Source organism: Moorena producens 3L, assembly GCF_000211815.1.
Classification (GTDB): Bacteria; Cyanobacteriota; Cyanobacteriia; order Cyanobacteriales; family Coleofasciculaceae; genus Moorena; species Moorena producens.
On sequence record NZ_GL890930.1, the window covers coordinates 201,529 to 259,199 of the forward strand.

The 57,671-nt window shown below is 43.8% G+C and carries 50 protein-coding genes and 3 pseudogenes (2 of these 53 only partly in view); 28 read left to right on the forward strand and 25 right to left on the reverse strand.

Annotated features, from left to right (window positions below; genetic code table 11):
* Both cysS and LYNGBM3L_RS17490 read right to left on the reverse strand, forming a co-directional pair.
* On the reverse strand, nucleotides 1-314 hold the start of the coding sequence (gene cysS / locus LYNGBM3L_RS17485) for a cysteine--tRNA ligase (RefSeq protein WP_008185939.1). The gene continues 1,171 nt to the left of window position 1, outside the view; 314 of the gene's 1,485 nt are visible here — the first part of the coding sequence; its start codon is at nucleotides 312-314; its stop codon lies off the left edge, out of view.
* A 97-nt stretch (nucleotides 315-411) separates the two neighbouring features.
* Complete coding sequence (locus LYNGBM3L_RS17490) at nucleotides 412-1,608, reverse strand: RNA-guided endonuclease InsQ/TnpB family protein (protein WP_008185941.1); 1,197 nt, start codon at nucleotides 1,606-1,608, stop codon at nucleotides 412-414.
* Between the two features lie 217 nt (nucleotides 1,609-1,825).
* On the opposite strand from LYNGBM3L_RS17490, the pseudogene LYNGBM3L_RS17495 reads away from it, so the two are divergent.
* The 5 genes and pseudogenes from LYNGBM3L_RS17495 (at nucleotide 1,826) to LYNGBM3L_RS41030 (ending at nucleotide 5,228) form a co-directional block, all read left to right on the forward strand.
* Nucleotides 1,826-2,990, forward strand: a pseudogene (locus LYNGBM3L_RS17495) (CobW family GTP-binding protein).
* 588 nt (nucleotides 2,991-3,578) lie between these two features.
* Nucleotides 3,579-3,779, forward strand: coding sequence for a hypothetical protein (locus LYNGBM3L_RS17500; RefSeq protein ID WP_008185945.1), 201 nt, complete (start codon nucleotides 3,579-3,581; stop codon nucleotides 3,777-3,779).
* 130 nt (nucleotides 3,780-3,909) lie between these two features.
* Nucleotides 3,910-4,044, forward strand: coding sequence for a hypothetical protein (locus LYNGBM3L_RS48760; protein WP_267872050.1), 135 nt, complete (start codon nucleotides 3,910-3,912; stop codon nucleotides 4,042-4,044).
* Nucleotides 4,045-4,187: 143 nt separating this feature from the next.
* Nucleotides 4,188-4,898, forward strand: a complete 711-nt coding sequence (locus tag LYNGBM3L_RS17505; protein ID WP_008185951.1) for a hypothetical protein — start codon at nucleotides 4,188-4,190, stop codon at nucleotides 4,896-4,898.
* A 96-nt stretch (nucleotides 4,899-4,994) separates the two neighbouring features.
* Nucleotides 4,995-5,228 (forward strand): hypothetical protein, encoded by a 234-nt coding sequence (locus tag LYNGBM3L_RS41030; protein ID WP_131827084.1) that lies wholly within the window; start codon nucleotides 4,995-4,997, stop codon nucleotides 5,226-5,228.
* A 137-nt stretch (nucleotides 5,229-5,365) separates the two neighbouring features.
* On the opposite strand, the gene LYNGBM3L_RS34950 is transcribed toward LYNGBM3L_RS41030, so the two are convergent.
* On the reverse strand, nucleotides 5,366-9,463 hold the full coding sequence (locus LYNGBM3L_RS34950; protein WP_008185952.1) for a HEAT repeat domain-containing protein: 4,098 nt from the start codon (nucleotides 9,461-9,463) through the stop codon (nucleotides 5,366-5,368).
* 21 nt (nucleotides 9,464-9,484) lie between these two features.
* Here LYNGBM3L_RS34950 and LYNGBM3L_RS41035 point away from each other — a divergent pair, with 21 nt between their 5' ends.
* The 4 genes from LYNGBM3L_RS41035 to LYNGBM3L_RS17530 all read left to right on the forward strand — a co-directional run bounded on the left by LYNGBM3L_RS41035 (nucleotide 9,485) and on the right by LYNGBM3L_RS17530 (nucleotide 13,146).
* Entirely contained in the window at nucleotides 9,485-9,718 is a 234-nt protein-coding gene (locus tag LYNGBM3L_RS41035; protein WP_143764221.1) for a hypothetical protein, read from the forward strand.
* Nucleotides 9,719-10,305: 587 nt separating this feature from the next.
* Nucleotides 10,306-11,565, forward strand: coding sequence for an RNA-guided endonuclease InsQ/TnpB family protein (locus tag LYNGBM3L_RS17520; RefSeq protein ID WP_008185956.1), 1,260 nt, complete (start codon nucleotides 10,306-10,308; stop codon nucleotides 11,563-11,565).
* Between the two features lie 74 nt (nucleotides 11,566-11,639).
* Nucleotides 11,640-11,909 carry an Asr1405/Asl0597 family protein gene (locus tag LYNGBM3L_RS17525; protein WP_008185958.1) on the forward strand — a complete coding sequence of 90 codons (270 nt, stop codon included), beginning with the start codon at nucleotides 11,640-11,642 and terminating at the stop codon, nucleotides 11,907-11,909.
* A 163-nt stretch (nucleotides 11,910-12,072) separates the two neighbouring features.
* The gene (locus LYNGBM3L_RS17530; RefSeq protein WP_008185960.1) at nucleotides 12,073-13,146 is read left to right on the forward strand and encodes an ABC transporter ATP-binding protein; all 1,074 of its coding nucleotides are present in this window, start codon (nucleotides 12,073-12,075) and stop codon (nucleotides 13,144-13,146) included.
* 323 nt (nucleotides 13,147-13,469) lie between these two features.
* Here the strand turns inward: LYNGBM3L_RS17530 and LYNGBM3L_RS17535 are convergent, their stop codons facing one another.
* From LYNGBM3L_RS17535 to LYNGBM3L_RS17545, 3 genes are all read right to left on the reverse strand, one after another.
* Entirely contained in the window at nucleotides 13,470-14,291 is an 822-nt protein-coding gene (locus tag LYNGBM3L_RS17535; RefSeq protein WP_044493695.1) for a DUF4231 domain-containing protein, read from the reverse strand.
* A 280-nt stretch (nucleotides 14,292-14,571) separates the two neighbouring features.
* On the reverse strand, nucleotides 14,572-15,492 hold the full coding sequence (locus LYNGBM3L_RS17540; RefSeq protein ID WP_008185964.1) for an NAD(+) kinase: 921 nt from the start codon (nucleotides 15,490-15,492) through the stop codon (nucleotides 14,572-14,574).
* A gap of 1,491 nt (nucleotides 15,493-16,983) precedes the next feature.
* On the reverse strand, nucleotides 16,984-17,445 hold the full coding sequence (locus LYNGBM3L_RS17545) for a DM13 domain-containing protein (protein WP_008185966.1): 462 nt from the start codon (nucleotides 17,443-17,445) through the stop codon (nucleotides 16,984-16,986).
* Nucleotides 17,446-17,695: 250 nt separating this feature from the next.
* On the opposite strand from LYNGBM3L_RS17545, the gene LYNGBM3L_RS17550 reads away from it, so the two are divergent.
* Together LYNGBM3L_RS17550 and coaE are read left to right on the forward strand one after the other, a co-directional pair.
* Nucleotides 17,696-18,676, forward strand: coding sequence for a transposase family protein (locus LYNGBM3L_RS17550; protein WP_008184631.1), 981 nt, complete (start codon nucleotides 17,696-17,698; stop codon nucleotides 18,674-18,676).
* A gap of 336 nt (nucleotides 18,677-19,012) precedes the next feature.
* The gene (gene coaE / locus LYNGBM3L_RS17555; RefSeq protein WP_008185972.1) at nucleotides 19,013-19,666 is read left to right on the forward strand and encodes a dephospho-CoA kinase; all 654 of its coding nucleotides are present in this window, start codon (nucleotides 19,013-19,015) and stop codon (nucleotides 19,664-19,666) included.
* 367 nt (nucleotides 19,667-20,033) lie between these two features.
* On the opposite strand, the gene sir is transcribed toward coaE, so the two are convergent.
* The 5 genes from sir to LYNGBM3L_RS17580 form a co-directional block, all read right to left on the reverse strand.
* On the reverse strand, nucleotides 20,034-21,986 hold the full coding sequence (gene sir, locus LYNGBM3L_RS17560) for a sulfite reductase, ferredoxin dependent (protein ID WP_008185973.1): 1,953 nt from the start codon (nucleotides 21,984-21,986) through the stop codon (nucleotides 20,034-20,036).
* Between the two features lie 367 nt (nucleotides 21,987-22,353).
* On the reverse strand, nucleotides 22,354-22,902 hold the full coding sequence (locus tag LYNGBM3L_RS17565) for an outer membrane beta-barrel protein (RefSeq protein ID WP_008185975.1): 549 nt from the start codon (nucleotides 22,900-22,902) through the stop codon (nucleotides 22,354-22,356).
* A gap of 503 nt (nucleotides 22,903-23,405) precedes the next feature.
* Nucleotides 23,406-26,207 (reverse strand): single-stranded-DNA-specific exonuclease RecJ, encoded by a 2,802-nt coding sequence (gene recJ / locus LYNGBM3L_RS17575; protein ID WP_008185979.1) that lies wholly within the window; start codon nucleotides 26,205-26,207, stop codon nucleotides 23,406-23,408.
* Between the two features lie 193 nt (nucleotides 26,208-26,400).
* The gene (locus LYNGBM3L_RS41050) at nucleotides 26,401-26,778 is read right to left on the reverse strand and encodes a hypothetical protein (protein WP_131827086.1); all 378 of its coding nucleotides are present in this window, start codon (nucleotides 26,776-26,778) and stop codon (nucleotides 26,401-26,403) included.
* Nucleotides 26,779-26,996: 218 nt separating this feature from the next.
* Nucleotides 26,997-27,605, reverse strand: coding sequence for a hypothetical protein (locus LYNGBM3L_RS17580; protein WP_008185981.1), 609 nt, complete (start codon nucleotides 27,603-27,605; stop codon nucleotides 26,997-26,999).
* Between the two features lie 476 nt (nucleotides 27,606-28,081).
* On the opposite strand from LYNGBM3L_RS17580, the pseudogene LYNGBM3L_RS17585 reads away from it, so the two are divergent.
* Nucleotides 28,082-28,384, forward strand: a pseudogene (locus tag LYNGBM3L_RS17585) (Uma2 family endonuclease); the annotation flags it as partial.
* A 43-nt stretch (nucleotides 28,385-28,427) separates the two neighbouring features.
* On the opposite strand, the gene LYNGBM3L_RS43795 reads toward LYNGBM3L_RS17585, so the two are convergent.
* Entirely contained in the window at nucleotides 28,428-28,598 is a 171-nt protein-coding gene (locus LYNGBM3L_RS43795; protein ID WP_008185988.1) for a hypothetical protein, read from the reverse strand.
* Nucleotides 28,599-28,947: 349 nt separating this feature from the next.
* On the opposite strand from LYNGBM3L_RS43795, the gene LYNGBM3L_RS17590 reads away from it, so the two are divergent.
* The 3 genes from LYNGBM3L_RS17590 (at nucleotide 28,948) to LYNGBM3L_RS17600 (ending at nucleotide 30,912) form a co-directional block, all read left to right on the forward strand.
* Nucleotides 28,948-29,469, forward strand: coding sequence for a DUF29 family protein (locus LYNGBM3L_RS17590; RefSeq protein WP_008185992.1), 522 nt, complete (start codon nucleotides 28,948-28,950; stop codon nucleotides 29,467-29,469).
* Nucleotides 29,470-29,902: 433 nt separating this feature from the next.
* Nucleotides 29,903-30,124, forward strand: a complete 222-nt coding sequence (locus LYNGBM3L_RS17595) for a hypothetical protein (RefSeq protein ID WP_131827088.1) — start codon at nucleotides 29,903-29,905, stop codon at nucleotides 30,122-30,124.
* 131 nt (nucleotides 30,125-30,255) lie between these two features.
* Nucleotides 30,256-30,912: a Uma2 family endonuclease gene (locus tag LYNGBM3L_RS17600; protein WP_008185996.1), complete on the forward strand. Its 657-nt coding sequence runs from the start codon at nucleotides 30,256-30,258 to the stop codon at nucleotides 30,910-30,912.
* Between the two features lie 334 nt (nucleotides 30,913-31,246).
* Here the strand turns inward: LYNGBM3L_RS17600 and LYNGBM3L_RS36700 are convergent, their stop codons facing one another.
* Nucleotides 31,247-31,411, reverse strand: a complete 165-nt coding sequence (locus tag LYNGBM3L_RS36700) for a ribbon-helix-helix domain-containing protein (RefSeq protein ID WP_008185997.1) — start codon at nucleotides 31,409-31,411, stop codon at nucleotides 31,247-31,249.
* A gap of 116 nt (nucleotides 31,412-31,527) precedes the next feature.
* On the opposite strand from LYNGBM3L_RS36700, the gene LYNGBM3L_RS47540 reads away from it, so the two are divergent.
* Nucleotides 31,528-32,520, forward strand: a complete 993-nt coding sequence (locus tag LYNGBM3L_RS47540) for a hypothetical protein (RefSeq protein WP_008185998.1) — start codon at nucleotides 31,528-31,530, stop codon at nucleotides 32,518-32,520.
* An 88-nt stretch (nucleotides 32,521-32,608) separates the two neighbouring features.
* Here the strand turns inward: LYNGBM3L_RS47540 and LYNGBM3L_RS43800 are convergent, their stop codons facing one another.
* Complete coding sequence (locus LYNGBM3L_RS43800; RefSeq protein WP_154659836.1) at nucleotides 32,609-32,788, reverse strand: hypothetical protein; 180 nt, start codon at nucleotides 32,786-32,788, stop codon at nucleotides 32,609-32,611.
* A 583-nt stretch (nucleotides 32,789-33,371) separates the two neighbouring features.
* Between LYNGBM3L_RS43800 and LYNGBM3L_RS17615 the strand changes: the two genes are divergently transcribed.
* Nucleotides 33,372-33,602 carry a hypothetical protein gene (locus tag LYNGBM3L_RS17615; protein ID WP_008185999.1) on the forward strand — a complete coding sequence of 77 codons (231 nt, stop codon included), beginning with the start codon at nucleotides 33,372-33,374 and terminating at the stop codon, nucleotides 33,600-33,602.
* Nucleotides 33,603-33,764: 162 nt separating this feature from the next.
* Nucleotides 33,765-34,580, forward strand: a complete 816-nt coding sequence (locus LYNGBM3L_RS17620) for a lysophospholipid acyltransferase family protein (protein WP_008186000.1) — start codon at nucleotides 33,765-33,767, stop codon at nucleotides 34,578-34,580.
* A gap of 168 nt (nucleotides 34,581-34,748) precedes the next feature.
* Here LYNGBM3L_RS17620 and LYNGBM3L_RS17625 read toward each other — a convergent pair whose 3' ends face one another.
* On the reverse strand, nucleotides 34,749-35,357 hold the full coding sequence (locus LYNGBM3L_RS17625; protein ID WP_008186002.1) for a hypothetical protein: 609 nt from the start codon (nucleotides 35,355-35,357) through the stop codon (nucleotides 34,749-34,751).
* Nucleotides 35,358-35,971: 614 nt separating this feature from the next.
* On the reverse strand, nucleotides 35,972-36,973 hold the full coding sequence (locus tag LYNGBM3L_RS17630) for an RNA polymerase sigma factor, RpoD/SigA family (protein ID WP_008186003.1): 1,002 nt from the start codon (nucleotides 36,971-36,973) through the stop codon (nucleotides 35,972-35,974).
* Nucleotides 36,974-37,944: 971 nt separating this feature from the next.
* On the opposite strand from LYNGBM3L_RS17630, the gene LYNGBM3L_RS17635 reads away from it, so the two are divergent.
* Nucleotides 37,945-38,169, forward strand: coding sequence for a ferredoxin family protein (locus LYNGBM3L_RS17635; RefSeq protein WP_071986901.1), 225 nt, complete (start codon nucleotides 37,945-37,947; stop codon nucleotides 38,167-38,169).
* Between the two features lie 162 nt (nucleotides 38,170-38,331).
* On the opposite strand, the gene cobO is transcribed toward LYNGBM3L_RS17635, so the two are convergent.
* On the reverse strand, nucleotides 38,332-39,033 hold the full coding sequence (gene cobO / locus LYNGBM3L_RS17640; protein WP_008186006.1) for a cob(I)yrinic acid a,c-diamide adenosyltransferase: 702 nt from the start codon (nucleotides 39,031-39,033) through the stop codon (nucleotides 38,332-38,334).
* A gap of 51 nt (nucleotides 39,034-39,084) precedes the next feature.
* On the opposite strand from cobO, the gene LYNGBM3L_RS17645 reads away from it, so the two are divergent.
* The 4 genes from LYNGBM3L_RS17645 to LYNGBM3L_RS17660 all read left to right on the forward strand — a co-directional run bounded on the left by LYNGBM3L_RS17645 (nucleotide 39,085) and on the right by LYNGBM3L_RS17660 (nucleotide 42,578).
* Nucleotides 39,085-40,239, forward strand: a complete 1,155-nt coding sequence (locus LYNGBM3L_RS17645; protein WP_008186007.1) for a DMT family transporter — start codon at nucleotides 39,085-39,087, stop codon at nucleotides 40,237-40,239.
* A 34-nt stretch (nucleotides 40,240-40,273) separates the two neighbouring features.
* On the forward strand, nucleotides 40,274-41,671 hold the full coding sequence (locus LYNGBM3L_RS17650; protein ID WP_044493623.1) for an ABC transporter ATP-binding protein: 1,398 nt from the start codon (nucleotides 40,274-40,276) through the stop codon (nucleotides 41,669-41,671).
* 381 nt (nucleotides 41,672-42,052) lie between these two features.
* A complete protein-coding gene (locus LYNGBM3L_RS43805) occupies nucleotides 42,053-42,265 on the forward strand; it encodes a hypothetical protein (RefSeq protein WP_161603172.1) in 213 nt (70 codons plus the stop codon).
* A gap of 121 nt (nucleotides 42,266-42,386) precedes the next feature.
* The gene (locus LYNGBM3L_RS17660) at nucleotides 42,387-42,578 is read left to right on the forward strand and encodes a hypothetical protein (protein ID WP_008186010.1); all 192 of its coding nucleotides are present in this window, start codon (nucleotides 42,387-42,389) and stop codon (nucleotides 42,576-42,578) included.
* A 77-nt stretch (nucleotides 42,579-42,655) separates the two neighbouring features.
* Here the strand turns inward: LYNGBM3L_RS17660 and LYNGBM3L_RS48765 are convergent, their stop codons facing one another.
* The 6 genes from LYNGBM3L_RS48765 to LYNGBM3L_RS17680 form a co-directional block, all read right to left on the reverse strand.
* Nucleotides 42,656-42,787 carry a hypothetical protein gene (locus tag LYNGBM3L_RS48765; protein WP_267872051.1) on the reverse strand — a complete coding sequence of 44 codons (132 nt, stop codon included), beginning with the start codon at nucleotides 42,785-42,787 and terminating at the stop codon, nucleotides 42,656-42,658.
* A 50-nt stretch (nucleotides 42,788-42,837) separates the two neighbouring features.
* Nucleotides 42,838-45,021, reverse strand: a complete 2,184-nt coding sequence (locus LYNGBM3L_RS48770) for an NACHT domain-containing protein (protein WP_008186012.1) — start codon at nucleotides 45,019-45,021, stop codon at nucleotides 42,838-42,840.
* 160 nt (nucleotides 45,022-45,181) lie between these two features.
* Nucleotides 45,182-45,514: a hypothetical protein gene (locus LYNGBM3L_RS43810; protein WP_154659838.1), complete on the reverse strand. Its 333-nt coding sequence runs from the start codon at nucleotides 45,512-45,514 to the stop codon at nucleotides 45,182-45,184.
* A 71-nt stretch (nucleotides 45,515-45,585) separates the two neighbouring features.
* Nucleotides 45,586-47,688, reverse strand: coding sequence for an NACHT domain-containing protein (locus LYNGBM3L_RS17670; RefSeq protein WP_008186016.1), 2,103 nt, complete (start codon nucleotides 47,686-47,688; stop codon nucleotides 45,586-45,588).
* A gap of 154 nt (nucleotides 47,689-47,842) precedes the next feature.
* Nucleotides 47,843-48,193, reverse strand: a complete 351-nt coding sequence (locus tag LYNGBM3L_RS17675; RefSeq protein WP_008186018.1) for a hypothetical protein — start codon at nucleotides 48,191-48,193, stop codon at nucleotides 47,843-47,845.
* 339 nt (nucleotides 48,194-48,532) lie between these two features.
* Nucleotides 48,533-50,461, reverse strand: coding sequence for a tetratricopeptide repeat protein (locus LYNGBM3L_RS17680; protein WP_044493625.1), 1,929 nt, complete (start codon nucleotides 50,459-50,461; stop codon nucleotides 48,533-48,535).
* A gap of 7 nt (nucleotides 50,462-50,468) precedes the next feature.
* On the opposite strand from LYNGBM3L_RS17680, the gene LYNGBM3L_RS45865 reads away from it, so the two are divergent.
* Nucleotides 50,469-50,639, forward strand: coding sequence for a hypothetical protein (locus tag LYNGBM3L_RS45865; protein WP_154659839.1), 171 nt, complete (start codon nucleotides 50,469-50,471; stop codon nucleotides 50,637-50,639).
* 146 nt (nucleotides 50,640-50,785) lie between these two features.
* Here the strand turns inward: LYNGBM3L_RS45865 and LYNGBM3L_RS17685 are convergent, their stop codons facing one another.
* A complete protein-coding gene (locus LYNGBM3L_RS17685; protein WP_008186024.1) occupies nucleotides 50,786-51,907 on the reverse strand; it encodes a sensor histidine kinase in 1,122 nt (373 codons plus the stop codon).
* A 532-nt stretch (nucleotides 51,908-52,439) separates the two neighbouring features.
* On the opposite strand from LYNGBM3L_RS17685, the gene clpS reads away from it, so the two are divergent.
* Entirely contained in the window at nucleotides 52,440-52,760 is a 321-nt protein-coding gene (gene clpS / locus LYNGBM3L_RS17690) for an ATP-dependent Clp protease adapter ClpS (RefSeq protein WP_008186026.1), read from the forward strand.
* A gap of 4 nt (nucleotides 52,761-52,764) precedes the next feature.
* Nucleotides 52,765-53,058, forward strand: a complete 294-nt coding sequence (locus tag LYNGBM3L_RS17695) for a DUF2103 domain-containing protein (RefSeq protein WP_008186027.1) — start codon at nucleotides 52,765-52,767, stop codon at nucleotides 53,056-53,058.
* Between the two features lie 415 nt (nucleotides 53,059-53,473).
* Here the strand turns inward: LYNGBM3L_RS17695 and LYNGBM3L_RS17700 are convergent, their stop codons facing one another.
* Entirely contained in the window at nucleotides 53,474-53,944 is a 471-nt protein-coding gene (locus tag LYNGBM3L_RS17700; protein WP_008186028.1) for a molybdenum cofactor biosynthesis protein MoaE, read from the reverse strand.
* 429 nt (nucleotides 53,945-54,373) lie between these two features.
* Between LYNGBM3L_RS17700 and LYNGBM3L_RS50435 the strand changes: the two are divergent.
* Together LYNGBM3L_RS50435 and LYNGBM3L_RS50440 are read left to right on the forward strand one after the other, a co-directional pair.
* Nucleotides 54,374-57,226, forward strand: a pseudogene (locus tag LYNGBM3L_RS50435) (PAS domain S-box protein); the annotation flags it as partial.
* On the forward strand, nucleotides 57,218-57,671 hold the beginning of the coding sequence (locus tag LYNGBM3L_RS50440) for a PAS domain-containing sensor histidine kinase (RefSeq protein ID WP_131827381.1). It continues 1,271 nt past the right edge of the window; the window shows 454 of its 1,725 coding nt (coding positions 1-454); the start codon lies at nucleotides 57,218-57,220; its stop codon lies beyond the right edge, outside the window. The pseudogene LYNGBM3L_RS50435 and the gene LYNGBM3L_RS50440, both read left to right, overlap by 9 nt.

The following is a 57,671-nucleotide window of genomic DNA, read 5'->3' on the forward strand; positions in this document are numbered from 1 at the left end:
TTCAGCCTTGCCATATCTTCAAAATAGGCATCAATGAAGCGTTCCGACACTGCCTCCATAGAGGTGCCTTCCCTTCGGGCTCGGTTTAGGATTTTATCATCAATATCTGTAAAATTTTGGACATAATTCACATCATAGCCCCGCCATTGTAAGTAGTGACGAGCGGTATCCCAGACAATACAAGTTCTAGCATGACCCAAGTGGCACAAGTCATACACCGTAATGCCACAGCAGTACATCCGGACTTTACCAGTTTCCAATGGCTCAAAGGATTCCTTGCGGCGGGTTAAGGTATTGTAAAGGTTTAGGGTCATGACAAAGAAAAGATAAAATCACCAACAGTGGGCTATAGATATACTTTTGACATCCTCCCTGGTTAAATCAAAGATTATAACGAGGGATTCCTAAGACTCACGACTTAGGTTTCTGTTTCCTTCTCCCCTTGGGGGAGTTTTTCGCACCAGCCTTCCGAGATTTACTCTCTTCGGGTCTTACGGTCGCTCCGCAGACTGACACGGCAAGTCCTGCCGCCAAAATGTTAATTGATGCATTGATATCACGATCGTGGTGAGCATTGCAGGATAGGCAATCCCATTCCCGAATATTCAAAGCTAAAGACTCAACACGATTTAGGCAAACAGAACACAGTTTGCTACTAGGAAACCACTTATCAATGGAAATGGCTTCTCGATTATACCATTGAGACTTGTACTTAATCTGACGAATTATTTCCGCCCAGTTGGCTTCACTGATAACTTGAGCTAGTTTGTGATTTTTGACCAGATTTTTCACAGCTAAATCTTCAAACGCAATCAATTGGTTTTCTCTGACCAGTTGAGTAGTTAGCTTGTGGGTAAAATCTCGTCTAGAGTCTTTGATTTGTGCATGCACCCTGGCAACCTTTAACCTGGCTTTGTAACGATTATTAGAACCTTTTTGTTTTCGTGACAAAGCTTTTTGGTATTTAGCTAGCTTTTTCTTGAGCTTTTTAAAATGTTTGGGATTGGCAATTTTATCTCCGTCGCTTGTTGTGATCAGGCTAGTAACTCCTAAGTCCAAGCCAACTTGTTTATCTGTGGTCGGTAAGCTCAAATCTCTATGGTCATCAAACCTAATTGAGATCTGCCACCGCTCAGATGGGTCTAAGCTAAGTGTAACAATACTTGGAGTGCAGTTTGCAGGTAACTGACGACTCCAACGAATCCGTAAAGGTTCTTTACATTTGGCAAGATAGACTTGACCATCTTCCCATTTGAATGCTGACTTAGTAAATTCTGCACTACCACCATTACGTTTTTTCTTGAAGTTAGGATACTTAGCTCGACCGGCAAAGAAATTAGTAAAAGCGGTTTGTAAATGTCTTAATCCTTGCTGAAGAGGAACAGAACTAACGTCATTCAAAAAGAACAAGTCATCCTGTTTTTTCCATTCTGTCAACATTAAGGAAGTTTCCTTGTAGCTTATCCGTCGGGAGCGTTTGTACCAACCTGAAGTCCTAGCATCTAAAGCTTTGTTGTAAACAAGTCTTACACATCCTAGAGTTCTCCTCAGCAGAGTTTCCTGTTCAGGGGTTGGATAGAAACGGTAACGGTAAGCTTTTTCGACCATTATTTACTCTTTGGTATATACTTACATTATAATATATTCTGTGTAAGGTGTCAAGTAAGCGCAATTCATGAGGGGCTGTGTGGGTCACCTGCGGGAGCACTTTATACGCCCCGTCTCCCGTTATACCCGTAGGGTTAGCTGGAGATGAATTGCTGTTTTAGATAAAATACGATATCTTGGTATATCTTGATTCTCAACTGTTTTCACAAGTTGCCTTATGCAAACTTTACCGACTGATTCCCCATCTGGTCAAGGGATGGAAGCCCCGAAACAAGGCTTACCCGTTACCATTATTACCGGTTTCCTGGGTAGCGGCAAAACCACCCTCCTTAACCATATCTTAAGTAACCAAGAAGGCGTCAAAACAGCGGTCCTTGTTAATGAGTTTGGTGAAATTGGTATTGATAATGAGCTGATTATCAATACTGATGATAATATGGTCGCCCTGAATAATGGCTGTATCTGCTGCACCATTAATGATGATTTAATTGAAGCAGTTTACAACGTATTGGAGCATCCAGAAAAGCTGGATTATTTAGTGGTGGAAACTACCGGATTAGCGGACCCCTTACCAGTGGCGCTAACCTTTTTGGGCACAGAATTGCGAGATATGACTCGTCTTGATTCTATTGTCACTATGGTAGATTCAGAAAACTTTAGTATCGATCTATTTAATAGTGACGCGGCAACTAATCAGATTGCTTATGGGGATATTATTATCCTCAACAAGACTGACTTGGTCGATCAAGCCAATGTAGACCACTTGGAAAACCGGCTCAGAGATATGAAAACTGATGCTAGGATTTTGAGAACTACTAAAGCCGAAGTGCCAATTCCTTTAATTCTCAGTGTTGGTCTCTTTGAGTCTGATAAGTATTTCGACAGCAAAACATCAGATCATGATCATCACCACCATGATCATGACCATCATGACCATCATGACCATGATCACCATGATCATCACCACCATGATCACCATGACCATGATCATCACCACCATGACCATCATGACCATGATCACGCTCATCACTATCACTCCGATCACCTAGAAATTGACGGATTCACTTCCCTTTCTTTCGAGAGTGACAAGCCCCTAGGGCTTCGGAAGTTTCAGGATTTCCTAGACAATAAGTTATCCTCTAATGTGTTCCGCGCTAAGGGAATTCTCTGGTTTGATCAAAGTCCTCAGCGTCACATCTTCCACCTCAGTGGTAAGCGTTTCTCTATTGAAGATGATGAGTGGAAAGGTGAACCAAAAAATCAATTAGTGCTGATTGGTCAAGATTTAGATCATGATACATTACGTGAACAATTAAACCAGTGTATCTCTTCAGAGTCTACCAATACACAGCAGGGGATTTGGTAAGCAATTGTTGAATTAAGAATGAAGAATTAAGAATGTAGAATGAAGAATTAAGAATGCAGAATCCTAAATTCGGCGTTGCTGATTATGGGTATGATTGAGCCCCCCTAGCCCCCCAAGCGAGGGATTGCTCGCTTGGGGGGAACAAGACTTTCTTGGGTCCCCCGCCCCCCTAGCCCCCCAAGCGAGGGATTGCTCGCTTGGGGGGAATTAGCGGATGCTTAGCTTTTTTAAAGATGGGAATTTAGGGGTCTTGACCACAATCAGATGATTGCGCATTCATACTTCAATTCAGCAACGTCCTAAATTATACATTCTTAATTCTGAATTCTTAATTCTCAATTCTTAATTCTCAATTCTCAATTCTCAATTCTCAATTCTCAATTCTCAATTCTCAATTCTTAATTCTCAATTCTTAATTCTCAATTCTTAATTCTCAATTCTTAATTCTACATTCTCAATTCTACATTCTTAATTCTACATTCTTAATTATTAATTATTAATTACCCCTAAAACTCCCCAAAAAAACTTTTATAAAACCCTTGAAAAACTAAATTATAATCATTCCAATAATCACTATAATCACAATGAGTTCAGTTTTTTAGTGATGTCCAAAAAATTTTCCCAAAATTTCAAAAAACAACCCGCTAAGCACGTCCTGAAAGGTTCTCGTGAAGCCGTCATTTATAGTATGCAGATGCTATATTCCCTAGGCTATGGGTCGATTGCTGAATGGACCCCTCTGGAACCAACTGATGTTCCCGGGGAAGTGATGACTACCATAACCAAGTATTGGCTGTTGCCATAACACTTTAAATTTCTGGGGGGATTTCCCCCCCTTGCGTGACCTTTGGCCAATCAAATCATCACATCGGGTTAGATTTGGGAACTTAGTGATATCACAATTTCAACTGACTTATTGTGGAGTTGAAATAGCCGTGGATAGTATTTCTACGGCTATTTTTTTGGAAGCTATCAGCGGTCAGCGGTCAGCTATCAGTTATCAGCTATCAGCTATCAGCTATCAGCTATCAGCTATCAGCTATCAGCTATCAGCTATCAGCTATCAGTGATTAGCTTATGTGCTACGCACACGCTACGCGAACAGCTACGCGCAATCGGTGCTTTTGAATACAATAAGCTGACGGCTGACAGCTGACGGCTGACGGCTGAATGCTTAGCTAAAATACTATTAGCCTTAACTAATACTTAAATCATGGACGATTTAAATTACTATTTAGACAAATACGACGCTATACCCTTAGATACTGATCAATACAAAAATAGTTATGTCGGCTGGGCACTAGACTTTTTTATTGACGAAACAAAGGTAATAAATCCTTATTTAGATATTACCTTAAGATTAGACTTAACCGATGCGGAAACTAATTATAACGATAATTTCAAAAATGACTATTCAACCTTTACGTGTTTCTTAATCTGGAAATTACTTAAAGCCCTGAAAGAACATCCTCCTTTCTGGTGGAGATTTATTAACCATAAATGGTATCAAATTAATAATCCACCATTATTTTGTCCGACAGCAGTGGGAGGCGAAGTTCGATTTGCAGAAATGATCATTAATAATGCCACAAAATTAGGATGGCTTGAATTTTATCAACTATACAGAAATAGCAAAGACAGTATTTTCGCTAATCCTATATTGCCCAATAATAATGATAGATACTATGCTTACCAACTAGGTCAATTTGTTGGTAATCTTCCTGGCTTGGATTTTTTAAGTTTTTCTATGCAGACAGGTCGTGGAAATACCCAGAGTTTTTTCTACTTTGGAAAGCGAACCTACGACAATAATCAGCAAAGACTAACGGTGCCTTTAGCTATCAAATTTCACCATAGCAATTTAGATCCAATGCTAATCGAAGTGTTAGTTAAGGATTATCTAGCTGAATTAAGTAAGCATTAATACAGTATTTTTTACTTGGTTGAGGTGAAAATTCTGGCGTTGCTGATTCTGGGTATGGTTTTGCCCCCCTAGCCCCCCAATTTTGCGGTGCGACCCGTGGCGAATTTAATTCGCCGACGGAAAGCGCACCGGTGGGGGAACAAGACTTTCTTGCGTCCCTTCCGGTGCGCGCCTCCTAGGGCGAGTAAATCGCCCTTGGGTCGCACCGCAAAGTTGGGGGACCCACGGGGGCTTGACCAAAACCAGATGATCGCGCATTCATTCCTTGATTCAGCAACGCCAAAATTCTTGGGTTTTAGAGAACAGGGAACAGGGAATAGGGAAGAGTAACCCACCCCTAACCCCTCCCAGGAGGGGAAAAGGGAACAGGGCAAAAATTATGTGTACCTCATTAGGATAAAAACTGCTATAGATCAGTAGGCAAAACTGCGCTCAATCCCTACTCCCTACTCCCTACTCCCTACTCTCTACAACTCAATGGAATAATAATCCAAACCACCTTTTCCTGGACCCTGAGTCCACCGTGAATCAGGTTTCCAAGCACCATTTTCTTCTTCCCGACGGCGAGTGTAGACAGTGAGCTGATTATCCTTAATTTTCAGTAGATTATATTGCCAAGGATAACCGGGTATGAGTTCTTTGGTGGGTGCCCCAAAGGTGCCAGCACCAATTTGGTCGAGTTTGCGCCCAGTTGGACTGAGGTCGTAACGGAAAAGGCTGGTTTCGGCTTTGTGAATGTGTCCGTGGAGGAAGAAGCGGAATCCAGCTTGGGCGAGTTGTTCCATGAATCCTTGGTCGGTAATGCGATCGCTTCCAGCACTATTGAGGGGATGGTGCCAAACCGCTAGTTTCAGGCAGTTGCGGTAGTCTTGGTTACGGCGAATTTCGGCCAGGGCCTTGCTGAGAGCACCGGAGTGGATGCTAGCCCGGTCTCTGAAGTGGTGATCCAGTTGCCAAGCCGAGTTTAGTCCTAGGATCAGTAACTGTTGGTCTGGGAAATAGTCGATAATCCCTTGCTGGTCATAGTCGAGGGGATAGGGTTGAGTTTTGATAGCTTGATAGAATTCGCTGAAGTGGGCTAACCGTTGTTGGTATTTGGATTCATGTCGGACTAGAATCACCCGTTCACTTTCTTCGATGTAGTGACCCTCTGTTAGTGTACCTTGGTAATTTTTGCGATACCAAAAATCATAAGCCTCCTCTGAAAGTTCCCAATTGAGGTCATGGTTACCGGGAACTAGAACAATTTGCTTCGAGTCTAGGGAAAAGTCTTGGCGGAGGTTGTGGAGAAACTGTTGTGCAGCCTGGTATTCCTCTGGAGTGGAATAATTCGCGATATCACCGGAGAGGATAAGAGCGTCAAGGTGAGGGATTTGAAGGTCTTGAATTAGGTCTTGGGCGAGTTGGTTTGACCAAAGGGTAGCTTGGTCAGGGGTGGTGATGTGGAGGTCCGAGAGGTGGAGGATGTACATGGTTTGAGTGGCAATTGGTTTGGGAGTGGGTTTGGGACTATAGGTTGGGTTGTAGATTTGGTAGCGCTCTTGAATGGCGTTAAGGACATTTATGGTTTGATCACAGCTTATGCCATCATTAGTTTGTACAAATTCTTCGTTTTTGAGGCGATTAATCAGTTTAGGAATAGTAGCTTCTGTGCCAATTTTTCCCAGAGCTTCGGCTGCCCTTTCAGGTACATAATTATAGCTATCTTCCAGGCATTTAATTAGTCCATCAATAGCAGATTCTGAAATAGCAGATTGTGAGCCAATTTTTCCGATAACTTCTGCCGCTATCATCCGCACATCAAAATCCTCATGCTCTAGGATTTTTATCAACTTATTAGTGGCGGATTGTGAAGCAATCTTAACCAACGCATCTGCTGCCCTTTTCTGCACAGAATAGTCATCATATTCCAGGACTTTAATTAATCCATCAATCGCAGACGTTGCTCCAATATTCCCCAAAGCCTCTGCTGCCTGACTACGCACCAAATCTTCTTCATCTTCCAAGCATGTAATTAACCCCTCAATCGCCGCTGCTGACTTAAGTTTACCCAAAGCCTCTGCTGTCATCCAACGCACATCTGAGTGGTCATCTTCCAGACATTTAATTAATCCATCAATCGCTGCTTCTGAGCCAATATCACCCAAAGCAGTTGCGGCCTCACGACGCACTAAATAGTGGTCATCTTCCAGACATTTAATTAACCCATCACTAGCCGCTTCTGAGCCAATTTCTCCCAAAGCCTCTATTGCCAGGTAACGTAGCTCGTCGTCTTGATCGTCTAGGAGTTTAATCAGTTCATTAATAGCATCTAATGAACCAATTTCTACCAGAGCTGGTTTCGCAATATACCTTACATAATGCTCTTCATATTTAAAGAGTTTAATCAGAGGATCAATAACTACTAGGGATTCTGGTGATTGGTAGTTAATCAGAGCTTTTGCAGCATTGATGCGCACATAGGAATTTTTATATTTGAGGAGTCTAATCAGATCATCATTAACGGATAGTGAGAAGATTTCTATCACCGCATCTGCTGCAGTATAATAGACTTTATAGTTTTCATCTTCCAGGAATTTAAGTAGCCCATCAATAGCTGCTGGTGACTGGATTTTACTCAAGGCTGTCACTGCCGTTATCCGTACCATAAAGTCTTGATCATCTAGACAGGTAAGAAGACCATCAACAGCCGTTTCTGAATCGATTGCTCCGAGAGCATTAGCTGCATCTCTCCGAATCTTATTATTTTTATCTTCCAACAGTTTAATCAACGCCTTAGTAGCTGATTTATCACCGATTTCAGCTAAAGCATAGGTCACTTTATAACTTCCACGATAGTCTTGAGATTTAAGGAGTTTAATCAAAACATCGATAGTTGCTGGTGACCGCATTTCAACTAGAGCTTCTGCCGCCCTCCTACGTATAAGTGAGTCGTCATCATCTAGGCATTTACTTAAGGCAGCAATCGTGGCTTCTGTGCCAATTTCAGCCAGAGCATATGTCGCCTTCCTACGCACATTTGATTCGTCATCATTCAGGCATTTACTTAACAGGTCTATGGTGGCTTCTGTCCCAATTTTTTCGAGAGCATTTGCCACACTCCAACGCATAGCAAAGTTGTTATGATTCAGGAATTTACTTAGCTCAGGTATCGCTTTGTCTGATCCAGTTATTCCCAACAATTGAAGCTTAACTAACTTCGGAACCTTTAACCCAAGCACCAACCCAACAGTCTGCTCCTGAAACTGCGGTTTTACTGCTCCTGCTAACCTCGCTCCCAGTTGCCAATCCACTGCTAATCCTAACTTGACAACACGCTGGGCTTGGGCTTGATCATCTAGCAATTGCAGCATCAGCACCAGAGGTTCTGTCCATTTCAAATAATTGAGATAGTTCTGTTGTAACTCCTGATCGCTGATACTTGGTAATTGCTTCAATAAATATTCGGCTGTATAGTATTCTTGGATCATTTGGTGTCGAAACTCAATCAATTTTCCTGATTGTTGAATCAAGTGATGGTTGAGTAAATCCTTTAGCCAAGCTCTAGCGCGAACTTTAGGATCGATACAACCATTCTGACCTAGATAGTTAGTTAAAAATTCCTGGGATTTTGTCTTAGGAATAGCAACAGTAATCTCTTTGGGCTTATCCCCAGTTGTCATCACAAAAGCTAACTGTTGCAGCAAGTCAGTCCAAAATCCTCTTGATTCCTCGGAAACCCTAACATCTTGCTTGATGTTATCAGAATAGAACTGGGTAAATGAGCGAAAGACTAAACCCAGATTTGACGGTATCTCTCCCTTATCCTGAAACAGGGCACATAGCATCATTAATAGTAGGGGAGTTTGGCCAAACTCCCGTAAGCGATCGCCCAACTGCTGAAGCATCTGCTCCCCCTGTTGTGGCAAATACTTTCGGACAAATTCCGACATTTGCTCTACACTCAAGGATTGCATTTCCAACTTCTTCTGAATCCCCAAGTCACCACCAACTCCTAAATCCCTAGTGGTGAAAATCATGGGAGTAGGCTTCTGGTAATTCTGCCGAAACTGAGTCAAATCCACACGTGCTGCTTCTGACGGTAGCTCGTTTACCCCATCGATCAGTAACCAGAATTGTCCCTCAAACAATAGTCTTTCGATATCGGTGGAGTCCAGCAGTACATCATGGCGTTTCAGAAAATTCCGTACTAACTCCAACACGGATGTCTGGTAATATCGCAGTTCCACCAGCACCGGAATTTTCCCTGGTATCCCATCATCCCCCAACAATCGCAATAACGCAGTGGATTTGCCGGAACCCGGACGACCCACTAGTAAAACATGGTCAGTAGCATACTTGAGCAATCCTTCTAGGACAGGTAAGCGCTCAATTTCTTCCCGATTTTCGTCTGGTTGTGGCTGCTCCGACTTGATGGTTTGGACCATCAGGTTAAAGTTAAACAGTCTAGGGGTCTGTTGCTGCGGCTTGGGCTTGCGGCCTTGGACATCGGTGAGGGTATAAACTTGCCACCATTTGGCGTAGGTGTTACGGATTGATGCTAGATAGGGATCCCAATTGATCATCTTAAGGATCTTGTATGAATTATGAAGGTTGAATTATCTGGCACCCTTGTCATTCATTATAGTGGGCGGGCAGTTGGTGGGCAGTGCTTTGGGATGGGATGGGGAGCTGATCTGATTGGTCTGCTGCACTGCCCACCCTACATCTATTGCTCGATTGTAGTGGAACTGGCATCTTGCCAGTTTCAATATATGTTGGGGCGGGCAGGATGCCCGCTCTACTGCTATGCTCACCCAGTGGAATGGGCATCTTGGTAGAACTGGCATCTTGCCAGTTTCTATTTCCAGGCAGTTGGTGGGCAGTGCTTTGGGATGGGATGGGGAGCTGATCTGATTGGTCTGCTGCACTGCCCACCCTACATCTATTGCTGGATTGTAGTTGCAATTATAGTTGACAAAATTATCTATAAGTGCTTACACCCCTTGCCCTAGATATTTCCATCTCCTGATCACGCCATCTCCCGGTGTTCCAGTGCTATTCTCCCACTGGCAACTGTTGAAATAATCAAGACTTAGGCAATTGCCCCCTAAATCCCCCAATTCTGGGGGACTTTGACATCATTACCCCCCAAAATTGGGGGGCAGGGGGGCAAAACCCAGTAAACTTCGTAAGTCCTAATAATATTTTTTTTGTAAATTAGTTGAGAAAGCTTTGCATTTGAAACCTAAATAGACTAAACTAGTCTATGAGCATTAGCAATAACTAATCCCTGGCTGCTCAAATCTTCCCTTAACCAAGGCAGCTTGCTTCCAGCTTTTAACTAGCGGGGGGTCTGGGGGATACATGAACCTCCCAGGGTAGTTTTCTGGGTTTCAATACCCCTAAAAGTGGTATGAGTCTAACAATGAACTACTGTTACCGAATCTATCCATCCGCCATTCAAGAGCAACAATTGCTCGAATGGTTGGAGGTTTCTCGCCTGCTTTACAACCAAGGATTGGGAGAAATCAAAGACTGGATAAATTCGCGCAAATGTCGTGTTAATTGTTGCTCTTTGCAGTCGGAATACATCATTCCAGCTGATATTCCTTTTCCTAATTATTATGATCAGCAAAACGCCCTCCCTAAAGCTAAGGAAGTATTTCCCCGCCTGAAACAAGCCCCTTCGCAAGTACTTCAAACTACTCTTCGTCGGTTGCATAATGCTTGGGACTTTTTTAAAACAAGAGGCTTTGGCTTTCCTCGTTTCAAGAAGTATGGGCAACTCAAGTCCCTACTTTTTCCTCAGTTCAAATCCAACCCAATTACGGGTTGGCAAATCAAACTTCCCAAGCTGGGGAAAGTGCCGATCAACCTGCATCGACCTATCCCTGATGGGTTTGTGGTTAAACAGGTAAGGGTGTTGAGAAAGGCTGATAGATGGGAAGCAGTTATTGCTATTTCTTCTGATATCTCGATACCGGAAGTTAAGCCTCATGGTAAGGCCATCGGCATTGATCTCGGGCTTAGCTGCTTTCTGGCAACATCTGAGTCTGAGTTGATCTGTAGACCCCGATTTCTGGTTAGTTTGCACCGCCAGCTGAAATTGCTGCAACGCAAGTACGCCAGAACTAACAAGGGTTCTAAAAATCGAGAACGAGTGAGACTAAAGCTGGCCAGGTTCCACAACCACATTGCTAACACCCGCAAAGACTACCACTACAAGCTGGCGAATCATCTTTGTTCCACTGAAGGAGTGGGGATGGTTTTCGTTGAAGATTTGAATGTTTTGGCAATGAGTAGAGGGATGCTTAGGAAGCATACCCTCGACGCCGCCTTTGGTCAGTTTCTCAACATCTTGGAGTGGGTAGCATCTAAGCACCAGGTCTACTGTGGGCGTGTCGATCCTAATGGCACCTCCCAAACCTGTCCCAAGTGTGGAACTCATACCGGCAAAAAGGGGCTTTCGGAGCGGGTACATCAATGTAATGGTTGTGGATATAGAACGGATAGAGACCATGCAGCTGCCCAAGTAATCAGGTGGCGTGGTTTAGAACAAGTCAGTACGCAGGGACTCTGCGGAATAGAAAACGCCTATGCAGTCGGTCTGCCGGGGGTTGGGGAGACCCGATCTAGGTCAGAGGCAAAATCTCGTAAGAGAAAAACTAGGAATGCCCAATCGTGAGGTTGGGAAGCCTACACCATAATCGTTGATTTGGTGTAGGAGGATGTCACTAAAAAACTATTTCATTATTGATTATGGATCCATCTATATCTGAATCAGAGGCCAGTCAAGTGATAGAGATCAAGTGGGGAGACCGATGGCAAGTCTATCGGCGCTTGCAAGAGCTAGAGATTCCCTGTCACTGTAAGACTGACCAGCCCTTGAGAGCTGAAATCGATAATGTCACGGCTTTGATTCAAATTTGGAGTATCCTCAGACAGCTAACCCTTCCGCGCCAGGAGTTAATATCCTGGCTCGATGATTGCTGGCAGCTTCCTAGCAAAAGGCGCAAGGAGAGACTGTAACTAGTAGGTAAGCATTCAGCCCTCAGCGGTCAGCCGTCAGCTTTCCATAACTCAGATTAAACTACTGATCCTGTCAGGTCTACTCAACCTGCCAACATTCAACCTGCCAACATTCAACCTGCCAACATTCAACCTTCAACAAAATAACTTTCACTATCAATTCATGACAAAACCAGCAATTCTACATTTAGAAGGGATTACTAAACACTTTGATCAAACCACTGAGCCAGCAGTGGGGAATGTGTCGTTTACCCTCCATGAAGGGGATTTACTGGGATTAGTGGGGCCATCTGGCTGTGGCAAAACGACTTTACTGCGGATTGTAGCTGGGTTTGAGCGACCCCAAGCGGGACTAGTGGTATTGGCAGGACGGAAAGTGACTGGGCCAGGGTATTGGTTACCACCAGAACAGCGCAATACTGGTATGGTATTTCAAGACTATGCTCTATTTCCTCACCTGACCGTAGCAGAGAATGTGGCGTTTGGGCTTAAGCAGAATCGGAAACAGAAGAGTGGTGTCTGTGTCAAGGGTAATACGGAAGATGCGATCGCATTAGTCGGATTAGCTGGCATGGGCAAACGTTATCCCCACGAACTCTCTGGTGGTCAGCAGCAGCGAGTAGCCCTAGCCCGTGCCTTAGCCCCGCAACCTAAATTAATTCTATTGGATGAACCCCTCAGCAATCTGGATGTCCAAGTGCGTCTGCGGTTGCGTCAGGAAGTGCGAGCTATTCTCAAAGAAACCGGCACCTCTGCTATTTTTGTCACCCATGACCAAGAAGAAGCCTTGTCGATATCCGACCAAGTGGGAGTAATGCGTTCTGGTCGATTAGAGCAATTGGGGACACCAGAAGAAATCTATACCAATCCCAGCTCTCGCTTTGTAGCAGAATTCGTCACCCAAGCCAACTTTTTACCAGCCCAACGCAGAGGAGACCTATGGGAAACAGAAGTAGGCTCCTTTGCCATCAGAGTCAATGATGCCATACTTAATACAAAACTGGATCAGCTGGAGCAAGGGGAGCTGATGCTTAGGGAAGAAAATGTACTTCTCAAGGCTGATGATGACTCCACCGTAGTGATTCAAGACCGACACTTCCTAGGTCGTGAATACCGCTACTGTTTACAAACCGCTTCCGGCACAAAACTCCACGCTCGCACCAACCTTAGCACTCAGTTACCCGTAGGGAAGCGGGTGCGACTGTCTGTAGCTGACCCATCAGTACCGATATTTTAGAATTTAGAATTTAGAATTTAGAATTGAAGAGAATTTAGAATTTAGAATTTAGAATTTAGAATTGGGAATTGAAGAGAATTTAGAATTGGGAATTTAGAATTGAAGAGAATTTAGAATTTAGAATTGGGAATTTAGAATTCACCATTCTGGCTTCTGGCTTCTGGCTTCTGGCTTCTGGCTTCTGGCTTCTAGCTTCACCATTCTGGATTCTGCATTCTAAATTCACCATTCACTATTCTGCCTTCACCATTCTTAATTCTTCATTCTACATTCTACATTCTTAATTCTTAATTCTACATTCTTCATTCTACATTCTTAATTCTTCATTCTTCATTCTTCTCCGCTGACTGATTGCCATCAGAGGATTGCACTTGCTTGAGATGAATCTTATTCACCTGAACAATATAATGTTCTATGGCCTTTTGTGATTGTTGTTGACGTCGCGCGCCATCGGGTGAATCAGAAAAGCGATAAGCTGGAGTAACTCCCAAGACAAATTTTTCCTGTTCCGCCTCTAACAATTCTACAGTAGTGTTGGCAGCAATCCAATTTTCTTGAAACGGAAAGGAAGTAGACACACTAGCAACAATAGAAGCAACAGCTGGAAATATTACTGGGAGCCACTTTAGTAATGCAGAACCAGTTTCTAATTTGTCTAGCAAGACTAAAATTGGTGTTATTCCCGATAAAATAATGGTTAACATTTGGGCAACATAGTAAGCATTTCGGGAGGTTCTGCGGGTCTTTTTATAATCGTCAATTAACTCCTGGCTATAGGTTAATGCTTTTTCTATCGCTAGAGTTATCGGGTTATTCTCTATGGAATTATTACCGCACCAGAGCCCACTACATAGTTTAGACTTTTTGGTCAGTTGCGACTGATGATTAGCTTCTTTATAGTCTTGCCACAATTGTTGATTAAATAGAAACAGAAATAGAAAAACCGCAACACAAGCAGCGCTAACGATTAGCAATATTTGACGGTGTGAGATAAAAATAGAGGCCATTCCAACCCCAACCCCACCAGCCAGGAATAAATAAGAACCGATATTGATTAAAACTGAAGGTCTTGAAATTGATGAAGACGAGATTTGCTCTATTGTCTTAGGAATTTTAGTTTCTGGAATTGCTTCAAAATTAGTCATTTTTATCTGAATATCAAAACAGTTAATGGTAATGAACATAATTGACTAGACACAATTATAGCAAGTAGACATCTCCAGAAACTCGGTTTTGACCCAGGCAGTGCAAGGGTTTGAGGTTAATTTTTGGAGATGTCTAGTGGGCATTGCTGATTGGTAGAATACTCAGAAATCCCACCGTTAACCCTCCGTTATGATTTATTTTTGAAATTTTGTCCCCAAACTCCTCAAACTCCCCCCACTCCCCACACTTCCCACTCTCCCCATTAACTAAGCAATTGACTCAATTGCGGTGGTTGTTACTGTAGGTGACTCTAGTACCAGCCCACTGAAGCTTAGTCCTTAAGGTCTGGTAATAGGAATACTGTTCCCGTAGGATAATGAACTTGGCCTGACAATCTGCTCTACGCACGTCCACCCGTTGTCCAGGCCAAATAGAGGTTGCGAGCACACCATCCATCCAGAGTTTAGTGTTTAGTTCATAATCCCCCAAGGGCCAGATACTGACAACAGAGCCAGAGGGGAGCACGAAAGGACGACTGGAAAGGCTCATCGGACAAATCGGTGCTACTGCGATCGCTTCAATCGAGTCGTGCAAAATTGGACCATTAGCGGAAACAGTATAGCCAGTGGAACCAGTGGGAGTCCCAACAATTAGTCCATCCCCTTGGTATTGATCCACTACTTCTCCATCAATTTCCATTTCCAGAATTGAGGTAATCATCCGATCGGCAGAGGCAGGTTTAATACACATTTCATTGAGTGCGAAAAAGCGTCCGCTAACTGGTGTCAGGTCAGTGCGGTTTCCCTCAAACACAGCCCCCTCTAACATCATCCGCCGCTGAACTGCATAGCGGTCTTCTAATAGTCGGTTCCATACTTGCTCAGTGTCTTTAAATTCTTCGATAGGTTCGGTCAGAAATCCCAGATGACCTCCAACATTTACTGCCAAAATTGGTATTCCTTCCGGAGCCAGATGTCTTGCGGCTGCCAATACTGTCCCATCCCCCCCGAGAACCACTGCCAAATCAATGGCTTCGGTGGCAGAAGCTAAAAAGACTGGGTAGGGATTATCTTTCGCGCCACTTGGTCCGATCAGAACCTTGCACTGGCGTGTTTCCAACTCCCGAGCGCATTTTTCTGCGCAACGTTTTCCTTGGGAGTCTCCAGCTTTGTGAATAATAATGACTTGCTTTAGCTGCACGTTACTGTTCTGGCTTACCCCTAGTGTTCACTGTTATTCTAGAGCGTTGGGTTAAGCGTTACCTGATCTTTGCGGGGAAATTGGGGAAATAATTAAATTGTCAAATAAATTTAATTCTCAAAAAGGCGTTTTCTTGATCAAGAAGACTACCAACTTGGGCTAACTATAACTAGACACTGGGTCAAACAGACTTAGTCAATAGGAGATTAACCCATGACAAACGAAGAATTTGATACCTTAGTCAAGAAACTCGAAGATTATGCCCAACAATATCCCGGTAATTATCAGAGTGGGAGAGTTTGAGAGGGAAAAGAATACCCCGTCCTCTTAGGTCTTGAAGTTACCGTAAGGAGAGGGTCGCCTTAATCAATAAGTTTTAACCTTTTTTTGCATAGCCTGCCTTGGGAGTTATAGCAGTCGCCAGGGCAGTTAGGACATGACAAAAGTCTCAAAGCTAAGTATAGCAATAGTTTTACTTCTGACTTCTGACTTCTGACTTCTGACTTCTGCTATACCGTAAGACAGGGGAGCCTTATTACAAAATTTTTAACCTTTTTATTCATAACCTGCCGACCAGAAAGGCTCCCCTGTCTAAGAGGATATCTGAAAAGTTTTTTGATACTGAATTTTGCCCCCCTAGCCCCCCAACTTTGGGGGGAACAAGAGTCAATTTGCTTCTAAAAGTCCCCCAAAATTGGGGGATTTAGGGGGCTTGGATGTAGCAAATGAGACTTCTCAGACAACCTCTAAGGTTTCATCGTAAGTATTCAGCGATCAGCGATCAGCGATCAGCGATCAGGCACGAGAACTGCACGGGGTCGGATTAGTAAAACCAGCAGGGATTTTCAACCAGCCGTACCAGCACCCCCCAGCTTATTTACTAAGCAGGTACACAAAATTGATTACACATTTTACAAAACTCAAAGCCTTACAATGTAAGGGTTACAGAGATGGCGAGTAGGTAATTAATTCTGCGATCGGTGCTTACCTCCCATTGATTAGCTGACGGCTGACGGCTGACGGCTGAATACTTACGTTTCATCTTTAACCATAAAGGCGACCCTCACCATCAGGTTTCGTCTCTGGGGATGAATTTTCCCTCTCAAATAGTGTTAATATAAAAAGTAAGGGTCTCAAAAAAAACTGGGTATTGACCCTACTCAGGTACCCTGGCCATAGGCCACGCTACGGGAACGGTGCGCGGGAAAGTTACGCCCAGGTCGATAACAACCAACGGTGGTTGTGCAAAGGATACCCCATTCCTGCGACGGATGGGGAGGTTCAAGCCTACATTGTTCCTGACGGGGTGACAAACAGCCTTAAAAGCCTTGCTGGGCGTGGGGTGACCGGGTGTAGGGTGTAGGGGAAGATCAGGAGCTGGCTACCTTGCGACGGAACGGATGAAGCGATGAGCAACTAGCTCCCTTTGACCGTACTGCATCCCGACTCCCGACTCCCTACTCCCATTAACCCAGGACGAAAGTACCTCTTTTATAGGGAAGCGTAACCAAAGGTGATGTTAAACCGACGACACCAAATTGCTACAGAGCCAAATTCATCAAGATTCCAGTCGTCAGGAATAGCATAGCGTTGAGCACCACTGAATTGCTTGAGTCGGGCAAGGGTTACATAGTCTCGTGGTTGAATTTTACGAGGTACACTGCTGTTCCGATACAGGACTACATTCACATCGGGGCCACTACCAGTTTTAAAGGATTGATCGAATTCTAGATAGCGTTTACCATTTTCATTGACAATCTTGGCATTTCCTTGAGTGCGATGCCCTCTATCAACGGTGATAAAGCTTCCTGTGGCGATAGTAGAGGCTATTCGTTGACTGAGCAGAGCATTGTTTAAAGAGTTGTGTTTAACAACAGTTGTTTCTGCTTGCACAGCCGGAGTTGCTGCTGCCATTAACAATACGGATAAACCACCAACAATTAGACGTTTCATAACACTTCCTCCTAGTAATAAAAAATGAATTGAATCATTGTTTTAGTTGCTTAATTATTATAATGAACTACCATCCTGAAATCGCCCTAACTAATAAATGAAAGTTAGATGAGATTTAGACAAGAAAACTGAACCACTCAAAACTGACCCACTCATATCAAGTCCGGTTGAATACCCATAAGACCTCTCCAAAAAACAAACTTATGGTAAAATAAGATAAAATTAATCACTTTTATCAACCTCAAAAACCATGAGCTACACTTGGAACTACATCCAAAAAAATCCTAAACAAACAAAAAGATTGCTAGGAATAAATTATGAGCAACTCTCTCAACTGATAGAACAAGCTAAGTTATTACATCGTCAACATCAAGAAAAAATTGAAAATCAAAAAGTCCGGCTAATAAAGCCTGGGGGAGGTGCTGGACAAAAATTATCAATTGAAGACCAAATAGTCTTGACATTAATTTACTTACGACATCACATAAACTTTCAACTTCTCGGACTACAGTTCCAGGTGAGTGAATCTAAAGCAAACTCTACTTTTAACTACTGGCAATCTATTTTCAGGGAAGCTCTACCAGCTTCTTTGTTAGAACAAGTAAAAAAGTACGAAGAATCCGAGGATATAATTCAAGAAGCCTTAACTGAGTATGAGTTAATAGTAGATAGCGCAGAACAAGTCAGAGAAAGACCTTCAGACTATAATCAACAAAAATTATTCTATTCTGGCAAGAAGAAAAACCATACATTTAAAAATCAATTTATTGTTTTGCCAAAAGGGGAAGATATAGTGGATGTAGTGGTCGGTAAACCAGGCCCCAAAAGTGACATAAATATTTGTCGGGAAAGTTTAAAAAAATTTGATGATAAACAACGACTGAGTGGGGACAAAGCTTATCTAGGAGAAGAACAAATAAGAACTCCCCATAAAAAGCCAAGAAATGGTGAGTTAACCTCACAGCAAAAGAAATATAACAAGCTATTATCTTCAAACAGAATATTTGTAGAACATGTGATTAGGTTGGTAAAAATTTTTAAAATAGCGGGAGAAAGGTTTCGCCTAAATTATAATAAATATTCTGGGGTGATTTTGACAATATGTGGTTTGGTAAGATTGAGAACAGGAGCCTTAGTATTACAAGTAACAAAAGCCTCGGAAATTGCTGAAACAATTGAGGTTGTCTATGCTCATAGTTTTAGTGCTAAATTAACATCAATAGCTTCTTAAGCTTATTATAGCGTTAATTCAACGTAAAATTGACTTGGTCAATTTGATCGCTGAAAAGCAGTGCCTGAGAAAGTTTCAAGTTTTTGGAGAGGTCTATAATCTAGGGGCCCGGGCGCGGGAAGTGTGGGGAGTGTGGGGCCCGGGCGCGGGGAGTGTGGGAGATGGGGGAGATTTTGATTAAGGGTAATCATCCTGATCTGATATCAGCCCTCAGCTACTTTAGGGTAAGTTAGGGGAAGGGAATTGGGTGGTAACCCACCACCTGGTAGCACGGATTTGTGACCAACAGGTGCGATCGCATCCCTGATCTAACCACTGATTCTACACTTAACGCCCATGAATCAAAAACGCATCATTGGTCTAACCGGTGGTATCGCTACGGGAAAAACCACCGTATCGAATTACCTGGCTGATACCTACAGGCTACCAATTTTAGATGCGGATATCTATGCCAGAGAAGCAGTACAACCAGATTCACCAATCCTGAAACAGATTTATCAGCGCTACGGTTTACAAGTGCAGCACAGTGACAGTACCCTGAACCGTAAACGCTTAGGAGAGATAATTTTTAGTAACCCAACTGAGCGACAGTGGTTAGAGCAACAAATCCATCCTTATGTACGCGATCGCTTCCGATCTGAACTCGATACCTTTCTTGATGCAATAGCGAGTGGGGGAAACCCCCAAGACCGCGCTGCATCGCTAGTTGCTCCGACAGTGATATTAGTCATCCCTCTACTATTTGAAGCTAAGATGACAGACTTAGTGACAGAAATCTGGGTAGTCAGCTGCTCACCAGAACAACAGCTCAGACGGATCCAGAAACGCGATCGCATCTCTAAAGAACAAGCTCAAGCCCGGATCAACAGCCAACTCCCCCTCCAGCAAAAAATAGAACTTGCTGATCTAGTTTTAGATAACTCCTCTACCCAAGAAGCTCTAATCCAACAAGTATCTACTGCTCTTGCTACCAATTCATATCATCCCTAACTATTTAGAATTTAGAATTTAGAATTTATTAGAATTCAGAATTTAGAATTTAGAATTTAGAATTTAGAATTTAGAATTTAGAATTTAGAATTTAGAATTTAGAATTATAAGCACCGATCGCAGGATTAATTACCTACTCGCCATCTCTGTAACCCTTACATTGTAAGCCTTTGAGTTTTTTGAAATGTGTAATTAATTTTGTGTACCTGCTTACATTCTACATTCTACATTCTACATTCTGCATTCTACATTCTGCATTCTGCATTCTACATTCTACATTCTAAATTATGCATTCTACATTCTACATTCTACATTCTAAATTATGCATTCTACATTCTGACAGACAGCCTTAAACCTGCTAACCTAGTTATGGCAAATAAGCTTTCAGAGCCTCTGCTGCCAACTCCGTCATACTTTTCCCTTGGTTAGCAGCAGCTTCCTTAAGACGAGCATGGACTTCTTCGGGAATGCTAATTCGACGGCGATTTTTAGCAGTAGAAGATTTCTTAGCTGAGGATTTCTTACTTGCTAGCTTGGCATCTGGATTAACTATACCGCTACCTAGCTCATAGTTAGCAGAAAATTCCCGAAGGGCATCAAAGCCAATGCGATCGCAAAAATCCCCAAAACTCTCTTCTGGTTTGCGCTCTTGCCGAAACTGCACAAAAATTGGTTCAAAGAAAGATTCCAGCTCACTTTCTGGCATTTTCTGGACATAGGCTCGTGATAACCGAGTTTGATCTGGTGAAGCTCCCAGCCACACTTGATAAGCCTTTGGTGCACTACCGACAAATCCCAACTCTGCGATATACGGTCTAGCACAGCCATTGGGACAACCGGTCATTCGGATCACAAAATATTCCTTCTCTAACCCCAATTTGTCCAGCAGTAACCGAATCCGCTCAACCATGCCAGGGAGCGCCCGTTCTGATTCGGTAATCGCTAAACCACAAGTAGGTAAAGCTGGACAAGCCATGGAGTAGCGCACTAACGGTTCAATTCCTTCTGGAGTAACTTGAATACCGTGCTGTTCGAGAATCTGATTCAGGGTTTGCTGGTGGGTGGGGTCAATCTCATAGAGAATTATATTGTGGTTAGCAGTCAGCCGCATCGGTAGGGCAAATTTCTCAGTAATTTCCCGCAGAGCTGTTTTGAGTCGGAAATCCCCTTCATCTTTGACCCGACCATTCTCAATCGATATCCCCAGGAATAGCTTTCCGTCTCCTTGTTCGTTCCAACCCAAATAATCTTCGTACTTAAATGGGGGTAAGGGCTTAAACGGTGCCAGGGTTTTACCGAAGTAGCTTTCTACTTTTTCCCGAAACCTCTCGACACCCCAATCATTGATTAGGTACTTCATTCTGGCATGACGGCGGTTTACGCGATCGCCATAATCCCGTTGAGTTGCCACAATTGCCTTAACCAAGTCGTAGATATCCTCTTTCTCCACATAGCAGATGTGGTCAGCTAGACGAGCAAAGGTTTCTTCCTTATTGTGGGTACGACCCATACCCCCACCAGCCAGAACATTAAATCCCTCCAGTTCTCCCTGGTCGTTGGTAATTACCACCAACCCCACATCTTGGGTATAGATATCAATCGAGTTATCCCCGGGAACCGTTACGGAACACTTAAACTTCCGGGGCATATAGTGTTCCCCGTAGATTGGTTCCTCTTTGTCCTGGAAAATAGTACCATTACCATTGCGCTGCCGTGCTGCTTTCACCTCCGGAGCTTCCTCAGCACTAATTACCTTTTCCCCATCCAGCCAAATCTCGTAATAGGCACCGGTTTGAGGGGTAAGTAAGTCAGCAATCCGATCAGCATACTCCCAAGCATACTGATACTCTGGTCGATTTTTATATGGTGCTGGTGCAGCCATAACATTGCGGTTGAGGTCTCCACAAGCACCCAAGGTTGACCCCATATTGCGGACAATTGCCGCAATTGTCGCTTTCAAATTCTTTTTGAGAATGCCATGAATCTGAAAACCCTGACGGGTAGTTACTCGTAGGGTATGGTTACCATACTCTTCTGACAACTGCTCTAGAGTCAGATAAAGCTCTGGTGGAATAAATCCTCCAGGATTTCGAGTGCGCAGCATGAACTGATAGTCTTTTTCCTGACCCTTGACCCGGTTATCTCGGTTGTCTTGCTGGTAAGACCCGTGAAACTTAAGAACTTGAATAGCGTCTTCTGTAAAATGAGTAGTATCCTGTAGCAATTCAGTTGCCACCGGCTCACGCAAGAAGTTACTGCGTTCTTTAATTCCTTCAATCTTAGAGGGTTTGCGGGCTTTAGGAGTCTGAGATACAACCATTGGTTCGACGGATCTAAAAAGATGAATAAGTATAATTCCCGATAAATCGCTCGGGATTACGGTTAATGATTAGATCCTAATACTACCGTTGCCCATTGGATCGATAACTTTATAAATCCTAAAATTTATCTAAACCCACTCAGTGTGATTGAAGCAGATACCGGGAAAGAGGAAAGGGAAGAGTTGAAGGAAGGTTGAAGCGAGTAGATTCGCTCAAGCGAGTAGATGCACAAGAGGATTGTTGTCACCTCAGTTGAAGTATTTGACACTTTATACTTCATCCTTTATACTTCATCCTTCATCCTTCATCCTTCATCCTTCATCCTTCATCCTTCATCCTTTCCCTTTGACAATGGACATACTAAGTTTAGAAACGATAGCCTGCACCCAATTGAACACTGACAGACTCACCTGAACTATTTTCGTAAGCGTTAAGACCTACCTTAGTATTACCGTAAACCAAAACATCCTTAGCAATTTGGCTTTCAGCACCCAAGCCAAGCACCCAAGCATCTTGATTACCTATGGGTGTATTGTCTCCGTCATCTTCCACAAAAGAGTAACCAACACTAGCAAAAACATTAGTATTTTTGGCTACGCCTAGGTCAAAAGAAACACTAGGAATAATCGCGGTATTATCATCATTGAAAATAACATCACCACGTAGAGAAACGGGAAGCTTTGAAGTTGTCAGACGAGTTGTAATATTACCACCAATATTTTGGTCATTCCCTTGTCCATCACTAGTTACACCGGCGGCCAGACCAACGCCAATGTAGCTAGCATCTGTACCTTTGACGCTGAGATCATCTGCTCCTGGATTAGCTGAAGCCATACTATTTCCTAGTAAAACGGGAGCAATTGTTGTAGCGGCCAAAGTAGAAATGGTGAAAATAGATTTCAGTAAACCTTGCATTGTTTATTTCCTCAAATTCGTTAATTTTTTGTTCCTTTCTCTACAAGTCGTTGGGAATAAACAAAAGGTTCCTCAGGTTCTAAAAAAAAATCTAAATACTTGAAAGCCTTGAGATGACTTGAATCTGGCTAATCCGGATATAACTATAAAAAATTTGGCTTAGTTTTAGACGGCTTAATTAGTTGATACTCTTTAAAAGAGAGTCGGTTGTATCAATTAATTGAATGTCTGTGTTTTCTTAGTGGACTGTTTAGCAGGTGTCACAGATTGTAAGCATTTAGCTATCAGCTATCAGTTATCAGCGATCAGCGATCAGCCCTCAGGGATCAGCCCTCAGGGATCAGGGATCAGGGATCAGCGATCAGGGATCAGCGATCAGCGATCAGCCCTCAGGGATCAGGGATCAGCGATCAGCCATTCCCATAGCGTGGCCATTCCCGTAGCGTGGCCAAAGGCCAAGGCTGACTGCTGACTGCTGATTGCTGATTGCTGAATGCTTACGTCTAATCTTGTTTGATACCAACCATGCTATATCCGGCAATGGTAGACAGAGGCACCTGGTAAAAATATTGACGTCGGAACTGTTCTTCCTCAATGGCAGCAAAAAATATTGCGTTCGCGCAGCGTGCGCGTAGCGCAATCGCATCATTCCCAGCAACATTCGTCCGCTCGCGTAGCGTGGCCAACGGCCAATCGGAAGACCACTCTTTTGGATGGCAGCTTATTTGTACCCCCGAGTCCTGGTAAGAAACCTCAAAACCAATCACTGATAGAGCATTCAGTCCTAACTCAACAGTGCGATCGCTTAAATCCAACTTCTCCTGCAATTGCACCAAAGTAGCCCATTGACCGGTGCGACTTAGGAACTTAGCAATTCCTAGCAACTTTTTCCAGGTGTCTTGGGCAGATAGTTGTTGAGGCCGTGGATATGCGATCGCTAATTGTCGTTCTGCCTGTATCGCTCTCCTACACCATACTTGTAACTCATCCCAACTCGTCGGACACTCATAAACCATTAGAGGACTTAAACCTTGCCGGTTAGGAGGTTGAAGGTTAGGAGGTTGAAGGTTAGGAGGTTGAAGGTTATCAGGTTGAAAGTTATCAGGTTGAAGGTTAGGAGGTTGAAGGTTAGGAGGTTGAAAGTTATCAGGTTGAAGGTTAGGAGGTTGAAGGTTAGGAGGTTGAAGGTTAGGAGGTTGAAAGTTATCAGGTTGAAGGTTAGTAGGTTGAAGGTTAGGAGGTTGAAGGTTAGTAGGTTGAAGGTTAGGAGGTTGAAGGTTAGTAGGTTGTTCGCGAACAACCTTCAACCTGCCAACATGTAACTCTTGAGAACATTCAACCTTCAACTTGCCAACATGTAACTCTTGAGAGCCAACACCCTTCAACCGGCCAACCTCTAACTCTTGTCCCCGCCAATCTAAAATCCAATCCAGCTGATTAGAGACCTGGAAACAAGATTGGAAAAAATCATTTTCTTGGCAAGGTTGCACAGCAACGAGGCGCACTTCTGGACGTTTTTCATAATTATTATAGTCTAATTCCACAACAGCATTACATCTAACTTTAGGGACTTCATCCTGATAATGTCCCCACCAAATTCCAGGAAAACCCATACTCGTAGAGTCATCCCAAATTTCAAATTTAGTTTTGATATACTGTACTTTTCGCCCTCTCAAATCCTTAGAGTTACGATTCAAAACCTGTTCAAACCAACAGTTTTTAATCAGCAATTTTGGCACAGGATTACCCATCCCACAAGGTTCCAGATGTTTCAATTCATCAAATAGTGCTTTCCCCAACTCAGCAACCTTAACCACCAAATCCGCTTCCATGGCTGGCATCATCAAAGCACCCGTCGTCCCTAGTTTTTGTGCCAACTGCTGGTTAATCGCTTCCCTAAATAAAGGAATATTATCCACTGGCAAACTCAACCCAGCCGCAAAAGGATGACCTCCGAAGCGATGCAACAAATGAGCTTGGGAATTGACTAATTCATAAAGATCAATATTATTAACAGAACGAGCCGAACCCCGTGCTATACTATAGGAGTGTTTATCCTCTAAACCTGCTTCTACCAGTTTGCTTTCTCTATCGCTACTTTCAGTACTTAATAAAACTGTACTTAACAAAATCGTCGGGCGTCCATATTCCTGAGCAATTTGACCTGCCACTAAGCCTAAAACACCAACTGGCCATTGGGGATCTTCTAGGACAATCACATTAGTAGTAGACAGATCAAGTTGGGCAAGTTTATCCTTAACTTGCTTAGTAATATCTTTTTGTAAAGACATACGGCGGGTATTAGCTAGTTCCGTCTCTAAAGCCAGTTGCTCACAACGTTTCTCATCCTTACTAGTCAGTAACTCAACACAAAATGAAGCATCCCCTTGAATCCGACTTACAGCATTAATTCTCGGGCCAAGTCCAAAAGAAATATCCGTCGGGCGATCGCCACTGCGTTTACACAACTGTAACAATCGCGCTATACCAGGACGAGAGCGAGTTTTCAGTTGCTGCTTCAGTTGTTCAATTCCCCGTTGTGCCAGGTAACGACAATCTCCAGATAATTCCACTAAATCCGCAATTAGACCAATTGCCACCAAATCCAGCAACCCCTCTAACCGTTGTTGGGGAATATTAGGTAAAACCTGATACATCGCTTCCACTAACTTATACGCCACCGCCACCCCAGACAAATGAAATAAAGGGTGAGTTTCAGCAAAATAGCGAGAATTGATCATAGAAACTACTGGCGGACGGTCATCTGGTAGAGTATGGTGGTCAGTGATAATCACATCCATTCCCAACTGGTGAGCATAATCAATTTCCCTCAGATTCGTGCTGCCAGTATCGCAGGTAACGATAAGTTTCACCCCAGAAGCGTTCAGTTGGTCAATTCCTGGACAATTCAAACCATGGGATTCCGTCAGGCGATTGGGAATGTAGTAACTTAGCTGTTGGTGCTGCCAGAAAAATTGTCCCAGTCCTTCCCATAGGACACTAGTAGCCGTGATTCCATCAGCATCAAAGTCCCCCCATATGGCAACCTTTGCCCCAGCCTCACGGGCTTGGAGTAGGCGTTTTACTGCCCATTTCATTTCCTGTCCAAAATCAAAAGGGCTGGTAGGTTGATACAAATCTGGGTTGAGGAAACCAGCTAGTTGTCTCTCCTCTCGTATTCCCCGTTGCCACAGCAGTTGAGCAGCATAATCTCCCGAATAGCCCTTAGTATGGGATTTGACAGCTTCGATGAACCACTGAGGAATTTCCGGTGGCGCTAGGACTTGCCATTGGGATTGGGACATGGATTGGGACATGGATTCTGACATGGATTCGGACATGAAGCTGATTTGCGATCGCTTATAGTTAGTCGAGTTAGTACAAGAATACTAACTTAATCAGAGCGACCCATAACCAACTTGATCTAGAACTCAGGAATCAGAATAAATTATTTCCCAGTTAATTAGTCATTAATCAGAGTTTGATCAGCAATTGCGGTTAATTCTGGATTATCACCATAAATTCTGGAGTCTTCTGATCACTTGCTGTAATTGAGTCTCCTGTCTCCTGTTTCCTCAAAAAAACAGCCAACTTCTGACATCGAACTGAGGTAGTAGAAGAATGGTGAAGAAGATATAAAAAAACCTGGGAGAAGAAAAATCTTCTGCCCAAGCAACACATAAAGGAAGAAAAATCATGGGGTAAGAAGAACTTTCTACCCAAACAAAAATCCCCCATCGTCTGTCCAGGACGATGGTCAATGAAGTGTAGTATACCACAAAAATGATTTTTTGACACCTCAAAAGTCTTTTTTGTCGGTTTTGTCTGTCCCAACAGCAAGCTATTGCGAATCCTCAACAGAGCCGAGTAACCCATCGGTCTCACCAGCACAATAGTTTCTCCACCCCAAGAGCAAGCTATTGCGAATCCTCAACAGAGCCGAGTAACCCATCAGTCTCACCAACACAATAGTTTCTCCACACGATGACAGTTCTTTCCATTACCAAAAATACCTATATGTCTTGATGCAGTGGCTACTTTCTTGCCTCTTGCCTTTCCCAAGCGCGACTATGTTTACATCTCTTATAAAAATCCTATAGATACTCCTTAAAAGGATGTGCCAATATGCCCAGTATCAGATCAATTTCCTTAATATAATAGTCATCCAAATCAATAAACACCAATTGATTCACCAACTTGAGAAACTTCCAATTCGTCCCAGTAGTCACAGCTCCATAGATAGCATCAATATCCTGATCCTGTTGTTGATTAAATCTCTGAGCCGCTACCATTTCCGCAATGCACTGTCCTAATCCCCCCTTAATATTTTCATTTTTTGCCTCTACTAGAGTGACAACTGGTGTCCGAATTTCATACATTTCCTTAGAAGCAGTAAGAAGATAATCACAGTATCCATTTAATCCACTTCCTTTATCGACATTAAACTCAGTGCCAGAAAAAAAACCGATTTTGAAATCAAGCAGACGGCGCACTTCCAGTAAAACCGGAGCAATAACTAACTCAGAACGAGCTTTTTCGGTATTTATAGCATTCGTGATCGGCAAATTTTCTTTAAGCGTCGTTTTCAAGTGATCACTGGGCTCGATAGGAGCAATATCATTAAATATAGTATTCCCCTCATCAACAATGAGATTAAACGTCGTTTCGACTTTGTAGATGGTTGTAAAATCACTATATGCCATGATCTTTATTTATCATGTCTCCTATAGCCATTCTAAATCAAGGAAATATAAATTCATCCTTCATCCTTCATAAAAAATCGGTCAAGTCTTGGTTAACCCCAATCATTGACCGAATAAATTAACAAAAATTCCACCAGTACAGCTTAGCTGTATCTACATCCACCAGTGGTGGACACAGAAATATTACACTTTACTGATTATCCCCCATTCTAGCCAAGGATTCAATCCCTGGCAAATTGCTATCTTAATCGAGTAGCAGATATCGAATCAACATACTGATCACCTCACCACAATTTCCAGTAGGTTGGGGTGTACTCCATTCATTCAGCGACCCGTAACCCAGGGAATAAAGTGTGTAAATTATCACCGGAACTGCGCTCGCAGAACCAATCAGTATATATTTGATTTGCTGCCGTACTGTACCTGTATTGCTAGGAATTTTATCAAGCATAATCTTGTTAAGATTTTCGTCAATCTGGATCAGTCAAGAACGTTGGCAAACATTAACAGATGAACAGCTAGTAACTTTTCCCAATATTTGTCCTGATTTTGTAGTGGAGTTACGATCTAGTTCAGATACTCTTAAATCTTGGCAAGATAAGATGGTTGAGTATATCGAAAATGGTGCTAATTTAGGCTGGTTAATCAATCCCCAACAACGCCAAGTTGAAGTTTATCGACGGGGTTTAACAGTAGAAATATTAGATAATCCTGTTGAGTTGTCTGGTCAGGAGGTTTTACCAGGTTTTTTCTTGGATTTGCATCGGATTTGGGATTGACCAATACCTAAAAGGCTAATGGAAAAGCCGATGCAAGGATTAATTACACAAGCCCCTGAAAATTATCCCCATCTCCCCATCTCCCCACACCTCCCACACCTCCCCATCTCCCCACACCTCCCACACCTCCCCATTTTCCCACATTTTCCACATTTTCCACAGTTTCCACATTTTTCACACCTCCCCATTTTACCACACTTTCCACACTTTCCACGTTTTATACACTTTCCACACTTTACCCATCTAACCGATACTGCCATCGCTTAGAGGATATCTCCCAAGTTTTTTGATACTGAATTTTGCCCCCCTAGCCCCCCAATTCTGGGGGGAACAAGAATCAATTTGCTGGTAGAAGTCCCCCAAAATTGGGGGACCAACGGGGGCTTGGATGTAGCAAATGAGACTTCTCAGACAACCTCTTAGATCCGTTAACTATTTTTTGCCCTCGAAGCTATTTTCCTAGCACCGTGCTATTGACTTTATTCAGTTAATATGCGTGCCAGATGACTTGTGCAGTTTCTTCGATAGGCTAAAGGGAACCATAAATCTGTGAGGACTGGGGTATGACTCAAGAATTAATCGATCTCAGAATAAGTATCCTAGAGGGACGCTACGCAGATGCCTTAGCAATTGTAGATGAGTTGGAACAGATGACTAAACGCGCAACTCTGCATCAGATTGAATCCTATTTAAACAAGGCATTGATTAACTTGATTAAAAACCAAGTAGAGGAGCGTTTGGCAAATTCTTGGGCAGCTTCAATTCGTGATTTCATTCGGGAAATCCAAAAACTGAATCTCAAAGATAACCAAAAATCCTATACTATCAATGCTGATCAATGGCAGTCATTGATTGACAATGAACTGGAGGCAGCAATTTCCACGGCGAGTGTGGAGGTTCTCAATGGTGCCTATACTCCAGCTCAACTTTCAAAACTAGTAGATAGAGCTCAGCTCAGGCAAACAACTCAAGATTTGCTGGCTTTGACATACCTCCATTCAAAAAAGGATTTACCTTTATTTATTAATGACTATTTAACTCAATTACCAGGAGGTTCTTATTGGAACCAAGATATACAACGATAAATCGAGTTATTCACAATCGACAATACCTATGACTTCCCTTCCTTTCTTGATGCAGTCGCTCATGGTTTTGGTTCTGTGTGAGGAACCTGCGTCCGCACCTTCTCAGCCCCGTGGAAACCACGGCAGTCGCTCATGGTTTGAAGTTACCGTAAGACAGGGGAGCCTTAATCAATAAGTTTTAACCCTTTTTTGCATAACCTACCAACCATAAAGGCTCCCCTGTCTAAGGTTTCGTCTCCGGGGGGGACCACGGCAGTCGCTCATGGGGGAAACCCCCGCATGAAGGCGCTGCCTCCCCAAGACCGCGCTGCCTCCCCAAGACCGCTTAGGTGCCCTTGACCCGTAATTTAATTCGCCACGGGTCGCACCTCTGCATCGCTACACCAACAAGTTACAAGGGTTTGATCTGGTTGGTGATCACTACAAACCCGCAGTGCTAAATCAGGGCAGGTTACTGATGCCGGAGTTGGGATTAAGTTTAGGTTTGTGGCGTGGCAGTTTTCGCGATATCCCTCGATTATGGTTACGCTGGATAACCCTTAAGGGGAATTTGATTCCTCTAGCAAGCGAGGAGTTGGCACAAGCTAAGCAACGAGCAGAACGTTTGGCGGCGCGACTGCGTGAGTTAGGTATTAATCTAGACCAATTGGATTAAGTTGCTGTCTTAATGCAGTCGCGAATCGGAGAAACCCCTACAGGTCGGCGCTGCATTGCTGTTAAGGATTTGTGCGAACGCGCCCCGCGTGGCCTACGGCCAATCGCATTTTCACAACAATCACTGCATCAATGGCCAGTACTTTTAGTTCAGATGAGGATTCACCTGTCAAAACTACCCAGAGAATTGTCTTACAAAACGTCAGTTGGCAGACGTACAAGGCGCTATTGGCAGACTTAGGAGATCATCGAGCCTCGCGTCTTGCCTATGCTCAAGGAATGCTAGAAATCACGATGCCCTCAGATCGCCATGAGACATACAAGCAGCTGCTAGAACGGATGGTGAATACCTTAACCGAAGAACTTAATCTTCGGGTCAAAGGGTTTGCTTCTACAACCCTGAATCGGGAGGATTTAGAGCATGGTGCAGAACCTGACTCTTGCTACTACATCGGCAATGTTGACTGTATTCAAGGCAGGACAGTAGATTTAGCCAATGATCCTCCACCAGACTTGGTGATTGAAGTCGATATTACCAGTTCATCCAGTCGGCGATTTGGGATTTACAAGCAGATAGGAGTGCCTGAAGTTTGGCGTTATATAGGACAAACTGTAGAAATTTACCGGCTGCAAAATGGAGAATATGTTCGTTGTCAGGACAATTTCACCTTTGAGATTCTCTCTGTAGAGATTATCAATCAGTTTTTGCAGCAGGCAGAAACCCAGGATGACACTACCATGATTTTAGCTTGGCGTAAATGGGTGAGGGAAAATCTACCAGAAGATTAACGTTGCGGCTTAAGTATTTGCTTTTAAGGCATTGCTGAATAGAGTATTCAGCAACGCCTTAATGAGGATTATTAAGGCGTTGCAACCTAAACTTATCCTGGAATTTATACAGACTGAGATTTCTAGCTTAGATTAGGGACTTGCGTCTAAAAAAAATCCCCATTAAAGTAGGGTGGGCCAAGTAATCTAATCTAGAATACTCAAAAAAACAAACTGTTTTTGCCCACCCTACAAGCTGATATTTCTAGCTTAGATTACAAGAGCCATACTAGTTATTAAGATAAAGCACGATTAGCGCGCTCTGGCTCATGGCGTAATCAACCGTTGGTGGAGATCAAGACTCTTTGTCCCATTCAACATCTTCTTTCTTTGCCTCGGTAACAGCACGTTCTAGAAGGTAAGCAGCAAGGTTCGATAGAGGGCGTCCATCGTAATCAGCCCATCGCTGTAAATCGTCTGCAATCCGGTCTGGTAAGGTTACTTGTATACGTTTGCTCATAATCTCTATTATAAGTTCAACTGTTATTTGATGTCAAAATTTACCTGATTTGTACTTAAAATGTATTTTTTGATACATAAAAGTATAATATTGATGTAATTACCAGCAAGTTTCCTATGGTAGAAACAGTTAGAGAAAAAAGCGATCAGCCTCCTACCTATCAGCAAGCCTTAGACGAATTCGGCATCACACAACTGTTGTCCCATTTGAAGCACTACGGCGATGCCGACTTCAATGCAGAGTCAATGGATATAGAAGAACCAGAACTAAAAACTCTAGCTACCGTCCTCATCCAGCACCTAACTCAGAATCTGACCGGAAAACTGATAGCCAGTTATTTAAATACCATCCGCGAGGTCGAATCAGATATAGTGTTTGACCCCATTAAAACAGAAATCGCGCCACCATCAATAGACCCCCCAGCTACTTGGAACCCTAAAGCAACACCCCGTTATCAAACAGGCTCACCCATTAGGTGGCGACCTCTAAACGGTCAAATGGACTGGGGTGTTGTGATTGGATTCTTCTACGCCTACGCCAGGCATCAATGCCAATGGGCAATTTGCTACCTGATCTGGCTTGACAAAGACTCCCCTAGTGCAGCTTGGATCGTTGCTGACACCGCTTGGGAAGAAGACATTGAACCTCGGCATCCTAAGCGTACGGTAACAACCAACTATCAAGATTCCTATTCTTGGACTTGCACTGAGGCTCTTGGCCCTAGAAATTATTTGAAATCCCCCAATGTGCTACGAACTCCCTCTGGGAGATACCGTTTCGATGATCAATATAGAACCCCTCCCCGGACTCTAACTCAACGAGAGCAAGATCTAATTGAACTCTACAGCAACTGCCAACTGGGTATGACTCCTAGACAATTCTATCATAAATGGGATGTGAATTACGAACAAATCGCTAGTATCTGCTCTCGCTCAACTGCCACCGTTCAGCGCTGGTTTTCCAGCGGTCACAACTATCGCCGCCCCCAGCCAATTGATTTGCGCCATCTTGCCCTGATGGATTTTCTCTTGGAGCATTTTGAGGAGATTCCCCAGGTAATTAGGAATTTGCTATGTCCTGATCATCAACAGCAAATTGGGGATGGGTAATGGGTAATGGCTAACAGATATAGCAGAAGTCAGAAGTCAGAAGTCAGAAGTCAGAAGTCAAACTCTTGCGCTTACAAAGGGTGTGAGACTAATGTCGATGTCCTAACTGCCCTGTCAGCCATGCAAAGCGCGAGTGGGGGAAACCACGCCAGTTGCTCATGGGGGGAACCCCCAAGACCGCACTGGCTCCCCAAGACCGCGCTGCATCGCTGGCGACTGCTATAACAAAAGTTTTTTTATTAAAATCGGCAATTTGGCAACACAGCATTCTACTGTAGCTGCTTTTATAGATAGGGTGCAACATTTAACCTGTACAAACCTACTCACAAGCAGATAGGACGATGGTATAGCATTAGTTAAAACTAATGGTTGTTGCCGACAAAGCAATGCCAAAAGCATTGCGCTAATTTTCTTAATGGAGGCTCTGCTGCCTACTCTCAAACCGCACTGTAACTTCACTCAGTCCATTATTTTACGTCGCTTAACTTACGACCAGCTGTTTTAGCTTTTAGTTCTTCGTTGGGCGGTAGTGTTCCGAAGTTAAACAAGTTACTAACTTATTTGATTATAAAACAGTGGATAATGTTTGACAAGGTTTAGAGAGCTATAAGGCCAATAGTTGCACCTCGGAGGGTTGGACATCTATACAAGCATATCAACTGCAAGCAGACTATTTAGGTGATCTAACCGTGGTCAGATCACCCTAGAAAGTAGAGGCGCTAAAAGCACTGTCTTGAAGCGTTCAACTGCTTAAGGATCTAACGGCTATAACTGTAGTTTTATAACTGTAGGTATTAGTCAAAAAGATTTAATCTATTTATCAGTTTTATCAGAATAATAAATCAAACATCATGGAGCAGGGTGTTATGACCTACCGCGATCGACTAAGCCCATGGTGTATTATCAAGCCACTTCCTAAAATGCAGCGAATTATTGTCGCTCGCTTTCGTCGCCGAACTGACGCTGAGGCTCATCTACAAGTTCTGCGCAGACTGATGCCTGACATGAAATATATACTCATTTTTGACCGAGACCCGGAGCAAGAGGAAATTAATACACTAAGCGCTAAATTAACAGTATAATAAACAATACAGGTAAGCTATCAGCGAACAGCGATTAGCGCTACGCGCATATGCTTACGAATACAGTCGGATCCCTTGTAGGAGCTTTTAGTGATCAACTTAACCTCTAGCTCAGGTTTTTTTGGAATAGGATTTAACTGTAGTTAACTCAATAGTATAGCCTTGACGCATCGGTTTGGTTGGTCTTTAGAAGAGCGAGATCCAGAAGTAATTAAATCCTATCTGCCCCAGTGGGAATGGTTTTATCGCTACTACTTTCGGGTGAAAACTGATGGCTGGCAGCACATTCCGGACAGTAAGGTGCTGTTGGTTGGTTCCCACAATGGTGGATTAGCTTCCCCTGATATGGTGATGATGATGTATGACTGGTTTCGCCGCTTTGGCACCCAGCGTCCAGTTTATGGTCTGATGCATTCCAATGCCTGGCACATTTATCCAGCCCTGGCGCAGCTAGCGGCAAAGATGGGGGCAATCATGGCTCATCCCCAAATGGCGATCGCTGCTTTTCGTAAGGGAGCTAGTGTCTTAGTCTATCCAGGGGGTGCCCAAGATGTGTTCCGTCCCCATAGCCAGCGTCATCAAATTCAATTGGCTGGACGTAAGGGCTTTATTAAACTGGCACTACGAGAAAAGGTTCCCATTGTTCCGATTATATCCAACGGTGCCCATGATACCCTGATTGTCTTAGGTGACTGCTATGAACAGGCACGACAACTAAACGAGTTGGGGATGCCCTGGTTATTTGGTCTTGACCCACAAGTTTTCCCAATTTATCTCGGTTTGCCTTGGGGATTGGGGATTGGTCCTCTACCCAATATACCCTTGCCCATACCTATTACAACTCGTGTTTGCCCTCCGATTGTTTTTGAGCGTTATGGTCGTGTTGCTGCTCGCGATCAAGATTATGTTAATGCTTGTTACCAGCAAGTTTCTAATCAAATGCAATCGGAGCTAAATCGTTTGGTTGCTGGATTATGAGTAACTGTTCCAATTTTAGGGTTTAATGAGCATAGCATTTAAATTTTAGAGATTGGATTTTTGATTTAATGCTCCCTACAGGAAGCCTTATACCTAATCCAACGTTGTTAATGGTCAATTCTTTCCTTGAATTACCTAGCAACTAGTATTAGTCCTAGGGAGCATTAATCACTCGGTGACTCTTGCTTGGTAGTTATCCCGGCAAACCCTCAAAATTTCCTGGTCACTATCACTAATAGAACTAATTGCTTGATATCCTTCTAGTCCAACGTGGTAAGGATAAGTAATAGCGCTATAGCGATGGTCAAGGCTTAGCCGTTCACCAACTATAGCAATGGGTGAGCGCTGTTCACGGGAAATGGTATGGGACAAAGCGGTTTGGTTGTAGGGATCAATAACCGTCAAATTCATTTGTTTTGAATCTAGGGTGCCGTAAAAACAGCTATACTCTGACTGAGGCATATATACCGCACCAAGCACCTTGCCCTGATTCGCTTCAAATACTAGATATTCTTGACCAATCTGTCCTGGTTGTGAGGATTCACCATAGAGGTAGATGCCATCATCAGGCATTGATGCATTTGGATTCGTTGCTTGAGTGTACGCTCTACCTGTAGTATCAATGGCTTGATCTGGCCGTTGAGGTGCTGCTGTTGCTATAGTTGATGAGGTAGTTACCAATCCTATCGTTAGCAATAGCCTTGTCAGGGGTAGTTTTCTAAGATTTAGCAGTTGACGTGCTGACAAGAACGATCCAGTTAATTGGTTAAGCATCATACTTACCCCCTTTGAAAAAAAAACTGTAAGACACCCTAAGCAAAAATTCTGAGAGTTTAGACCATCAATTGATGAAGCCATAATCAATCAGAAAAAGTTAATTTTTCCTAAACCAGAGTTATGTTGACTCTTAAGGTTATAAACCTATTTAAGCCTAAACTATGCTTTGGTTTGTTCCTTTGTTGATCGGTTTATCAACTGTCACAGTTGGCGCTGGTCATAGCCTGAAATTTTGCTGAAGCTTGACTATCAGCTTTCACCCAGCTATTGGTTGACCCTTGCTCAAGCAATAGCTGGGTGACCTTTTGCTGAAATAGGTGAGTCCAGACTCATCTTTTATTCAACCCTTGGAATAATTTTTCGTCCAGGTTAACTTAGAAATTGCTTCTTAAATGGCTCTCCCAGGTTTTTTTACCTCCTCACTCTCCCGTTTTGATGTGAAAATTTTGTGAACTTATCGGTGAACTTATACAGTGATGTCAATTTTGCTCTGACTATAGAAATACTCCAAAGGTCAGAACAGAGATTTCGGTGTTTTTTACATTTCTTTACAAAAAAATAAGTGGTAACCGTTTCTGGCTACCACTCATGCTTGGAAGACAGTCAACCATTAGCTAGCTAGCGATGTACTCCCGGAAATTAGCATGGCGACGCCGTAGCTGTGCTAAGGCTTGATGTTCTAACTGGCGTACCCGTTCACGACTGAGGTTAAGTCGCTTACCAACTTTAGCCAGAGACAGCTCTTTGCCATCCTCTAACCCAAAGCGTAGCGCTAGCACTTCCCGCTGTTGGGGGGTAAGTTCTGCTAACAGCAGATTTAGGTCTTGCCGCAAGGACTCCTGAGTGGTGTAGTTAACCGGTGTTAGACCATCATCTTCTAGCAGCTCAGACAGCTCTGTGTCTTGGTTATCTCCGACCCGAACGTCAAGAGAGATGGGCTGACGAGCAATGCTCAAATATTCCCTAATCTGAGCTGGTTCTAAATCCAACTCTTTAGCAATCTCGGTGGGAGTAGCATTGCGACCTAGGGTCTGGGATAGTTCCCGTTGTACTTTCTTAATTTTGTTGAGCTTTTCGGTAATGTGGATAGGCAGCCGAATTGCACGAGCTTGCTGAGCGATCGCACGGGTAATCGCTTGCCGAATCCACCAATAGGCGTAGGTGGAAAACTTGTAGCCCCTGGTTGGGTCAAATTTCTCAACCCCTCGCTCTAAGCCCAAGGTACCTTCCTGGATCAAGTCCAAGAATTCCATGTTGCGCTTTTGATATTTCTTAGCGATCGCTACTACTAGGCGCAGATTCGCTTCAATCATCTTGCGCTTGGCACGAGTACCTTGGTCTATGGCTTTTTTCAGTTCTGCTTCGCTCTTATTAACGTACGAAGCCCACTCTTCAGTTGTCGGTTCGCGCTCTAGCTCCTGTGCCAAGGTGGCTTTTTCCCCTAAGAGTGCCATCATTTGCTGCACTTGCTTACCATAAACAATTTCTTGCTCATGGGTCAGCAGAGGTACGCGACCGATCTCATGAAGATAGGTACGAACCATATCTGCTGAGAAGGTAGGCTTGGTCGGCTTGGTCGGCTTGGTAGTTTTGGTTTTGGTTTTAGAAGTGGGCATGGGTGAGTGGTGACTCCAAAAACAAGCAGTATAGTAGATTCTGTTGCGGATGTTTACTCCATCAAGTAACTACAATCTCTTTCCCTTGAGATTATTGCGCCATGGATTGCCTTACATTTATTACAAGAGGTATTAACCACCTACCTCCTTCGTTAGAAAGAGATTTAAGGGTAACATTGACGCTCTATACTAAGTCAAGTTTTTCTAGGTTTTGTCTGGGGCTTTCCCCAGCTTAGGTACTCCTACAAGTTGACCAGGCTCTAAAGCTCATTACTCTTGAAGCGTGGGTGTTGTACCCGCCACCCAATCGAAGATGTGGGGTTGATGGATTCCAGTTTCATCTGCCGCTGCCCCCCTGTAGCTATATAAGTATCTATACTTGATATATACTTATATATAATATATAAGGTATTTACAGATTGGTCTTACACAGCGTCCGGAGGTTTGGCTGATCGAGCCTTACTCCTGTAGTAGTTTCCTACTAACCTGGCAGCAACCAGCCTCCCGCAGGTGGTTTGAGGTCTTTAGGTTAATCCCCTTTAGTAATGGTTAAATCAGATTAATTCGAAGTCATTATGATTTCAACATAGCTCCATTGTATTACATATTTAGACCCCGGTAAAGGTGAAAAGGTTCAACAATTGTTTGCTTTGACGAAAAAATAGCAATATCATAGGGACAGAGTCAGTAGATTACATTGGTGGGACGACAGGACCTTGGTGGGGCTTAGGAGATTAAGCCTCAGGTACATCCTCCATTAAAATAATCACCCAATAATCAGGAAATAGATAGATACTCCAAAGTGAGATAACCGAACTGATAGGGGTCGTGATGTCTAGACACGCAGCATGAACTGCCACTGGTAATTCAATAATTGGAAGTAATTGGTTGGAGTTGGCTAGGGGGAACTTAGCTAACTATAGAATTAAGAAAGATCCACATCCGACCAACTAGCGCTTAAAGAAAACACTGTGCCACACACGATTGTTACCGATACTTGCCAAGGAATTGCTGATTGCGTTGAATGTTGCCCAGTGGCGTGCATTCATCCAGGACCAGGGAAAAATGCCCTCGGGAGTGACTGGTACTGGATTGACTTTTCTAGCTGCATTGACTGTGGCATTTGTGTCGAAGTCTGTCCAGTGGAGAAAGCTATTATACCAGAAGAGCGACCTGATTTGCAGAAAACGCCATAATTTTTTGTGACCACCCACGCTATTGGTGTGACAACTATCGCAAAGCATTAAGCAGAAAACTTGGGGATTGTGGAGTGTTGAGAAATAGTTCAAAAATTTCTCCCCTACTCCCCTGGTTAACAGAATTAAAACTTAATAAAAACTTAATAGTAAAACTCACTATTAAAACTCGATACCAGGTTGCGCCTTAATCCCCTGTTCTTTTAAAGGATGCTTGACTAAGGTCATCTCTGTGACTAAGTCAGCTCGTTCAATTAGGGCGGCTGGTGCTCCCCTACCGGTTAAGATGACATGGGAATCAGCCGGTTTTTCGTCTAGTCCAGCCAAAACCTGCTCAATGCTTAGATAGTTGAGTTTCAAGGCTATGTTAATCTCATCCAATAGCACTAGCTTAATGTCAGGGTTACGGATAAACCCTAAGGCGGCATCCCAGGCGGATTGGGCTTTTTCGATGTCTCGCTCTCGATCTTGAGTCTCCCAGGTAAAGCCTTCGCCCATGGCATGGAACTCTAATTGAGGGGGATTGTTATCCGTGGCTACTGTCCAGTGCTCTAAGGCAGCTTTTTCGGCGGGTTCCCAAGCACCCTTAATAAATTGTACAATCACAACTCGGTAGCCATGACCAAGGGTACGCAAGACCATGCCTAAGCCAGCGGTGGTCTTACCTTTGCCATTGCCGGTATTAACCACAATCAGCCCTTTTTGTTTGGAGGCTTTAGCTAGGCGTTGTTCCTGTATCTCCTTGCGTCGCTGCATTTTTTGCTGATATTGCGTCCGCGTTAGCCCAGTGCCAGAGGAATCAGCGGTGTTTACCGATTCTAGACCTTGGTTGGAATCACTGGCAGACTTGATTGTGGTATTCATGGGTTTATGATCAATTCATTTTGAGCGACTCTTTAGCATACAGCATCAAAGATGCTTATTGCTTATATTGCTATCTCTGCCAACACCAAGAAACTTATGGTATCCCCAAAACAGAGGAGTGCTGCTGATCAAGCTATCCCACACCAGCTGACGCGATCGCATAAAAGTCGTGTGAAAATCCCAAATAAAATCTCCATTGGGGTGCTTTTGGCCTTACTCTCTTGCCTAATTTTGTCGTTTCAGAATATAATTATAAATGTAATCTTTAATCAATCTTGGCTCTTTGGTCTACAGAATGTTCAAGTGGGAGGCCTGATGGCTCCTGGTTTTGGCAACTCCCTGCTGATTCTGTGGCTAAAGATGCTGGTGGTAGTACCGCTAATGGCATTTGTGGCTAGGTTACTCTACCCATCGGTATGGCGAGATATTAGGCGTTGTGCTCACTCGGGAGACTTGCCTTTATTTAGCCAGATCGTGGCGAGTAGCTTCTTTTTATTTTTATCCCAAGTGCTATTATACCTATCATTAGGTCTTATTCAACCAGGGGTAGCAATCACGATTTTTTTTATATATCCGATTGTGACGGTAATCTTGACAGGATTGCTGTTTGGTAATCGTACACATCTATTTCCCTGGGATCTATTTAGCCCACATCTAGTTCGTGGTCTAGTCATGGTTGGTGTTGTGGGTGGAGCGTTGCTTATTTCCCTACCTAGTCTTGCAGCTAAGCAGCCCTCTTCTGAATTGGGAGTTCTAGCTGCAGCTGGTGCGGGTTTGACCTTCGCTGTTTACATTATCTTGACCCAAGTCAGTGCTAGAAAGCTCAACCCTATTCCTTATAGCTTTATTAATTTTACATTAATTTTGGTATTTTCTAGCCTGAGCTTATCATTTCCCCTAGATCAATCCTGGCGTTTTTTTGTTGAACCCACCCACAGAATGGCTGTATACCTAAGCTGTCTGGGGTTGGGGGTGATAACGTTAGTGAGCTATCTGGTGCAAAACCTTGCCATCAGGCTCATTGGTGGGCGTCCAGCTTCGATTATCGGGTCAACAGCACCAGTGTTAACTACCGTCTTAGCCGTGGGGATTATTCAACAAGGTTTACGGTTACAGGAAATTATCGGATTGTTTCTGGTAACGTTAGGGGTGGTAACCCTAAGTATGGAAAAATTGCGGCATCAGAGTTGGAAACGATCACAGTAAAGAAAAAATTAAGCGTAATTGGATATTGACCAACGTGGCACAGGTTATTCTGGAAAACGTTTATAAAAGTGTTCCCGCCCGGAAAGGGGATACTGTTGTTGCACCAGTAACAACGGAACCTAAGGTGACAAACAACGAAGAGTCACCAAGCCTTGAAGCAGAAAAGTCTGGACAGACACCTAAAACCCTTAATATCTTGCGGCGCATAAATCTGGAAGTCAACGATGGCGAGTTTATGGTGCTGGTTGGTCCTTCAGGCTGTGGCAAAAGTACTCTATTGCGGATTATTGCTGGACTAGAGGAATTGACTGCGGGCAAAATCTGGGTGGGGAACAGACAAGTTAATGACTTACCACCCAAAGAACGAGACATCGCCATGGTGTTTCAAAATTATGCCCTCTATCCCCATCTGAGTGTCTATGAAAACATTGCGTTTGGACTCAGACGAACTGGCTATGGGCAATTCAACACGGCAGAAGACTCTAATGGGAACTCTAATAGTGTGCATTGGGGAAAGAATATGCCACCGCAAATCAAGCAAGGGCTTGTGGCTACAGGCATGTTGAATGGGGAAGTTCGCTCGAATCTGGAAAATGTCTTAACCACAATGACGCGATCGCTTCCTCGGGAACTGCGATACCTCTCCGAACGAGAGAAAAAGATTGATCAGCAGGTTCGCAAAGTAGCTAAGTTGCTACAAGTAGAACACTTGCTGAATCGATTGCCAAAGCAGCTGTCTGGGGGACAAAAACAACGGATTGCTCTGGGACGGGCAATTTCCCGTAATCCCCAGGTGTTTTTAATGGATGAACCCCTATCTAATTTGGATGCTAAACTCCGGGCAGAGACTCGCAGCCAAATTGTAAAACTACAGCGGCAGTTAGGTACAACTACGATCTACGTCACCCACGACCAAACCGAAGCCATGACTATGGGGGATCGGATCGCGGTGATGAAAGACGGTCGCATCCAACAGATTGCTGCCCCTCTAGAAATATATAATCAACCTGCTAACCGGTTTGTGGCGGAATTCATTGGTTCACCACCGATGAATTTTATCCCGGTTCAGGTGAAAGCCCCTCGGGTAGTGTGTAATTCTGATTTCCGCCTGACTCTTCCAGAAGTTTGGGAACCGATACTGCACCAGTATGATGGTCAATCCTTAACCTTAGGAGTTCGTCCTGAACATATGAGTATCAGTGCTCCTGCTCCCAAAAACTTGATGGTGACCGTTGATCTAGTGGAAGCCTTAGGTAACGAGACTTATCTATCCGTGAGTATCCCTGAAGACTCTAGCCCTCTTCAGGTCAGAGTGCCACCAGATAAAATTGTCAGAATAGGTGACGAAATTTGGCTGTCCATAGACCCAGAGAAGATTCATTTATTTAACCCCCATGATGGGATGGCGATTACTAAGTCCTCTATTAGCTAAGTGGTAAGTTCCGTAGGGTGCGTTAGGGACGAGGGATCCCTGATTTTCTCGGTAGCCAGTGTTAGGACAATCCGTCCCGTAACGCACCACCCAAAGGCCTGACTGCTAGACTTTCCCTCAGTTTTCGCAAACTTCTACTCTCGAAAGCAGAGGAATTGATGTAAACAGGATCATAAATTTAATCGCCGATTTTGATCCCCCTAAATCCCCCTTAGTAAGGGGGACTTTTGCATTGATTTAAACAGGATCATAAATTTAATCGCCGATTTTGATCCCCCTAAATCCTCTTTAGTAAGGGGGACTTTTGCATTGATGCAAACAGGATCATAAATTTAATCGCCGATTTTGATCCCCCTAAATCCTCTTTAGTAAGGGGGACTTTTGCGTGGAATTTTATCCTTTGTTCAGAGGGAATTTTGCTTGGAATTCTCTCCTGTTCTGACGACTCCCGATTCCCGATTCCCGATTCCCGATTCCCTACTCCCGACTCCCGATTCCCGATTCCCGATTCCCGATTCCCGATTCCCGACTCCCGACTCCCGATTCCCGATTCCCTCAAAAATTTTTTACAAAACTTTTCAAAATATGCTATAATAATATGTTTTTTGTGCTACAATAAAATTGCCCACTTTAAAATTAACGGCAAGAGCCAGCCTACGGATATTCCTCAGGCCAAGGCTGGCTCTGGCTCCCACTTAAAGGAGATACATTTATTATGTACTATGGTCTAAGCCTATACCCATGGGTACTGGTGAGGCTATTGCCACCCATGCCACCATTGGTTTTCGCTCGGTTTGACAACCTTTGCGATGCCAAAAGCTATGTGCAGGCTCTGAAGCGGCTCATGCCTGATGCTAAGTTCCTTATTTTTTTGGATATAAGTCTGCCGATGGATCAAGAAGAATAGGGAGTTAAGGAATCAATAGGAGTAGAGTGGGCATCCTGCCCGCTCGAAAATATATTGAAACTGGCAAGATGCCAGTTCTACCAAGATGCCAGTTCTACGCAAGATGCCAGTTCCACGCAAGATGCCAGTTCTAGGCAAGATGCCAGTTCTAGGCAAGATGCCCGTTCTACGCAAGATGCCCGTTCTACGCAAGATGCCCATTCCACCAAGATGCCCGTTCCACAAAACTTTTAAAATCATTCCATTATTAACCCCCACACTAGGTGGTGGCAAAGTGCTCCCGCAGCAAATCGTGGATGAATCGATAGCGTCCACCGACTTGCTTGATCAGGCGGCGTTCTGTGGCATAGCTCAGGAAATCAGCGTAATCCCAGGGGATTGAACCACTGCGCCAGAGAATGAGGCGGAGGACGAAGTGCTGAATGACGGGTTTGCCAGCAAATGAAAAGCCAATTAACATTGCCATCCCAAAACCAAAAATTAATGTACTGAATAGTTCAAGATTCCTTCCCAAAGCTAAAGTAAGTAATACAAACAACAACAAAGTTACAGGCAAACTAATTAAACTAAGAATAACGGTATTTTTAGCAGATTCTTTAATCCCCTGATTTGGTTTATTGCTGGTTTTTTTTTCTTCTCCAATCAGCACTTCACTCAGCCCTTCACTCAGCGCGACAATCAGCGCGACAATCAGCCCGAAAATCAGCCCGACAATCAGCCCTGCAATCAGCCCGACAATCAGCCCGACAATCAGCCCGACAATCAGCACGATAATGATATTTTCAATATTTTTTTTAATTTCTTGCCATGAAAATGGCATAGTTTCATAAGGGCTTATATTATTATCAATCAGCCCTGCAATCAGCCCGAAAATCAGCCCGACAATCAGCCCGAAAATCAGCCCGACAATCAGCCCGAAAATCAGCCCGACAATCAGCCCGAAAATCAGCCCGACAATCAGCCCCAAAATCATCCCCAAAATCAGACCGACAATCAGACCAACAATCAGCTTATACAACCTATTTTCTATGGAACTATTCAACATATCAGGCTGCATTTTTTCAATCAAAAACTCGGTTTGTTTTCGATCCTTCAATTGTTTAGCAAGCCAGCCTAACCAGCGCCTGGTATCCTCTTCTGAATAACCTCGACGGTTATGGTTTTCCTTTAGTTTACGGTTAATGTAATCCTCAAATAACGTTTGACGGCATTGGTTCCGATAGGCTTCCTTTGCTTTAGGATCCTTAAACTCTCTTTTTACTCGCTTCAACCCATCGGGATAAGCAACGGGAATCAAATGCAATAGTAAGGGCATTCTGGCTAACTCTAGCAACCCATCTGAATCTTGCTGAATTCCTGGCCAGAGGTGGTAACACTTTAACCGTTTTAAATAAGCTTCAATCTGCTGATCGGTTAAAGGTTGCAAACAGACTGCTCCCCGCATTTCCAGAATTTGCTCACCGGCTTTGTATTCTTCGTCACGACAGCAGACCACAATTTGAGGAACATCTTTGAGAAACTGATTTAATTGCTGAACACATAAGTTCTGCCGCTCTAAACCCAACTCATCTAAACCATCCAGAAGAGGTAACAACTGACCGGTTTTAATCCACTCCTGAGTAATGGCTTCGGGGAGATTATAACGAGACTTTAAATAAGCTGCTAACCATTCAGCAATGGGCTGCTTATTATCTTTCCAATCCGAAAGTTCAGCAATAATTGGAATAGGTTGGTTTGGCTGCTCCTGGGCACGTCTAATTAAATCCTTGCCCAAATCCAACAGCATGGTGGTTTTTCCAGAACCAGGCGCACCGAGAATCAACAGTTTCCCGGCAATATCCTCTTGGTTAAATACCTCAATAACCTTTTGACCTGGTTCAGACTCTGTAGTTACTCGACGAAACTTGAGCAACTGTTTCCACCATGGAGGAGAATTGCTAAGATTGACAGTAATTTTTTCTGGACGACCCACTTGCTCTCTCTTGTCTGCCATTACCAACTGAATCAATTGGTCATTGTGCAGGGAGTCGTCAAGGCGCATGTTAACTTCAGCTGCCATTGCTTCCAGCAAGTCCTTGCGCCATTGCTGTAAATTTACCTGTGGAATCTGTTTAGGGATTTGAGTTTGGTTACCTAGTTTAGTTGTGAGTAAATACCCAATTGTAGGTAAGGCGAAGACGTAACCAATACCTAAAATCCAGTAGACTTGTTGGAACCAGTCGTTATCCTGTTCTGCTGATGGTTTAAAAACTAAATGTCCTCCTACAGCACCTAAGACTCCATAGATTGTGCATAGAGCAATTACTATAATTTTGCGAAGGCGAGTGTTTTGCTCCTCAAAGCGATTGATCAAAAGTCCGACAATACAGGTAAATATTCCTAGTAATACCAATAGTAGTAGTTTAAGGACGTTGGGATTGGTCAGATATTCAGCAAGGTTCATGTCTGAAGGGATGCATCTCAAAGTTGTAAATCTATAACGAAGGCGATGGAGCGCGGTATTGGGGGTTTACCCCACTCGCTATTGCCGTGGTTTACCCCACTCGCTATTGCATCAAGATAGTCAGATGCACCCTGTCTAAAGCGAGCACTGTTTGATGATTTTATGATAGTTTAACGAATTGGCGTCTATACAACCAAGGAACAATTAAATATTCTACGCAGTTTGATAAAACAGGAATGTGGGGGAAGTTTGGTAAGTGGGGGGAGTGCGATCGCTTTCTAGATATAGATGGTGCGTTACATTTCACCGCGAAGCATCCTAAAAGAGCGATCGCAGTTGGGGGGATTCCATAAAAGTCTGCCAATGGATCAAGAATAATAGGGAGTGTGGGAAGTGTGGAAAGTTTGGTGAGATCGGGGCGATCGATATACTTAATTACAAGCGATGCAGCGCGGTCTTGGGGAGCCAGTGCGGTCTTGGGGGTCTCCCCCATGAGCAACTGGCGTGGTTTCCCCCATGAGCGACTGCATCAAGACAAGGTGACATGGTCCCACACTCCCCACTCTAGGTTGTGGCAAAGTGCTCCCGCAGCAAATCGTGGATGAATCGATAGCGTCCACCCACTTGCTTGATCAAGCGGCGTTCTGTGGCATAGCTCAGGAAATGGGCGTAATCCCAGGGGATTGAACCACTGCGCCAGAGAATGAGGCGGAGGACGAAGTGCTGAATGACAGGTCTGCCAGCATATGAAAAGCCAATTAACATTGCCAGGCCAGAAGCACCAATTAACATGCTGAGTAGTTTAACATTCTCTCCTGATACTAGATCAGGTAATACAAACAACAAGAAAGTTCCAGGAAAACTAATTAAACTAAGAATAACGGTATTTTTAGCGGATTCTTTAATCCTCTGATTGGGTTTATTTCTGGTTTTTACTTCTTCTCCACTCAGCCCCCTAATCAGCCCATAAAGCAGCCCTATAATTAGCCCTCTAATCAGCCCAACACTCAGCCCAACACTCAGCCCATAAATCAGCCCAACACTCAGCCCATAAATCAGCCCATAAATCAGCTCTTCAATTATTTTTTTTCTGTCTTTCCATGAAAGTGTAATAGTTTTAGAAAGATCTACTTTATTAAAAAATCGCCCATAAATTACCCCATAAAATAGCCCAAGACTCAGATCAAAAATCATTGAAAAAATCAGCCCATAAACCAGCCCAAGACTCAGCTGATACAAACCCTTTTTTCGGGATTTATTCAACATATCAGGCTGCATTTTTTCAATCCAAAACTCCGTTTGTTTTTCCTCCTTCAATCCTTTAGCAAGCCAGCCTAACCAGCGCCTTGTTTCCTCTTCTGAATAACCTCGACGGTTATGGGATTCCTTTAGTTTACGGTCAATGTAATCCTGAAATAACTTTTGACGGCATTGGTTCTGATAGTCTTCCTTTGCTTTAGGATCCTTAAGCTCTCTCTCTACTGGCTTCAAACCATCGGGATAAGCAACGGGAATTAAATGTAATAGGAAGGGCATTCTGGCTAACTCTAGCAACCCCTCTGAATCTTGCTGAATTCCTGGCCAGAGTTGCTGACAGTTTAACCCCTTTAAATAAGCTTCAATCTGCTGATCGCTCAAAGGTTGCAGACAGACTGCTCCCCGCATCTCCAGAATTTGCTCACTAGCTTTGTATTCTTCTTCGCGACAGCAGACCACAATTTGAGGAACATCTTTGACAAACTGATTTAATTGCTGAACACATAACCTTTGCCGCTCTAAACCCAACTCATCCAAACCATCCAGAAGAGGTAACAACTTACCGGTGGTAATCCACTCCTGAGTAATCTCTTTGCGGAGATTATAACGAAAATTTAAATTAGCCACCAACCATTCAGCAATTGGCTGCTTATTATCTTTCCAATCAGAAAGTTCAGCAATAATTGGAATTGGTTGGTTTTCCTGCTGCTGGGCACGTGTAATTAAATCCTTGGCCAAATCCAACAGCATGGTGGTTTTTCCAGAACCGGGGGCACCGAGAATCAACAGTTTCCCGGCAATATCTTCTTGGTTAAATACCTCAATAACCTTTTGACCTGGTTCAGAGTCTGTAGTTACTCGACGAAACTTGAGCAACTGTTTCCACCATGGAGGAGAATTGCTAGGATTCACAGTAATTTTTTCTCGACGACCCACTTGCTCTCTCTTGTCTGCCATTACCAACTGAATCAAGTGGTGATTGTGCAGGGAGTCATCAAGGCGCATGTTAACTTCAGCTGCCATTGCTCCGAGCAAATCCCTGCGCCATCGCTGTAACTTTGCCTGTGGAATCTGTCTAGAGATTTGAGTTTGCTTTCCTGGCCTAGTTGTCAGCAAATACCAAATTGTAGGTAAGACGAAGAGGTAACCAATACCTAAAATCCAGTACACTTGTTGGAACCACTGGGTATCCTGTTCTGCTGATTTTTGAGAAACTAAATTTTCTGCTTGATGAGCTAAGAATACATAAACTATTACGCATACAGCAATTACTATAATTTTGCGAAAGAGAGTTTTTGGCTGCTCAAAGCGATTGTTCAAAAGTCCGAGAATACAGATAAGTAGTCCTAGTAGTAACTGGAGTAGTCTTTGAAGGACGTTGGGATTGGTCAGATATTCAGCAAGGTTCATCTCTGAAGCGACCTCTGTTTTATTACTCTATGAAATTTTAACGAATTGCTATCGATATAGCCAAGGAAAAATCAAATAGTGCGATCGCTTTCTAGCTATAGATGGTGCGTTACATTTCACCGCGAAGCACCCTACGCACTCACGCCAACAGCTATCAGCTATCACCATCATCGAGCAATTGTTGATGATTTTCTAGTTCCAAGATGTCTTCTCGATTGACAACTTCATCACTAATTTCAAGGATAGAATCTGCTGAGGAAAGCTTGTTGTTGAGCAGATTTTTAATTTCTGTTTCACCCATAGACATTCCTTCCTCAAAGAACCGTTGACTGCTATTGGTACTATCAACAAAGAAGCCACGTGACTGTTGGGGCAATTTGAAGTCAGAGGGCAATGACTGAGCCTGGACATTAGAGACGATGCCAGCAGTTAAGGCTAGGGCTGTCAAGGCTAGGCTTGTCTGTTTCCCAAAGCTGGGAAGGATCTTAGTTAGGGTCGGTTTCATGATGTGACATTAATTTTGTGCACCTACTTAAAAATCCAAGTATTTGGCTAGCCATTCCGGAATCTAGTTATAAAAATACAAATTAAAGTAGGGTGGGCAAAGTTCTCTGATTAAAGTAGGGTGGGCAAAGTAAGATTATCTATAAGAGTAATTTGAACGCAACGGTTTTTGCCCACCCTACAACTACAACTAGTAGGGTGGGCAAAGTAAGATTATCTAGAAGACTCAAAAGAACGAAACGGTTTTTGCCCACCCTACAACTACAACTAGTAGGGTGGGCAAAGTAAGATTATCTAGAAGACTCAAAAGAACGAAACGGTTTTTGCCCACCCTACAGGCTTAAAGAGAATCTAAGTATTTGGCTAGCAATTCCGGAATATAGTCATAGCCATCTACGCCAATGACAGCAATAATTTTTGACCGTTGCTGTGCCAAAAGGGTTTGGAAGCCTTCTTGTCCCATTTGTCCTTGCAAAATACTTAACAACCCAGCTGGTTTGCGCCAATCTTCAGACCCAATTTGCTCTAATAGATAGGCTCCTAAACTAGCGGTGTAAATCACTTTTTGCCAATCTTGCTGGCTGTAGCAAGCTTGGGCTAAGTAGGCCAAATTCACGCCTTGTAAGTACAAATCCCCAGAAAATTGGGCGGCTTGCCAGCCTTGTTCTAAAAATGCGATCGCTTTTTGATACTGCTCGACCACCACATGGGCAATTCCCAAACTACTGAAACACAAGGCTTTACTTTGCCCGACCCCATAACTCCCTGCTGGAGAATCCCCTAATCGTTCTAACAATAATCGACCTTGTTCTAGATAGTTAATGGCACTTTCATACACCTCTAGTTCTGCTTGTTGGCTATCCTGAGCTTGAAACACTTCACTGTAGCCGAAATTCACTAAAGCATTAGCTTCCCCTAACCGGTCTCCAGCTTGACGAGCCAGTATTAATGCTCGTTGACTATAGTTAATGGCATCAGCATAATTCTCTTGCTCGACACAAATCCGACTGAGGTGATTGAAATTAGCAATTTCACACAATCTATCCCCAGCCTCACGGGCAATATCTAAGGCTTGCTGATGGAAGTTATTGGCTCGATCATAGGCTCCTTGAGACCAAAGGGAATAACCCAACAAGGTTAGAATCCGGGCTTTCTCCTCGGTTCGGTCTACTTGCCGCAGGGGTTCATCTAGGTAATTCAGGGCATCTTGGAGATAGTTGCCGCTAAAGTTAGCAAACACACCACCGTAGAGGGGGAAGTAGTCCCGTTGGGCAAAGGTGCGCAGAATTTGCAGACAAACCTGAAAACAGCCATTTGCGATCGCGTAGCGGCTCGTACCGAGCATCGCATTGCCGTTGCTACTACTTGCTGTCTGGTTCAAAACATTAGCTAACCTAGACCAAATGACAGCAAATATGATAAAGGTAGAAATCGATAACTTTGCTCCCATCTTGGAGTCATATACCATTTTATCGAACCAATTCACCAGTCCTCGCTGCAAGCACTGGAGAATCACAGCCAATTCCACCCAAGCCTCTAGTTCCAAACTGGGCTGAGTATCTGCCCATTCATGGAAGGATTGATTTAGCGCTAGAGTTTGAAATAAAGACTGGGGTAACGGGCTATCGACCTTTTTCCCCCACAGCCCCCAAGGGCCACGCTGTTCCGGAGTACCCTCAAATCCCAGTGAGCCTCGACTTTGGTCATAAATCCAACTCACTAGATAATCTTCCAAGCGTTGCCAAGATGCCAAACCCGCCGTAATCCCAGCGGCCAGTTGTCCAAGGTCTTTAGCAGTATCAGATTCAGAAGCTTGTTGTGCCTGTTGCTTTAGGGGTTTAGCCAGGCTCGCCAGTTGTTGTAAAGTTAGCGGTGGTTGTTGATTGGGGTCAATCACTCGCAATAAAGCCGTAAAGCGGTCAGCCGGTTCAGCAGTAGTAATGGATTTAATAGCGCTAGTGATAGTTTCAGAAACTCGGTTTTCTTCCTGCCACTGTTCCCATTCACCACGAATGGTATTAAGCGCCCTGAGTTTCCGAATTGCCTTGGCTTGCTTCAATTCACTTTTAGGATTATCTATTTCTGCCTGAGTCATATCGAAGCGCTGATCAAGGCAACGTTCAAAAATTTCCCCAGTGCCAACCTGAACGCCCTTGACCAACATCTGATAGACCTGGGATTTAGAACGGATCTTCCCCTTCAGGGTAGTTTTGACAATGTCATCGATTAATTCAAAATAGCGATCGCCCAATCCCATCTCGTTAGACATAAACCTTTTGCCTGATCCGTGCCGACTTTACTCAAAAATAGCTCAAAATCAGAATAGACTTCTGGCAAGTCTAGTTAACTGTCAACATGATTGTAAGCATTCAGCGGTCAGCGGTCAGCGGTCAGCGGTCAGCGGTCAGCGGTCAGTGGTCAGTGGTCAGCCGTCAGCCGTGAGCTAAAAGCTCACGCTACTTGAGATGCTTATTTTATTCAAAAGCATCTCAAGTAGCCTGGCCACAGGCCCATAGCTGATAGCTGATAGCTGATAGCTGATAGCTGATAGCTGATAGCTGATAGCACCATCTGTAGCGCATTAGCTGAATGCTTAGACATGATTCGGCAATGTTACAGTAAACAAAGTCCCCTTACCCAACTCAGACTTAACTTTGATCGTTCCTTGATGAGCTTCGAGAATTCGTTTGGAAAGATATAGTCCTAAACCACTACCTGAGCGTTTGTGGCTACCCTGGCGAAACCGTTCAAACAACTGTTTTTGGTCTTCTGGGGATATACCAAAACCAGTATCTTCCACCTCAATCACCACCCACGTCTGATGCCCTTCACTAGTGTTGGGACTATTCCTCAGACGAACCGTCACAGAACCATTGTCAGTGAATTTAATGGCATTTCCTACCAAATTGGTGAACAATCGGTGCAATTCTAAGCGATCGCTCATCACTATCGAGTTAACCTGCTTCGGGGTCTGATAGTCCAAAGACAGTTTTTTATCACGAGCTAGGGCAGACAGTTCTTGGATGACTTCCTCAATAACCTGTTGCACAGGAATGGCAGAGAAAGACAAATACTTCCGACCGGCTTCATAGCGATAGACTTCTAGTAAGGTATTCACCATACTCAGCAAATTGTGGTTACTGCGAGTCATGGTGACTATGGCTTCCAGGACTGGGGGTGAAATTTCTCCCAAAGCTCCCTGCTGCATAAGGTTTAGGATGCGATCTGCTGCTACTAAAGGGGTGCGCAAGTCATGGGTAAGCCGAGAGACAAAATCTTCTCGTTGCCGAGCAATTTCGTCCCGTTCATCCACACTATGTTTGAGGCGCAAAAGCGATCGCACTCTGGCCAGCAATTCATCCACTTCTACTGGTTTACGAATAAAATCATCCGCCCCCATATCCAGTCCTTTGACCACACTCGGATGATCATAAGCGGTGATCAACAAAATTGGTATAAACGGTAACTTGGGATTGGAGCGGATGCGCTTGGTTACTTCAAAGCCATCCATTTCTGGCATCATCACATCCAAAAGCACCAATTCCGGCGGAGAGCTCTCTATTCGCTCTAGGGCAACCCGACCATTCTCTGCCAAAGTAATCTCGTACCCCTCTTCTTCTAAAAGCGTCTGCAGTAGAAACAAGTTGTCAGGGGAATCATCCACAGCCAAAATCTGATCTTTTTTGGAAGGGCGGGTTAGAGGTAAAGCATTCATTGAATCATTTCGTTGGTAAGTCGGAAGTGGAAACCCCTGTCATTGTCTTGATGCAGTCGCACTATGGGGGTTTCCAGGCCAGTTGCTCATGGGGCAGACACCCTCATCAAAGCACTGGCTCCCCAATGGCTGCGCTGCATCGCTCACAAACAGCAGCCTCAGTTCGCTTAATTAAAGATAGCAATACTTATCGCTAATGCCTTGAACTAAAATGCCTTTAACTCAACCATTAACTGTTGATAGATTTAAGCTTGCTGTTGACCCCACGGCTATAGGATCGATATCAATAGAATCCAAGCGGTTTTAACCGGTTGAGATCTCAAAATGGCAAATTGGGCTTTACAGGCAAAGAAAAAATTGCCAATAGCCAAGGTCGCTGAAACCCTTAGGGATTAAAGGCTTAGTCCAATTTTTGATTTTCCTTGTTTCTCACAGTCACTATGCAGCGCGTTTCAATTTTTGTAAACTGGAAGGAATGGTTTGAGTTTAAACTTAATTTTTTGTAAATTATTCTGGTAACCTATGTGCGACTATGGTAAGATCAGCAGCTTATAAAGCTACATTTGCTGCACCAGTCAAAGCTCCTGAACGCTCTGGCCAAGTTACCCGAAAGCCTTATCCCAAATATAAGGTAATTGTGTTAGACGATGATTTTAACACGTTTCAGCATGTTCACGACTGTCTGGTCAAGTATATCCCTGGGATGACAAATGATCACGCCTGGGAGCTCACCCATCAAGTTCACAACGAAGGTCAAGCCATTGTTTGGGTCGGTCCCCAGGAACAAGCGGAACTCTACCACCAACAGCTTTCTCGTGCTGGCTTAACCATGGCTCCCTTGGAGGCTACATAGTATTATGAGCCAACCCAAAGACGGCAGACTGGTTTGGAATCACTCTACCCACATTCAGGGTCTCATTCCAGTTCTCCAACGACTCACCGATTACCCAGGTATTCAAACCATTACCCCTGCTGTCCTTGGGCGGGCAAGAAGTCACTGTCCTAAATTACAGTTAAAAGTATCAGTGCCAATTCGTGGGGGATTCAAGGTGATTGCTAGGTCTGGTAAAAGCTTTCAAGAGGTGTTCATCCTCACCAACTTGAGTAAAGTGGAATTAGAAAAAGCGATCGCTCAATCACTAAAACGATAAGTAGATAGAATTTAGAATTTAGAATTTAGAATTTAGAATTTAGTTGTAGGGTGGGCATTGCTTGAAATCAACCCCCAACCCAGGCAGAATTCATCTGAGCAATGCCCACCAACCAGGATACCTTAGGCCTGTTTCCAACTCCCAAACATTCTGGAATTTACATCAGTCTTTGCCCACCCTAGGGTATTGGTGGGCATTGCCCATATCATTGATAGCTGTTCAATCATGATATTCCGAGAGCAATGCCCACCCTACAATTTTACTTGAGTAAAGTGGAATTAGAAAAAGCGATCGCTCAATCACTAAAACGATAAGTAGATAGAATTTAAAATTTAGTGCTACATGGAGCTATTCTATAATTCTACATTCTACATTCTACATTCTTCATTCTTCATTCTTCATTCTTCATTCTTCATTATGATTGCTCACACGCCCCAATACTGACCCAACTGCTAGAACCATCATCCCAATGCTCTTTTTTCCAAATCGGAGCATTATGCTTCAAGGTGTCAATAGCATACTTACAAGCTGCAAAGGCTTCTGAACGATGAGGACAGCCAACAGCGACTAAAACGCTAATTTCCCCAATTTTTAAGCGACCGATGCGATGATGGATTACCACCCGATTCACATCAGACCATGAGGCACGAATCTGGGCAGCAATTGAGGAAAATACCCGTAATGCCATGGGCTCATAAGCTTGATACTCTAATGCTACCACTGGTTTCCCATCAGTCTGATTACGGACTGTGCCACTCATCATCACCACAGCTCCATTAGCCGGATCTTCAGCAAGGGCGTAAAGTTCTGATAGGGATAAGGGAGCGATGGTGATTGAAAAACTATCTACCGTTTGCTTTTCAGTGATCTTGGGCAGGGGAGTCATTGCCTGAGAATTCTAAGAAGTGTTAAGATTAGTAACAAATTCAGCTATAATATAGTTTATTTATATTTGTTGGTTGGATTTAATCAATACCCAACCTTAGCCCCATGTTCCGATTTGTTTAAAATACTTTAAAAATTAGGAGCAGGTGCTCTAAATTCAGATAGTATACCTAAATAATATTCAAATAATATTAAATTAAATCAGAAGTTTTTTCTCTGACAAGGGCAATGATGGCGTTGTGGAGGGCTATTTCTCAGTAGCCCACAAACATCTGCCGTTAATCCATTGATGCTACCTATCCTTAACCTCAAGCTAATTCAAGTCAAGCTCATCCTAGCTGATCAGTGATCAGTCTTATCGTCTTGAGCAACAGCCAACCTAGGGCTGATCATAACTAGGGCTGATTATAACCCGTTTGGAGATTATTTGATGGCAGGAGGAGAAGAGGCTGATGAACCAGCAAAGCTGGCAGCCCAAAACTCTTATAAAAGAATTACTGACCCTGAGCTCCAACAGGCGTTTGATGATGTCACAGCATTAGCCGCACAAATTTGCCAAACGCCCATGGCTCTGATTACCCTGATTGACTGTTACTGTCAATGGTGTCAGTCTAATCTGGGCTTAGATGAAACGTCAATAAGTCAAAATACCTTTTTATCCGGCCATCGGATTGAGTCAGCTGAGGTATTGGTAGTTCAGGATACCCTGGCTGATCAACGGTTTGCCACTGATCCTTTAGTTACTGCTGAGCCTCATATTCGGTTTTATGCTGGAGTTCCCCTAATTACCTCTGAGGGATACCCTCTGGGAACACTTGCCGTAATCGATCAAGTGCCAAAGGAACTTCAGCCACAACAGTTAGCGGGATTACAAGCCTTAAGTCGTCAACTGATCAGCCAACTGGAGCTAAAACAACAGTTAGCGGATTTACAGCAGCCTCAGTTAGAAAACCAAGGTTTTGAACCTGAATTTACCCAGGTTGACCAAGAACTGCTGGATTTTTTAGAAAATGGCTGCGTTGGTCTCCATTGCGTGGATAGCAATGGCATTATCCTGTGGGCTAATCAGGCAGAGTTAGATCTGCTGGGTTACAACGCCGACGAGTATATCGGTCACCACATTGGTGAATTTTACCCGGAGCAAGAGGTAATTGAAGATATCCTGGCCAGACTAACTGCTGAAGAAACCTTAAAAAACTACGAAGCCAGACTCTTGTGCAAAGATGGCTCGATTCGCCATGTGCTGATTAACTCTAATGTCCTCTGGAAAAATGGCAAATTTGTCCATACCCGATGTTTTACTCGTGACATTACTGAATGGAAACGGATCCAGCAAGAACGCGATCGCTTTTTTGACCTCTCCCTGGATTTGCTGTGTATAGCTGGTTTCGATGGCTACTTTAAGCGCTTGAGTCCTTCCTTTACTAGCACCTTGGGTTACACCGAAGCAGAACTAAAAAGCACCACGTTTTTCAATTTTGTCCATCCCGATGACCGAGGAGCAACCAGGGCGGAAATAGAACAATTGGGGACTGGCATCCCTACTGTCTACTTCGAGAATCGCTATCGCTGTCAAGATGGGTCTTATAAATGGCTAGCCTGGGCTGCTTATCCAGTAGTGAACGATGGTTTAATTTATGCGATCGCACGGGACATTACCGAGGCCAAACAAAAGCAAGCCAGCCTCGAAGAGAGTGAAGCTCGCTTCCGGATGATGGCTGATCATGCCCCAGTAATGATCTGGATGTCAGGCACTGATAAACTTTATAACTTTTTCAATCAGCTTTCGTTGAACTTCACCGGTAAGACCCTCGAACTTGAATTGGGCAAGGGCTGGGCTGAAGGGGTGCATCCTGATGACCTAGAGTTCAGCTTCAATACCTATATATCTGCCTTCGACGCCAGAGAAAATTTTCGCATGGAGTACCGCTTGCGACGTAGGGATGGGCAGTATCGTTGGATATTAGATATAGGCACTCCCCGATTTACCCCCAATGGGGACTTTGCCGGTTACATTGGTTCTTCCATTGATATCACTGAGCGCAAACAGGCGGAAGAGGCCCTGCGTAGACAGGGTCTGATTTTTGAGAGTATCTTCGATGGGATCATAATCACGGACTTAGCCGGTAGGATAATTGATTGGAATCCTGCTTCAGCGCGAATATTCGGCTACACCAAAGCTGAGGTATTGGGTAAAACTGCAGGGATTTTGCACCGACCGGAAGAGGCGGCTGTTCTAACCGAGCAGATTATCCAGGAGATGACCAGTTCGGGACGTTGGTCTGGGGAGATTCACTTTATTGGCAAAGATGGCAAGTGTGGGGTGTGTGAAACGGTGGTAGTACCTCTTTATGATCAGCAAGACAATATGGTGGCAACCATTGGTCTAAACCATGATATTACCGAGCGGGAGCAAAATCAGCAGCAATTGTATCAGAGCGAGGCTCGCTATCGCGCTATTGTCGAAGATCAAACAGAACTCATCTGTCGTTTCCGTCCTGATGGAACTCTTACTTTTGTCAATGGTGCCTACTGTCGCTATTTCAGCAAGTCAGAGCAAGAGTTGATTGGGCAACGGTTTTTGCCATTGATTCCCGATCAGGATCTCAAAAGGCTAGAACAGTGTATTACTTCTCTAAGCCCGGAGAATCCGGTAGAAACGGTTGAACACCGGGTGATTATGCCCACAGGAGAGATTCGCTGGCAGCAGTGGAGCGATCGTGCCATCTTTAACGAGCATGGTCAATTAATTGAGCTCCAGGCAGTAGGGCGGGACATTACTGAACACAAGCACGCAGACGAGCAACTTTTGCAAAAGTCTCAGGCTCTGGAAACCTTCAGTAACAACCTCAAACACCTACATCGGCTGAATACCACCAATTACCAAAACTTTGACTTGCTGTATACTGACTATCTGGAGACGGGTTGTGAAATTTTAGGCATGCCCACTGGCATTATTAGTCAAATACACCTTAATTCCTACACCATCCTGTCGGTCAGGTCTGATCTAGAAGGGTTAGTCTCTGGCTCAGAGTTTGAATTAAAAAATACCTATTGTGCTGTAGTCGTTCGCGAAAAAAAGACCATTTCCTATACTCATGTAGGTGAGATGGAGCTAATGCATGCTCATCGAGTCTACCAAACTCTAAAACTTGAGTCCTATATCGGGACTCCCATATTTGTCTATGGTGAAGTCTACGGCTCCCTCAATTTTTCCTCAACCCAGGTCAGAGAAAGGGATTTCCAGCCTCACGAACGGGAAATTGTAGAATTAATGGCTCAAAGTCTTGGTCGATTAATTGCAGCTCATCAAGCGGAAATAGAGCGCCAACAGGCAGAAGCTGCACTGCTCGGTAGTGAATCGACCCTGCGTAGTTTTTTCAACAGTTCCGCACTATTGATGGGGGTCGTGGAACTGTTGGATGATGACATCCTGCATATTTCTGATAATAACAGTACAGCGAATTTTTTCGGGACTACACCCGAGGCCATGCAGAATCGGTTAGCCAGTGAGTTGGGGGCACCCAAAACTCATATCCATCGGTGGATTACCCATTACCGAGAAAGCCAACAAAGCAATCAGCCCATTTCCTTCGAGTATGATCACACCACTGAAACCGATACCCGCTGGTTATGCGCCACTGTATGCCCAATTCCCGACACAACCACTCCTCGCCCCCGATTTTCCTATGTGGTGGATGACATTACTGAGCGTAAGTTAGCAGAGC

Bases quoted from the DNA above. Each gene is read 5' to 3' on its own strand.
- LYNGBM3L_RS17490 (WP_008185941.1), bottom strand. From the start codon at position 1,608: ATGGTCGAAAAAGCTTACCGTTACCGTTTCTATCCAACCCCTGAACAG.
- LYNGBM3L_RS17500 (WP_008185945.1), top strand. From the start codon at position 3,579: ATGTCCAAAAAATTTTCCCAAAATTTCAAAAAACAACCCGCTAAGCAC.
- LYNGBM3L_RS17505 (WP_008185951.1), top strand. From the start codon at position 4,188: ATGGACGATTTAAATTACTATTTAGACAAATACGACGCTATACCCTTA.
- LYNGBM3L_RS34950 (WP_008185952.1), bottom strand. From the start codon at position 9,463: ATGATCAATTGGGATCCCTATCTAGCATCAATCCGTAACACCTACGCC.
- LYNGBM3L_RS41035 (WP_143764221.1), top strand. From the start codon at position 9,485: ATGAAGGTTGAATTATCTGGCACCCTTGTCATTCATTATAGTGGGCGG.
- LYNGBM3L_RS17520 (WP_008185956.1), top strand. From the start codon at position 10,306: ATGAACTACTGTTACCGAATCTATCCATCCGCCATTCAAGAGCAACAA.
- LYNGBM3L_RS17525 (WP_008185958.1), top strand. From the start codon at position 11,640: ATGGATCCATCTATATCTGAATCAGAGGCCAGTCAAGTGATAGAGATC.
- LYNGBM3L_RS17530 (WP_008185960.1), top strand. From the start codon at position 12,073: ATGACAAAACCAGCAATTCTACATTTAGAAGGGATTACTAAACACTTT.
- LYNGBM3L_RS17535 (WP_044493695.1), bottom strand. From the start codon at position 14,291: ATGACTAATTTTGAAGCAATTCCAGAAACTAAAATTCCTAAGACAATA.
- LYNGBM3L_RS17545 (WP_008185966.1), bottom strand. From the start codon at position 17,445: ATGAAACGTCTAATTGTTGGTGGTTTATCCGTATTGTTAATGGCAGCA.
- LYNGBM3L_RS17550 (WP_008184631.1), top strand. From the start codon at position 17,696: ATGAGCTACACTTGGAACTACATCCAAAAAAATCCTAAACAAACAAAA.
- coaE (WP_008185972.1), top strand. From the start codon at position 19,013: ATGAATCAAAAACGCATCATTGGTCTAACCGGTGGTATCGCTACGGGA.
- sir (WP_008185973.1), bottom strand. From the start codon at position 21,986: ATGGTTGTATCTCAGACTCCTAAAGCCCGCAAACCCTCTAAGATTGAA.
- LYNGBM3L_RS17565 (WP_008185975.1), bottom strand. From the start codon at position 22,902: ATGCAAGGTTTACTGAAATCTATTTTCACCATTTCTACTTTGGCCGCT.
- recJ (WP_008185979.1), bottom strand. From the start codon at position 26,207: ATGTCCCAATCCCAATGGCAAGTCCTAGCGCCACCGGAAATTCCTCAG.
- LYNGBM3L_RS41050 (WP_131827086.1), bottom strand. From the start codon at position 26,778: ATGGGTTACTCGGCTCTGTTGAGGATTCGCAATAGCTTGCTGTTGGGA.
- LYNGBM3L_RS17580 (WP_008185981.1), bottom strand. From the start codon at position 27,605: ATGGCATATAGTGATTTTACAACCATCTACAAAGTCGAAACGACGTTT.
- LYNGBM3L_RS17590 (WP_008185992.1), top strand. From the start codon at position 28,948: ATGACTCAAGAATTAATCGATCTCAGAATAAGTATCCTAGAGGGACGC.
- LYNGBM3L_RS17600 (WP_008185996.1), top strand. From the start codon at position 30,256: ATGGCCAGTACTTTTAGTTCAGATGAGGATTCACCTGTCAAAACTACC.
- LYNGBM3L_RS36700 (WP_008185997.1), bottom strand. From the start codon at position 31,411: ATGAGCAAACGTATACAAGTAACCTTACCAGACCGGATTGCAGACGAT.
- LYNGBM3L_RS47540 (WP_008185998.1), top strand. From the start codon at position 31,528: ATGGTAGAAACAGTTAGAGAAAAAAGCGATCAGCCTCCTACCTATCAG.
- LYNGBM3L_RS43800 (WP_154659836.1), bottom strand. From the start codon at position 32,788: ATGCTGTGTTGCCAAATTGCCGATTTTAATAAAAAAACTTTTGTTATA.
- LYNGBM3L_RS17615 (WP_008185999.1), top strand. From the start codon at position 33,372: ATGGAGCAGGGTGTTATGACCTACCGCGATCGACTAAGCCCATGGTGT.
- LYNGBM3L_RS17625 (WP_008186002.1), bottom strand. From the start codon at position 35,357: ATGATGCTTAACCAATTAACTGGATCGTTCTTGTCAGCACGTCAACTG.
- LYNGBM3L_RS17630 (WP_008186003.1), bottom strand. From the start codon at position 36,973: ATGCCCACTTCTAAAACCAAAACCAAAACTACCAAGCCGACCAAGCCG.
- cobO (WP_008186006.1), bottom strand. From the start codon at position 39,033: ATGAATACCACAATCAAGTCTGCCAGTGATTCCAACCAAGGTCTAGAA.
- LYNGBM3L_RS17645 (WP_008186007.1), top strand. From the start codon at position 39,085: ATGCTTATTGCTTATATTGCTATCTCTGCCAACACCAAGAAACTTATG.
- LYNGBM3L_RS17660 (WP_008186010.1), top strand. From the start codon at position 42,387: ATGTACTATGGTCTAAGCCTATACCCATGGGTACTGGTGAGGCTATTG.
- LYNGBM3L_RS48770 (WP_008186012.1), bottom strand. From the start codon at position 45,021: ATGAACCTTGCTGAATATCTGACCAATCCCAACGTCCTTAAACTACTA.
- LYNGBM3L_RS43810 (WP_154659838.1), bottom strand. From the start codon at position 45,514: ATGGGGGAGACCCCCAAGACCGCACTGGCTCCCCAAGACCGCGCTGCA.
- LYNGBM3L_RS17670 (WP_008186016.1), bottom strand. From the start codon at position 47,688: ATGAACCTTGCTGAATATCTGACCAATCCCAACGTCCTTCAAAGACTA.
- LYNGBM3L_RS17675 (WP_008186018.1), bottom strand. From the start codon at position 48,193: ATGAAACCGACCCTAACTAAGATCCTTCCCAGCTTTGGGAAACAGACA.
- LYNGBM3L_RS17680 (WP_044493625.1), bottom strand. From the start codon at position 50,461: ATGTCTAACGAGATGGGATTGGGCGATCGCTATTTTGAATTAATCGAT.
- LYNGBM3L_RS17685 (WP_008186024.1), bottom strand. From the start codon at position 51,907: ATGAATGCTTTACCTCTAACCCGCCCTTCCAAAAAAGATCAGATTTTG.
- clpS (WP_008186026.1), top strand. From the start codon at position 52,440: ATGGTAAGATCAGCAGCTTATAAAGCTACATTTGCTGCACCAGTCAAA.
- LYNGBM3L_RS17695 (WP_008186027.1), top strand. From the start codon at position 52,765: ATGAGCCAACCCAAAGACGGCAGACTGGTTTGGAATCACTCTACCCAC.
- LYNGBM3L_RS17700 (WP_008186028.1), bottom strand. From the start codon at position 53,944: ATGACTCCCCTGCCCAAGATCACTGAAAAGCAAACGGTAGATAGTTTT.